The 56,270-nt window shown below is 52.5% G+C and carries 51 protein-coding genes, 1 tRNA gene and 2 pseudogenes (2 of these 54 running past the window's edge); 27 read left to right on the top strand and 27 right to left on the bottom strand.

Annotated features, from left to right (window positions below; all coding sequences use genetic code 11):
* The 3 genes from miaE to ACRDD5_RS18800 all read left to right on the top strand — a co-directional run.
* Window positions 1–277, top strand: partial view of a tRNA isopentenyl-2-thiomethyl-A-37 hydroxylase MiaE gene (miaE, locus tag ACRDD5_RS18810; protein ID WP_438677655.1) — the 3' portion only. It extends 482 nt beyond the left edge of the window; the window shows 277 of its 759 coding nt (coding positions 483–759); its start codon lies beyond the left edge, outside the window; its stop codon occupies window positions 275–277.
* Between the two features lie 21 nt (window positions 278–298).
* Window positions 299–1,012 (top strand): topoisomerase II, encoded by a 714-nt coding sequence (locus tag ACRDD5_RS18805; protein WP_438677654.1) that lies wholly within the window; start codon window positions 299–301, stop codon window positions 1,010–1,012.
* A gap of 101 nt (window positions 1,013–1,113) precedes the next feature.
* Window positions 1,114–1,198, top strand: a tRNA-Leu gene (locus ACRDD5_RS18800).
* Between the two features lie 131 nt (window positions 1,199–1,329).
* On the opposite strand, the gene ACRDD5_RS18795 is transcribed toward ACRDD5_RS18800, so the two are convergent.
* Genes ACRDD5_RS18795 through ACRDD5_RS18785 form a run of 3 tightly spaced genes read right to left on the bottom strand, consistent with a single transcriptional unit; the run spans window position 1,330 to window position 6,541 of the window.
* On the bottom strand, window positions 1,330–2,229 hold the full coding sequence (locus ACRDD5_RS18795; protein ID WP_438677653.1) for a phosphoadenosine phosphosulfate reductase domain-containing protein: 900 nt from the start codon (window positions 2,227–2,229) through the stop codon (window positions 1,330–1,332).
* A gap of 14 nt (window positions 2,230–2,243) precedes the next feature.
* Complete coding sequence (locus ACRDD5_RS18790) at window positions 2,244–5,579, bottom strand: hypothetical protein (protein ID WP_438677652.1); 3,336 nt, start codon at window positions 5,577–5,579, stop codon at window positions 2,244–2,246.
* 2 nt (window positions 5,580–5,581) lie between these two features.
* The gene (locus ACRDD5_RS18785) at window positions 5,582–6,541 is read right to left on the bottom strand and encodes a DUF4007 family protein (protein ID WP_438677651.1); all 960 of its coding nucleotides are present in this window, start codon (window positions 6,539–6,541) and stop codon (window positions 5,582–5,584) included.
* Between the two features lie 446 nt (window positions 6,542–6,987).
* On the opposite strand from ACRDD5_RS18785, the gene ACRDD5_RS18780 reads away from it, so the two are divergent.
* From ACRDD5_RS18780 to ACRDD5_RS18760, 5 genes are read left to right on the top strand one after another with little or no spacing between them, the layout of a single operon-like run.
* Entirely contained in the window at window positions 6,988–8,610 is a 1,623-nt protein-coding gene (locus ACRDD5_RS18780; protein ID WP_438677650.1) for a DEAD/DEAH box helicase, read from the top strand.
* A gap of 18 nt (window positions 8,611–8,628) precedes the next feature.
* Window positions 8,629–10,458, top strand: a complete 1,830-nt coding sequence (locus ACRDD5_RS18775; RefSeq protein ID WP_438677649.1) for an ATP-binding protein — start codon at window positions 8,629–8,631, stop codon at window positions 10,456–10,458.
* A gap of 48 nt (window positions 10,459–10,506) precedes the next feature.
* Window positions 10,507–11,214 (top strand): hypothetical protein, encoded by a 708-nt coding sequence (locus tag ACRDD5_RS18770; RefSeq protein ID WP_438677648.1) that lies wholly within the window; start codon window positions 10,507–10,509, stop codon window positions 11,212–11,214.
* Between the two features lie 4 nt (window positions 11,215–11,218).
* Window positions 11,219–12,118, top strand: coding sequence for a phospholipase D-like domain-containing protein (locus ACRDD5_RS18765; RefSeq protein ID WP_438677647.1), 900 nt, complete (start codon window positions 11,219–11,221; stop codon window positions 12,116–12,118).
* Window positions 12,119–12,129: 11 nt separating this feature from the next.
* The gene (locus ACRDD5_RS18760) at window positions 12,130–13,182 is read left to right on the top strand and encodes a cysteine desulfurase family protein (RefSeq protein ID WP_438677646.1); all 1,053 of its coding nucleotides are present in this window, start codon (window positions 12,130–12,132) and stop codon (window positions 13,180–13,182) included.
* Here ACRDD5_RS18760 and ACRDD5_RS18755 read toward each other — a convergent pair.
* The 3 genes from ACRDD5_RS18755 to ACRDD5_RS18745 form a co-directional block, all read right to left on the bottom strand.
* Window positions 13,172–15,190 (bottom strand): DNA phosphorothioation-associated putative methyltransferase, encoded by a 2,019-nt coding sequence (locus tag ACRDD5_RS18755; protein ID WP_438677645.1) that lies wholly within the window; start codon window positions 15,188–15,190, stop codon window positions 13,172–13,174. The two genes, ACRDD5_RS18760 and ACRDD5_RS18755, sit on opposite strands and share 11 nt — an antisense overlap.
* 75 nt (window positions 15,191–15,265) lie before the next feature.
* A complete protein-coding gene (locus tag ACRDD5_RS18750) occupies window positions 15,266–16,216 on the bottom strand; it encodes an HNH endonuclease (RefSeq protein ID WP_438677644.1) in 951 nt (316 codons plus the stop codon).
* Between the two features lie 628 nt (window positions 16,217–16,844).
* On the bottom strand, window positions 16,845–17,177 hold the full coding sequence (locus ACRDD5_RS18745; RefSeq protein WP_438677643.1) for a SymE family type I addiction module toxin: 333 nt from the start codon (window positions 17,175–17,177) through the stop codon (window positions 16,845–16,847).
* A gap of 263 nt (window positions 17,178–17,440) precedes the next feature.
* Between ACRDD5_RS18745 and ACRDD5_RS18740 the strand changes: the two are divergent.
* A pseudogene (locus ACRDD5_RS18740) lies at window positions 17,441–17,773 on the top strand (DUF1493 family protein).
* Between the two features lie 103 nt (window positions 17,774–17,876).
* Here ACRDD5_RS18740 and ACRDD5_RS18735 read toward each other — a convergent pair.
* The 6 genes and pseudogenes from ACRDD5_RS18735 to ACRDD5_RS18710 form a co-directional block, all read right to left on the bottom strand.
* Window positions 17,877–18,407, bottom strand: a complete 531-nt coding sequence (locus ACRDD5_RS18735) for a redoxin domain-containing protein (protein WP_438677642.1) — start codon at window positions 18,405–18,407, stop codon at window positions 17,877–17,879.
* Window positions 18,408–18,456: 49 nt separating this feature from the next.
* Window positions 18,457–18,600, bottom strand: a pseudogene (locus ACRDD5_RS18730) (4-aminobutyrate--2-oxoglutarate transaminase); the annotation flags it as partial.
* A 116-nt stretch (window positions 18,601–18,716) separates the two neighbouring features.
* Window positions 18,717–19,634 (bottom strand): nucleotidyl transferase AbiEii/AbiGii toxin family protein, encoded by a 918-nt coding sequence (locus ACRDD5_RS18725; protein ID WP_438677641.1) that lies wholly within the window; start codon window positions 19,632–19,634, stop codon window positions 18,717–18,719.
* Window positions 19,627–20,400: a type IV toxin-antitoxin system AbiEi family antitoxin gene (locus tag ACRDD5_RS18720; RefSeq protein ID WP_438677640.1), complete on the bottom strand. Its 774-nt coding sequence runs from the start codon at window positions 20,398–20,400 to the stop codon at window positions 19,627–19,629. Before ACRDD5_RS18720 ends, ACRDD5_RS18725 begins: the two co-directional genes overlap by 8 nt.
* Before the next feature lie 196 nt (window positions 20,401–20,596).
* Window positions 20,597–21,880, bottom strand: coding sequence for a 4-aminobutyrate--2-oxoglutarate transaminase (gene gabT, locus ACRDD5_RS18715; RefSeq protein ID WP_438677639.1), 1,284 nt, complete (start codon window positions 21,878–21,880; stop codon window positions 20,597–20,599).
* A 150-nt stretch (window positions 21,881–22,030) separates the two neighbouring features.
* The gene (locus ACRDD5_RS18710; RefSeq protein WP_438677638.1) at window positions 22,031–23,038 is read right to left on the bottom strand and encodes a LacI family DNA-binding transcriptional regulator; all 1,008 of its coding nucleotides are present in this window, start codon (window positions 23,036–23,038) and stop codon (window positions 22,031–22,033) included.
* 185 nt (window positions 23,039–23,223) lie between these two features.
* Between ACRDD5_RS18710 and ACRDD5_RS18705 the strand changes: the two genes are divergently transcribed.
* From ACRDD5_RS18705 to ACRDD5_RS18675, 7 genes are all read left to right on the top strand, one after another.
* Window positions 23,224–24,312: a cellulase family glycosylhydrolase gene (locus tag ACRDD5_RS18705; RefSeq protein WP_438677637.1), complete on the top strand. Its 1,089-nt coding sequence runs from the start codon at window positions 23,224–23,226 to the stop codon at window positions 24,310–24,312.
* A 45-nt stretch (window positions 24,313–24,357) separates the two neighbouring features.
* Window positions 24,358–25,749, top strand: a complete 1,392-nt coding sequence (locus tag ACRDD5_RS18700; protein ID WP_438677636.1) for an MFS transporter — start codon at window positions 24,358–24,360, stop codon at window positions 25,747–25,749.
* Between the two features lie 277 nt (window positions 25,750–26,026).
* Window positions 26,027–27,268, top strand: a complete 1,242-nt coding sequence (locus ACRDD5_RS18695) for an MFS transporter (protein ID WP_391488317.1) — start codon at window positions 26,027–26,029, stop codon at window positions 27,266–27,268.
* A 17-nt stretch (window positions 27,269–27,285) separates the two neighbouring features.
* Window positions 27,286–28,437, top strand: coding sequence for a mandelate racemase/muconate lactonizing enzyme family protein (locus ACRDD5_RS18690; RefSeq protein WP_438677635.1), 1,152 nt, complete (start codon window positions 27,286–27,288; stop codon window positions 28,435–28,437).
* On the top strand, window positions 28,431–29,327 hold the full coding sequence (locus ACRDD5_RS18685) for a dihydrodipicolinate synthase family protein (protein WP_438677634.1): 897 nt from the start codon (window positions 28,431–28,433) through the stop codon (window positions 29,325–29,327). The genes ACRDD5_RS18690 and ACRDD5_RS18685 overlap by 7 nt, the downstream gene beginning before the upstream one ends.
* Complete coding sequence (locus tag ACRDD5_RS18680; RefSeq protein ID WP_438677633.1) at window positions 29,324–30,217, top strand: 2-dehydro-3-deoxygalactonokinase; 894 nt, start codon at window positions 29,324–29,326, stop codon at window positions 30,215–30,217. Before ACRDD5_RS18685 ends, ACRDD5_RS18680 begins: the two co-directional genes overlap by 4 nt.
* Window positions 30,207–30,848 (top strand): 2-dehydro-3-deoxyphosphogluconate aldolase, encoded by a 642-nt coding sequence (locus tag ACRDD5_RS18675; protein ID WP_438677632.1) that lies wholly within the window; start codon window positions 30,207–30,209, stop codon window positions 30,846–30,848. The genes ACRDD5_RS18680 and ACRDD5_RS18675 overlap by 11 nt, the downstream gene beginning before the upstream one ends.
* Here the strand turns inward: ACRDD5_RS18675 and ACRDD5_RS18670 are convergent.
* From ACRDD5_RS18670 to ACRDD5_RS18650, 5 genes are all read right to left on the bottom strand, one after another.
* On the bottom strand, window positions 30,786–31,475 hold the full coding sequence (locus tag ACRDD5_RS18670; RefSeq protein WP_438677631.1) for a helix-turn-helix domain-containing protein: 690 nt from the start codon (window positions 31,473–31,475) through the stop codon (window positions 30,786–30,788). The genes ACRDD5_RS18675 and ACRDD5_RS18670 overlap by 63 nt on opposite strands.
* A gap of 135 nt (window positions 31,476–31,610) precedes the next feature.
* Window positions 31,611–32,432, bottom strand: coding sequence for an alpha/beta fold hydrolase (locus ACRDD5_RS18665; protein WP_438677630.1), 822 nt, complete (start codon window positions 32,430–32,432; stop codon window positions 31,611–31,613).
* 30 nt (window positions 32,433–32,462) lie between these two features.
* Window positions 32,463–34,076, bottom strand: coding sequence for an MFS transporter (locus tag ACRDD5_RS18660; protein ID WP_438677629.1), 1,614 nt, complete (start codon window positions 34,074–34,076; stop codon window positions 32,463–32,465).
* Window positions 34,073–34,486, bottom strand: a complete 414-nt coding sequence (locus tag ACRDD5_RS18655; RefSeq protein WP_438677628.1) for a DoxX family protein — start codon at window positions 34,484–34,486, stop codon at window positions 34,073–34,075. The genes ACRDD5_RS18660 and ACRDD5_RS18655 overlap by 4 nt, the downstream gene beginning before the upstream one ends.
* A gap of 2 nt (window positions 34,487–34,488) precedes the next feature.
* Entirely contained in the window at window positions 34,489–36,360 is a 1,872-nt protein-coding gene (locus tag ACRDD5_RS18650; RefSeq protein ID WP_438677627.1) for an amidohydrolase, read from the bottom strand.
* 221 nt (window positions 36,361–36,581) lie between these two features.
* Between ACRDD5_RS18650 and ACRDD5_RS18645 the strand changes: the two genes are divergently transcribed.
* Genes ACRDD5_RS18645 through ACRDD5_RS18625 form a run of 5 tightly spaced genes read left to right on the top strand, consistent with a single transcriptional unit; the run spans window position 36,582 to window position 43,841 of the window.
* Window positions 36,582–37,268: a hydrolase gene (locus tag ACRDD5_RS18645; RefSeq protein WP_271283202.1), complete on the top strand. Its 687-nt coding sequence runs from the start codon at window positions 36,582–36,584 to the stop codon at window positions 37,266–37,268.
* 57 nt (window positions 37,269–37,325) lie between these two features.
* Window positions 37,326–37,535, top strand: coding sequence for a DUF1427 family protein (locus tag ACRDD5_RS18640; RefSeq protein ID WP_271283201.1), 210 nt, complete (start codon window positions 37,326–37,328; stop codon window positions 37,533–37,535).
* Window positions 37,532–37,789 (top strand): DUF1427 family protein, encoded by a 258-nt coding sequence (locus ACRDD5_RS18635; protein WP_271283200.1) that lies wholly within the window; start codon window positions 37,532–37,534, stop codon window positions 37,787–37,789. Before ACRDD5_RS18640 ends, ACRDD5_RS18635 begins: the two co-directional genes overlap by 4 nt.
* Window positions 37,790–37,815: 26 nt before the next feature.
* Complete coding sequence (locus ACRDD5_RS18630; protein ID WP_271283199.1) at window positions 37,816–38,184, top strand: response regulator transcription factor; 369 nt, start codon at window positions 37,816–37,818, stop codon at window positions 38,182–38,184.
* Window positions 38,185–38,243: 59 nt separating this feature from the next.
* Window positions 38,244–43,841 carry a trifunctional serine/threonine-protein kinase/ATP-binding protein/sensor histidine kinase gene (locus ACRDD5_RS18625; RefSeq protein ID WP_438677626.1) on the top strand — a complete coding sequence of 1,866 codons (5,598 nt, stop codon included), beginning with the start codon at window positions 38,244–38,246 and terminating at the stop codon, window positions 43,839–43,841.
* A 9-nt stretch (window positions 43,842–43,850) separates the two neighbouring features.
* Here ACRDD5_RS18625 and ACRDD5_RS18620 read toward each other — a convergent pair whose 3' ends face one another.
* The 6 genes from ACRDD5_RS18620 to ACRDD5_RS18595 form a co-directional block, all read right to left on the bottom strand.
* Window positions 43,851–44,450 (bottom strand): response regulator transcription factor, encoded by a 600-nt coding sequence (locus ACRDD5_RS18620; RefSeq protein ID WP_438677625.1) that lies wholly within the window; start codon window positions 44,448–44,450, stop codon window positions 43,851–43,853.
* Between the two features lie 266 nt (window positions 44,451–44,716).
* Window positions 44,717–45,292, bottom strand: a complete 576-nt coding sequence (locus ACRDD5_RS18615; protein ID WP_438677624.1) for a PIN domain-containing protein — start codon at window positions 45,290–45,292, stop codon at window positions 44,717–44,719.
* On the bottom strand, window positions 45,289–45,753 hold the full coding sequence (locus tag ACRDD5_RS18610; RefSeq protein ID WP_438677623.1) for a helix-turn-helix domain-containing protein: 465 nt from the start codon (window positions 45,751–45,753) through the stop codon (window positions 45,289–45,291). Before ACRDD5_RS18610 ends, ACRDD5_RS18615 begins: the two co-directional genes overlap by 4 nt.
* Window positions 45,754–45,902: 149 nt before the next feature.
* Window positions 45,903–46,289 (bottom strand): VOC family protein, encoded by a 387-nt coding sequence (locus ACRDD5_RS18605; RefSeq protein ID WP_271283196.1) that lies wholly within the window; start codon window positions 46,287–46,289, stop codon window positions 45,903–45,905.
* Window position 46,290: 1 nt separating this feature from the next.
* Window positions 46,291–47,448 (bottom strand): MFS transporter, encoded by a 1,158-nt coding sequence (locus tag ACRDD5_RS18600; RefSeq protein ID WP_271283195.1) that lies wholly within the window; start codon window positions 47,446–47,448, stop codon window positions 46,291–46,293.
* Window positions 47,445–47,630, bottom strand: a complete 186-nt coding sequence (locus ACRDD5_RS18595; RefSeq protein WP_438677622.1) for a hypothetical protein — start codon at window positions 47,628–47,630, stop codon at window positions 47,445–47,447. The genes ACRDD5_RS18600 and ACRDD5_RS18595 overlap by 4 nt, the downstream gene beginning before the upstream one ends.
* 95 nt (window positions 47,631–47,725) lie before the next feature.
* Here ACRDD5_RS18595 and ACRDD5_RS18590 point away from each other — a divergent pair, with 95 nt between their 5' ends.
* The gene (locus tag ACRDD5_RS18590; RefSeq protein WP_438677621.1) at window positions 47,726–48,496 is read left to right on the top strand and encodes a DeoR/GlpR family DNA-binding transcription regulator; all 771 of its coding nucleotides are present in this window, start codon (window positions 47,726–47,728) and stop codon (window positions 48,494–48,496) included.
* Window positions 48,497–48,507: 11 nt separating this feature from the next.
* On the opposite strand, the gene ACRDD5_RS18585 is transcribed toward ACRDD5_RS18590, so the two are convergent.
* The gene (locus ACRDD5_RS18585; protein WP_271283192.1) at window positions 48,508–48,804 is read right to left on the bottom strand and encodes an SH3 domain-containing protein; all 297 of its coding nucleotides are present in this window, start codon (window positions 48,802–48,804) and stop codon (window positions 48,508–48,510) included.
* Window positions 48,805–49,009: 205 nt separating this feature from the next.
* Between ACRDD5_RS18585 and ACRDD5_RS18580 the strand changes: the two genes are divergently transcribed.
* Entirely contained in the window at window positions 49,010–50,131 is a 1,122-nt protein-coding gene (locus ACRDD5_RS18580; RefSeq protein ID WP_438677620.1) for a ribosomal protein uL16 3-hydroxylase, read from the top strand.
* A 41-nt stretch (window positions 50,132–50,172) separates the two neighbouring features.
* Here the strand turns inward: ACRDD5_RS18580 and ACRDD5_RS18575 are convergent, their stop codons facing one another.
* Window positions 50,173–50,358, bottom strand: coding sequence for a DUF2767 domain-containing protein (locus ACRDD5_RS18575; protein WP_438677619.1), 186 nt, complete (start codon window positions 50,356–50,358; stop codon window positions 50,173–50,175).
* A gap of 235 nt (window positions 50,359–50,593) precedes the next feature.
* Between ACRDD5_RS18575 and ACRDD5_RS18570 the strand changes: the two genes are divergently transcribed.
* The 3 genes from ACRDD5_RS18570 to foxA all read left to right on the top strand — a co-directional run bounded on the left by ACRDD5_RS18570 (window position 50,594) and on the right by foxA (window position 54,187).
* Window positions 50,594–50,818: a DUF2171 domain-containing protein gene (locus tag ACRDD5_RS18570; RefSeq protein WP_271283189.1), complete on the top strand. Its 225-nt coding sequence runs from the start codon at window positions 50,594–50,596 to the stop codon at window positions 50,816–50,818.
* Between the two features lie 158 nt (window positions 50,819–50,976).
* Window positions 50,977–51,957 carry an AraC family transcriptional regulator gene (locus ACRDD5_RS18565; RefSeq protein ID WP_271283188.1) on the top strand — a complete coding sequence of 327 codons (981 nt, stop codon included), beginning with the start codon at window positions 50,977–50,979 and terminating at the stop codon, window positions 51,955–51,957.
* Between the two features lie 121 nt (window positions 51,958–52,078).
* A complete protein-coding gene (foxA, locus tag ACRDD5_RS18560; protein ID WP_438677658.1) occupies window positions 52,079–54,187 on the top strand; it encodes a ferrioxamine B receptor FoxA in 2,109 nt (702 codons plus the stop codon).
* A gap of 106 nt (window positions 54,188–54,293) precedes the next feature.
* Here foxA and ACRDD5_RS18555 read toward each other — a convergent pair whose 3' ends face one another.
* A complete protein-coding gene (locus ACRDD5_RS18555) occupies window positions 54,294–55,709 on the bottom strand; it encodes a PLP-dependent aminotransferase family protein (RefSeq protein WP_438677618.1) in 1,416 nt (471 codons plus the stop codon).
* A gap of 176 nt (window positions 55,710–55,885) precedes the next feature.
* Between ACRDD5_RS18555 and ACRDD5_RS18550 the strand changes: the two genes are divergently transcribed.
* Window positions 55,886–56,047 carry a DUF1127 domain-containing protein gene (locus ACRDD5_RS18550; RefSeq protein WP_271268033.1) on the top strand — a complete coding sequence of 54 codons (162 nt, stop codon included), beginning with the start codon at window positions 55,886–55,888 and terminating at the stop codon, window positions 56,045–56,047.
* 56 nt (window positions 56,048–56,103) lie between these two features.
* On the opposite strand, the gene nudI is transcribed toward ACRDD5_RS18550, so the two are convergent.
* Window positions 56,104–56,270, bottom strand: partial view of a nucleoside triphosphatase NudI gene (gene nudI, locus ACRDD5_RS18545; RefSeq protein ID WP_271283185.1) — the final stretch only. The gene runs 259 nt beyond the window's last position; the window shows 167 of its 426 coding nt (coding positions 260–426); its start codon lies beyond the right edge, outside the window; it ends in the stop codon at window positions 56,104–56,106.

Raw genomic sequence — 56,270 nt, 5'->3', positions numbered from 1 at the left:
GACGCTCATCGATAAACTGATTTGCGGTGCCTATATCGAGGCGCGCTCCTGCGAACGCTTCGCCGCGCTGGCGCCGTTCCTCGATGACGATCTACAGAAGTTTTACCTGTCGCTGCTGCGCTCTGAAGCCCGGCACTATCAGGACTATCTGCAGCTGGCGCAGCAGGTGAGTGACGACGACATCACCCCCAGGGTGAAGCTGTTTGGCGAGGTGGAGGCCGCGCTTATCTTATCCCCGGACGCTGAATTCCGCTTCCACAGCGGGGTGCCGGTTTAATTAACAGAAGGACAGGGAACGATGAAAAAGGGTGTACGTATCGCCATCGCCGTAGTGGTGGGTATCGCGGCAGGAAGCTGGTTCTTCCGGGACAAATCGCCCACGCCTGAAAAGCTCGACGCCGCGCTCAGCAATATGCCCAGCTGGCAGGTGATTAAGGAGCAGGAACCTGCGTTTCGCAGCAAGATCCAGGATCAGGTGTTGGCGATGAACAAGGCGGGTAAAACCGAGCAGCAGATTATCGACACCATACAGCCGCAGATTTTGAATCTGCAGATGGCGCGCCTGCAAACCGCTCCGGACGCCAACGTGGTGGAGTATATGAAGCTCAATATCGAGCAGATCGCTGCCATGCAGAAGCTGAGCGATGACAACTGCTTCCGCTTTGTGTATCCGGAAGTGAAGGGCGGCGTAAACCCGATGCGCCTGCTGGATAAAGACCTGATGCAGCGCCGGATGCAGGCGGATGCCACCATGATGCGTGCCGCCGTGGGGCCGAACAAACATACCGTAACCCCGCAGGAAACGACCCGCGCCGAGACCGACGTGGTGCCGATTATCCAGAAGCTGACCCTGAAGTACGGGGATGATATCGAGCTGCTGCAGTCCCCGAGCAAAGGGAAGGGCAAAGAGAAGCTGAGCTGTGACCTGATACAGGATCTGTGGAACAACGTGCTGGCGCTGCCAGAGCCACAGGCGGCCGGGTTGATTCGCTATTCGGTGTCGGATCTGTAAGGCGGTTGTTTTTTCGGCACTTGGCACGGGTTTAGCGCGTCGCCGCTTGCATGGCGGCGCGCGACAGGTATAATCCACAACGTTTCCGCATCCCCTTCAGTGCCGAAGTGGCGAAATCGGTAGACGCAGTTGATTCAAAATCAACCGTAGAAATACGTGCCGGTTCGATTCCGGCCTTCGGCACCAAAAGATGCAAGATTAAGTCGCTTAAGGGCGGCTTTTTTTGTGTCTGTTATTTTCTAGAAGGTAGTAATGGCAAAATTAAAGGCCCATCTCATAATGAGATGGGCCATGAAGATGACCTAATAAAAATAGGGCTATTTATAGCATGTGATACATGCGCCGCCGCCTTCCTCAAGATCGTACATAGCATCCATATCTAAAGTATCAATCAGCAAGGACTCATCAACCATTGCATGCATCCCTAACCGGCGTTTTCTTTCGCGTTCCATTTTATTTTTAAAACGCTCCAGCACTTTCTCATGGTTTGCTTTTATTTGCTCAATGCGTGCAGGATCCTCAAGAGTTTCTAGAGGTTCATTTGGCCCCATCCAGAAGAAGGTTTCACCATTTGCACTGGTTTCGGCTCTTTTTTCATAAGATTTAGCTTCTTCAAAGGCTTCAGGGTGTCTCTCCATCAAACGTACCCATTCGATTTTTCTCTGGAAAAAGCAGAAGGTACACCCTGAACGGGATCGCCAATCATAATATTTAGGCAAACCCAAACCAGCGCTATCAAGAATATCCAGAACACCTTGCTTCTTGATACCGTCTTCAGCAAAGGGCAGTTTTATAGTTAAATATTTTTGATTTTCGTTCGGACGATAACCATCACGCCAAGGTTCATCAGCTCGTATGCCAACATACGAAATCACTTCAAAACCATCATCCAGGAAAGGTTTAACCCATTTTTCAAAAGGTTCAAGCTTCATCCTAATGGTGCACCAACGCTGCTGTCCCGCTGGCAGAAAGTTGTTATGCTGCTTTAACCAATAATCGAAGCCTTTTTTATCATTGATATGAAGAATTGGTTTACCTAGCACTATTTCAAGTTGTTCAAGATATTCGTAAACCTCAGGTAATTCTTTACCCGTATCAGTGAAAAAGTACTCAATATCTAATTCTGGATAATTCCGTGCCATGTAAATAGCAAGGGCGGCACTATCTTTACCACCGGATAAACCAAGTACATGTTTTACCTTATTTATCGCACTCATGAGCAATACCTCCTTTAACCCTGAGTTTCCAGCGTTTCTTTAAGTATATGTTGCAACAACTGAATTTTTTCAAATTCATCTAAGTTAACCAGTTGCGCATAGATTGCACTTCGAGTAGCCACTAATTTCTGTTCGTCAACAAACCGAATTTCTTTCTTATAAGATTTCAACTTACCATCATCGCCTTCTAAAACAAGAGAAACTAATCTTGTTTTATGGCCAATAGTTGATGTACCTGAAGTGGATCCTTGGGATTTTAAAACACTTAAAAAATCCTGTGCAAAATCACTAATCTTATTGGCAGCGGTAAGAAGGAGGCCTTCATTCCAGTTTTGCTTACCACGACCAACAACAATTTGAATGATACTTTCAAGCCATTGAGATAACCCTTTGTCGCTTTTAGCTAATTCACGGGAAAAGGCTTTTAATCTAATATCTCCCGTTTTTTGTTCAACTAAATGACACATTTGGACTAATTGTTGCCCATTCTCTGGGAAGATGACTTTAACCTTTTCTTTGATACTATTTAGCATTATCTCATGTTTTTCACGCAGGATTTTGAAACTCTCTGCAAGAATATCTACTCTTTGAGTGAAAGATAATTTGTTTTGTGGATCAATAACTAGTATCAGGTCTTGCATAATTAAAGCATGTGGGTCATTTGCTTGTAAAAATAAATCTCTTACCGCCAAGACTATTTTGTTTTTTTGAATGTCATCTTGAACAAAATTGTGAGCATTTTTTACCCATTGAGGCAAGTTATGGATTATGGTAACTAGTGGTGTAGCAATGCTTAAAACATTATTAGTAACTTGTCTGTTCGATTCGGAAGCCGCAAAAATAGCAAGGTTTTGTATCCAAGATACTTCATCTTTTTCAAAAGAAATAAACGTAATAGCCAATTCAGCAGGTGATTTAAGCAATTTGTGAACATAATCAACATCAGGTTCAGCTATAAATGAAAAATCACCATGTAAATCTTTTTCGTAATATGCAATGTTCTGTCCAAGAGATTTCAAAAATGCTAATAAGAAAATTAACATAACACCATGTGTTAAACCATACGGCGGCTTAGACCATAAATTTATAATTTCAGATAGTTGTAATTTGGTTTTTTTGTTTTCTTGAACAAGAATTAGAGCGTCAGCAAAAATAGCATCCAGTTCGGGACCAAGATCGGTAATGAACCAGTGACTGCCATTTTCTCCCTCTGATGAGTGTATTCCTGTCCGTTTAAGGCAACTAATATACATTGACATCTCAGGAGGAAATCCTGAAATGCCTAAATTTATTTTTGATTGATTCTGCAGCATCGCTTCAAGTAACTTTTTTAGAGCTGAAACAGCTGTCCCGGATAATTTATTTCTATTTACAAGCTCATTTTTTATTTTAGGGGTGCGTGAATATATGCTATCTGCCGCAGAACTTGTAATTTGACTCAATGATTCTGAGTGGAATAATCTACCATCATAGTACCAGTGTGCATTGTTAAAAGCATTATTAATTGCCTCAACTAATGCCTTATCACTATTTAGTTTCCGACCGTCGTATTCCTTTTGTGCAACCTTATCATGTTGCAGAACTCGACCAATTTCCTTATCCGATTTCAATAAATCTAGAGCATAGCATTCCTTAGCTAACAAATGAATATCATCAGAATTTTTGGCAGATGCAACAATAATACTCTTGTTCTTCTTACTAATGTCACTTAGTGTAGGGCCTGACTCATCGCTTAATAATAAAGTAAACCGAGCAAATGCTCCGCTTTCAATTGGAGTTGAAAGAGTTTCATCAGAATTTTGGGATATGATATTTTTTTCGGCCCATCTTAGCGTACCAGATGTATGGTAGTGGCCTTTGGCGATAACTTGATCCGCGAAATCGATATAACTAATAGCCTCGTCAGTATTTTCTAATTGCTCTATTTTAGTTTCAATCAAAGTAGGAATATCAAGATCAGAGCCTTCAAAAACGACCCATGAAGAGAGATGTTTCCGATAGATGATGCAAGAATTATCTTTAAGTATATGAATATACTCATCAAGTTCATTCTTATCTGAAACTTTTGTTGCCGCTAAAAGGATACTCTCTGTTGCAGCTAGGTTCGCGGGGCGTCCAAATAATGTAATTAATGCAATGGCCTTCAAAATTGAAATTGCTTGCAGAGGAAGGTCTTTTTGTTTGGCTATGCGAATTGACTCTGCTGCAGCGGACCAGGCATGTCCATCTGGAGAACTAATAATAGTATGCTCCAAATTTGTCTCTAAATAATCCCAGAGATTTTCTAAATCATATCTGGCATTTAGATCAACTGTGTTTCTAAGAAATAGTTGGAAACTATGCTGCTCATGAGAATTTAGGAAACTGAAAGTACTACGCTCGTTTTGGCTAAAACGGCGTTTAGAAATTGGTCCTAAAAGCAAAGCAGTTAAAGGATGTATTGGTGCACATAATAGTAAACGTTCATAAAGTTGTGCTTTACGTTCTTTGCTATCATTTAGAGCGGCAAGAACTGATGAAACATAATTGTCAGAATTATTGGTTGTTTCTGAAATAATTGACTTGCCAATAAGAGCGACAGTTTCGTCAGTAGATACGTTGTAAAGAATATCATTATAACGGCCTTGGATTTTCCCCCATTCTTCCTGAAGTTTTGTACCTCGGCCCTTTGCATATTCAGAAAACGCTTGATGTAATAAACCTAAAAAAATTACAGGAGTTTTAATACGACCAAAAATTTCCGCTATATCCTGGAAAAGATGAAGATCGTTTTTGTTTTTATTAATAAACTCTAAACTTTTTCCCATCTCGTCAGCAATAATTAAAATGCCATCGACAAGATTGTTGACTTCAACAAAAATTTTTTCCCATACTTCAATGAGTTGTGAATCACTGGAAATATTGAGCTTGCAGTACTTCTGTTCTAGTACTTGAGTGTTCGGATGCTCACCAAGTGCTGTAAGAGTTGCTTGCCAAAAAGCTGTAATTGGGCCATTTACTCCGCCAACTGAGCGGATTTGTAACCATCCTTTATTATAACCTATGCTACTTTTCAGTAATGTAACTGATTCTGTATTGAGTACATTAAGTGCAGCAGAACGGATCGAACGATCAACATTCAGTATTCCAGTAAGTAACAAAGCAATCGTTGATTTACCTGACCCATATGGACCTGTCAGTGTATAAGTACGTTGCCCTAACTGTGAATACTGTCGGAATAATGTTTCAAGTGAAGATTGCGCTGTGCCGTGAAAAACAAGGCCAGAAAAGAAATCAACACTTAAATCGCTATCGATGCGTGTTGAACGCTGATGACGTGTCGCAATAGAATAATAATTAGTCAAAGTCATGTTTACTCTCCCTGGTAATAATGTTGAAGATAAAGACCAGGTTCTACTGCTTGAATATCAGCAAAAGTATGTTGAACTTGGCGCAAACCCTGTGTGTCAGTCCAAGAGAACATTCCTTCACTGATAATTTCAAGCCTGTCAAGTTTGTCGCTTAGATCCGAAGCAGATAATCGAAATACTCTTCCTGGGGAGCCGATGTCGTTAAGCAATGTTTCAAATGAAATCGTGGTTTGGGCGTTGATCACTGAACCGGAGCTATCTTTCTGTTTTCGTTGCATAAAATCAATTATAGCATAAGCGAAAACTTCAACAGGCAGACTGCTTTGAGAGCTTAATTCTGCACGATAATCTTTTCCGCTTTCTTGAATGATTAAACCTAACTCTGTGAAAGGCGAAGTAAAACTATCTTCATTGATTTTGCTTAAAGATGAACGCTTTACACCATACATCTGAAAAAGACAGTCAATATCTTTACTCAGAGTAGCTTCATTGAGGCTTTTACCATGATTACTAAGAGAAAGTGTAATGTCCTTGAGAAGTTGCTCTTTACTTGTTCTCAATCCATTAAAATAGTTGAAAAACCATCGAAAAGAGTTTAACTCTGCAAACTGAGCATCAATAGACTGCCCTAACCAATGAAGTAACCAAACAGTTCCGATTTTGTCCATGTATCGATCGTAAGCGTCTATACCTACGAACAATTTCTTAGCCAAAGAGGTCAGAACGTAAGTTTGCAATTTCGAATCTGAGCAGTTCACGAGATTTAGACTTCGTATCCAATAGCGAACAGAAAGTACCATGTTTTTTCCCATGCCCATCGAAAGCATCTGTTCTTCAACATTATCTTGACTCGAAATTGAATTTCCTTCATTAACCTCTTGAATAATCTTGTAAATCCAACCATAACGGATAGGAAAAGTCTGATGTCCGGAGAACTTAAGAGTGCTAGATTCGATGCTCAAAACGGTTACCTTACTGAATTGGAGTTTTTATCCAAATAGAGATTTTACAGTAAATCGAATGCAGATCTAAAGGAAAATCTAGGTAAACCGGGTATAATTAACCTCATAACAGCAAGGTTTATGTGCAGGTTTGTCCTGCATAACAGGAGGAGGGATTAATTTCTATTGTTTATTATTAGGCTGTCATATAAATGACACCGATAAAATCAACTCTACAATAAGCTTTTAGGAAATTAATATGCTTGAAATTTCACAAAGCGCAAAATTTATGATTACAAAATTATCATAACATTTACCATAGAAGCGAAGCATAGCCATGCTAGCGATGAAAGTTATAGACATGATTTAAGCTAATGATATCTTGTATCATGTTTTTTAAGTAAGACGCCTGCAGTGTAGTTTAAAAAAATGTCACACTCCGTTAATTTTAGTTAGGGGATTTTAACATGCTACGTGAGGTTTTGAGCAATTTTTCTGTCAGCGACTGCTTTGAACTTTTGAACACTAGACAACAAGAACAATACAATGCATTAACATCAGAACAGCGTGAAACGTTTGACCTCACAAATGTAGTTTATCAAAATTTAAGTGTTATGTTGATTAGTGATAGAAATAATTGCTTAAAAATTGTTAGACGGTTAAAACCAGCGCAATTAAAGGCTGCTTTAGAAAATCTTTCAATAGACATAGATATGTGTAGAAATCCCTATGAAACATTGGAAGAAATTCTTGAAGAAGATATATCGTTATTTGTAAAAGCACTGAATATAGTTGATGACTACTCGTCATATCTAGCTTCCTCTGCTTCTATAAAAAGCACAGTTCAAGTTGTACCAGATTATCCACTATATGATTATCAGATAGATTGTAGTCACAGAATAAGAAAACTGATGCTTGATGGTAGTATTCATCGGGCAATGCTACATCTGCCTACAGGGGCGGGTAAGACACGTACCTCAATGAATATAGTGTGTGACTTTCTTAGAGAAAATCCAGAGGTACTAGTTGTTTGGCTAGCAGATACTAAAGAGTTATGCGAACAGGCTCTGTATGAGTTCAGAAAGGCTTGGAAGGTATTAGGCAATCAAACTATGCCTAGTTATGCATACTATGGAGAATCTGCATTATCTATAAGCGGTTTATCGAAAGGTTTTTTTGTTGCGGGATTACAAAAACTAAATAGCTTAAATAAAAATGAACGTGAGATTCTTCAAGTTCTTTTTCATCAACTAAAAAAACATACTGCTTTGATCGTTTTCGATGAGGCTCATAAAGCGATTGCTCCCACCTACAAAAGTATCGTTGAAGGTTTTATCGATAATTCTCTAAGAAATGCTTTTCTCCTTGGACTTTCTGCGACTCCAGGTAGAGTAATGACAGACGATAAGAGTCTTCAGGATGAAAATAAAAAACTAAGTGGTTTTTTTGGTAATAATAAAATATCAATGCGAGTTAAAGGTTACAGTTCACCTATTGAGTATCTAGTTGAAAAACAGTATCTGGCTAAAGCCAATTTCCAACGTTTGGACTACGATGATGTCGAACTAAGTACATTTGCGGTAGAGGAACGTCATTGCGAGGGTAATAGCGAGCTTCTCAAGGCTCTATCATCTAATAATAATAGAAATCTAAAAATAATAAACACTATCTTAGATGAATTAGAAAGCGAACATACACAAATTATAGTTTTTGCATGCACAGTTGAACATGCAGAGGAACTTATGATGATATTAGCTGGTTGTGGTATTTCTTGTAGAAATATTGATGGAAACACTCCATCTATTCTACGGTCCGCAGCTATAGCAGATTACCGTAACAGGAAAGTGCGTGTTCTGATTAATTATGGTGTTCTCACTGCTGGTTTCGATGCACCCTGCACTGATGTAGCAATTATTGCTCGGCCAACAGCTTCGCTGGTTCAATATTCTCAAATGGCAGGCAGAGCAATGAGAGGCAAACAGAGTGGGGGTAACATTTCCTGCAGGGTTTACACAGTAAATGATAATATTCCAGAGTTTCGCAGTGTGTGCCATGCTTTTGCACACTGGGATACAATGTGGTCTGAATAATTTAAAGGAATAGTTTTAATGTCTATGAAAACTGAAGAACGTCCGTTTATTCGTGGAGCTATCGCAATTGAGTCTATGCGCGATAATGGGTACAAAAATGCTGCATATGCGCTAGCTGAGTTAATTGATAATAGCATTCAAGCTGGTGCAGACAATGTGCAGCTGATATCTTTCGAGCATGTGAATACTGCTGGAGTTAGAAATACTAAGCAAGTGCAAAAAATCGGTATTTTCGATAATGGAAAGGGGATGGACAAGCAGACTCTGCATTTAGCATTAGAGTTTGGTGGAAGTGAAAATAGGAATGATCCTAATGGCATGGGTAAGTTTGGGATGGGATTGCCTAACTCAAGTATATCACAGTGCCAAAGAGTAGATGTATGGAGCTGGCAAAATAATAATCTTCCTATACATACGTATCTCGATATAGAAGAAATGAAAGATGGGCGGTTGGAACATATTCCATATCCCACAGAAAATAATTTACCTAGAGAATTAACGGAAATACTTGACGGTAATGGCATTTTACCAAATTCTGGTACTTTTATTCTCTGGACAAAACTTGATCGGTTGCAATGGAAAACATCTTCGTCTCTATATAAACATTCTGAAGCGCTAGTCGGAAGGATGTATCGGAAATATATTGGAGCTAAGAAAGTTAGAATTGTATTTAAACCATATTTTTACGATGAAAAGACTAGTCATTATGTTGTTGCTCAATCTCCCGATGCTACAGAATTTAGAGCAAATGACCCTCTTTATCTTACGGCTAATACTTCTCTTCCTGATTTACCTGGTGATTTCAAAGGAGAAATACCTTTCGAACTCAAAGAAACTAAAAAAGTTGAGATTGTTATAGACGGTCATCCTCATACAGTTATGATAAATACTTCTATAATTAAAAAAGAGGTATTAAATGCTATTCGTGAAGCAAAGGAAAGTCAGAAATATCAAAAGGTTGGTAGTACACCATGGGGTAAACATTTTGCACAAAATGCAGGAATGTCGATAATTCGGTCAGATAGGGAGCTTGAAACATATAATGATTTCTTTAAAAAAGATTTCCTTAACTACGAAGGTCGTTATATGGGCATAGAAATCTGTTTTGGACCAGGTCTTGATAAGGTTTTTGGTGTTGCAAATAATAAACAAACAGCAGTAAATTTTAGAAATATGAGTATCGATGAAGACTACGAGCAATATGGTTTTGAATCGGTAGAAGAGTACCAAAAAGATTTAGAGCAAAATAATGATCCTAAATTGAAATTATATGAACTTTCTGCCAAGGTAAAAGAATCAATAAAGCAAGCATCACAAGAAGTAGAAAAATTAACTTTTGATATTAAAAAAACATCAGAAAATAATGCATCTAAAAAATCAAAGGCTATAGAAATCATTGAAGAAAAAATTCGCCGTAGAAGTGAAGAAGGCAAGGGGCCTGATCACGATATAAGCCTAACACCTAAAGAACATGAAAAAGTTATTAGCACAATAAAGGTTGACCCATCTGTAACGGATGAAGAGGCCAAGCAGATTGTTGATGATATTATAAAAAACAAAGAGCGATTTAAGATCCAGTTAGTCAAATCATCACAAGGTACTTTTTTTGATGTTACTATGTTTGAAGGTCTTACCTTACTTCAATTAAATGAAAATCATTTGTTCTTTAAAAGATTAATGAGTGACTCTACTGATGAGCAACGAATGCTTCTCGAAATAAGTTTAGGAGCTTGGGCTCAAATGGAAAATGAAGCCCTGTCGGATCGTGCTCGAAATCAATTCGCATTTTCGCGAGAGAAATGGGGCGAAATGCTTCATGATTACTTAGATTCTGATGACGAATGCTAGGAAAAGGCGTGGGTTTCCACGCCGCTTCGCTTTTAAAGGTAAGTCGATATGAACATTATCCGACGATTGAAACGTTTATTTCATCAATTTTTTTTCACTACAAATTGTTTTTTTAATGGAGAATATACATATAATACTAAAGAAAGCGAAGTTGATGGGGATAACACAAAGTTAATAGGAATTAATCATGATGTAACCTTCAACGTTGCATTTGATGATGCTCCGTATTTTTTTATGTCTAAAAATTGCAATTCAATATCTCAATTAGTTTTAAATGGTCATCACCCTTTCTATGTATTATTGTCTTTGAAAGATGAAAGACACCCATTGTTATACTTTCTGACTACATGGGTAAAATTATGTTGCGTGAGTGATTCAAAGCAATTTAATGACTTCATGTCCGTCGCGAAAATTCTTTGGGAAAACGAGCTGTCAAACATTAATGCATATAAATTGAACTATCAATTTGGTTCGTTGCCCAGTTTCATTCTTTTTGATATGAACTATCATAATGGTGAAGTTCAATTATTAATCAACCGTCGCCATATCTTCTATGTTCATTATATTTTACGTTGCAAAAACACAATGCAACATGAATTTATGCTTGCTCTTATGGCATGGTGTATCGCAGAAAGTAATATTTTATCTCAAGTTAATCTTCAGAAAATGGTAAAAGCTAGAGCAATGATCAATACTTTTTTATATAATCTTGTAGATGAATCATTAGCGAGTTTAGAGGTTGAGGATGCAAAGTAGTATAATGAGTAACAATTTTCATCAGCAGTTGGGTATTGCTCTTGAAAATGCAACTCGTGTAAACATACTCTCTCCATACTTGACTATGCCCGCTGTTAACTTTCTTTTTGAGCATCTACCTTTAGGGGTAGATACAAAGATAATTGTGAGGGCAAGACCTGCAGATATCATTTCTGGCGCAGTCGACATTAATGCACTAAGTATTCTTCATCAAAGCGGGGTTAAATGTTTTTTGCATAGAACACTGCACGGAAAATTTTATCAAATTAATGAAAGTGAAGGTTTTATTGGAAGTGCTAATTTTACCTCAAATGGCTTATGTCTTACAGGCTACGGGAATTTAGAACTTACAGTTAAAGTAAGCTTATCATCTAATGATAGATTACTAATTGCTTCAGTGTTTCAAGATGCAATACCTATTACATCCAGCATGATCAAGAAAATTATAGAATTCTCATCAAAACAAGAAAAAAATTTAGAATGTTGTCCTGCATGGTGGGAAAATATTTTACCCATTATGGACTATATTCCAAGCAATGATGGGCTATATGTCGGTGACTTACCTTGGTGCAACCTTTTCTCTGATAATAAAGATGCTGACATTGAACACGATGAAGATATCTTTTTATATGGTAAGTCTCTCGAAGAAATGAAATTTGAGTTTCTACAAAGTAAAATCTATCTATTCATTGTAGATGCTATTAGCCATCGAGGAAATAAGCAAATGTACTTTGGCGAACTTTCCGAGTGTATACATGGATGCCTAAAAGATGATTTGTTACCTTACAGGAAAGAAGTTAAAGGATATATCATTAATCTGTTATCCTATCTTGAAAAATTAGTTCCAGAACAATTCAGTATTGATAGGCCAAATTATAGTCAGCGTATTACTTTAATATATTGAGAGTGGAGATTATGAATCAATACTTTGATTATGCTGCTTCGACACCCGAATCACCTGAGGTATCAGAATTAATGAATCCTTGGCATGCAGAAATCTTTGCTAATCCTTCTTCAGTTCATCCTGAGGGGTTAAAAGCTTCAAAGGCTATTCAATTAGCTAGAGAAATCATTGCTGAAAAGATAGGTGCGTTTCCAAGCGAAATTATTTTTACTAGTGGCGCGAGTGAATCTAATAATATGGCAATTAAAGGGATTGCATTCAAAAACATTGAGAAGAAAGGCCATATAATTACTTCTTCAATCGAGCATAAATGTATTATTAATACCTGCATTTATCTTCAGTCTATAGGCTTCGATGTCACTTATTTAACGCCTGATAATGATGGTGTAATAAGTGTTAAATCAGTTTTGAATGCTATAAAAGATAATACAATTTTGATCTCTATTCATCATGTTAATAATGAGTTGGGCACTATACAAAATATACGAGATATAGGCAGTATTGGATTTGAAAGGAATATACCTTTTCATACTGACGCAGCTCAAAGTTTTTGCAAATTAGATATTGATGTCGACGATTTTAATTTAGATATGCTTTCTTTATCAGGTCATAAAATATATGCCCCTAAAGGTATTGGAGCTTTATATGTCAGAAATGCACGTGAAGTAGGTTTGATACCGCTCATACATGGTGGTGGTCAAGAACTTGGCTTAAGAGGAGGGACCTCACCTACTCCCCTTATTGTTGGGCTTGGTGCAGCAGTAGAAAACTTCCCCGAATCAAAATGCCCGCAGCACTTTGAATTCGAGGAAAAAATTAAAGATTATAATTTCATACGCAATGGTAACTCTCCTGCAGTATCTACGATCTGGAATATAACATTTAGTACTGACGAAGAAGCCAAGCGATTTACAAACGAGCAGCCGTGGTTGATATCGCAAGGGTCTGCCTGCAATGCGATGGCAAACACTCCATCCCATGTCTTAACTGCAATTGGCCTCGAAGAAGCACAAGCCAGGAGAACCTACAGAATTAGTCTTCCCCCTTATCATATTACCTGCTAATTATTTTGAACCCATTTATTTTTTTACCGGAGATATTAAGGCGTTCATCATATTGTTGTCTTTGCATTAGAACTTCACTATGGTCATTGCAACATAAGAGCTTAGATAAGCGTTTATCAAAGCTCTTTTGTTTTTCAAATTCTACATCATTGATATTAATTAACAGATGTTTATTCAAAAGAGGAGGCCGTTTATAATTATCAATATAATCAAAGAAATCTATTTCTTGAGCTGACATTTTTATCTTTATTCTCTCTCTGAGAAAGGGAACTGGTTGAGTGAAATCATCGTACGCCATTAGCGTGAGTTTCCCCGAGGTTATATGTATCTTTAAAAGATCTATATCTTCACCCAGTTCACCATACATTTGTAAACCCGCACCGACGTATACTCGAAGCAATAGTGGCAAATCGTCGATATAACTTCTATGAAGAATCAATGAGTGACCTTCATTCAAAATGCTTGCAGGTAAGAGAGAATAAGCCTCCTTGCATTGTTCATTTATTAAAATTGTGTCTGCAATTGCAAATAAGAGTTCTTTGGCATTGTTAATAGCGTTGTTATAATCTAAAAAAAATGTCTTGATATCTAACTTAAGTGAGTCAGGTTGTTTATTGTATGCTTTTCTTTTACCAAAAAGTTCCATTGCGAAGTATAAAAGTAAGTCTTCATGTCGACTTTTTTTCGCTTTGTTAAACTCGGAGATATCATATATCTCATTCAATATGTTGAAAGCCTTTTTATTTGATCCAATTAATTCCTTTACTCTGTACGTATCAACATATTCATGATTTAGTGGAACTCGACCTAACTCTAAGCAACTTTTCCAAAAGGAATCGAATAGATCTTTATGTGTCGAGATTACTAGCTCTACTTTATCCTTTGTATATAAGGGTTGTGATGATGTTAGTTGTTTCCATTCAAAATGCCTTTTATACCTTCCTTGAAGATATAATTGTTCTTCTAATTTATCTTTAAATACGTAGAATATACCAGGCGAAACAGCTATCGCTTCTTCATGTAAATTTCTTTCTATGTAGGACTTTATTTCAGATTGATAATAGTATTTTTGGAATGTGTTCCTTGTTGTGACTACACCATCTTTATAAGGCTTAAATTTAGATATATAAGCCTCATTGGCAAGCATGACTGAGACTATTAAAAATTTATCTGTTAACTCCCAAGCACCTAAAAGCGCTTCGAGACGTTCATCTTGATCTTCTATAACATTCAGTACAAAACCTAAGTTGATTATATCGGAGCTGACCTTATCAGAATCTGGTCGGAAATTTGGATCCCAGCCAGATACATCTAGACCATGCGCTTCTAACTCACGTATATCATCTCCACGACCACATCCATAATCAAAGATAGAGTATGAACCATTAAGATAATCATGTCTTACAAGTGATTTAATGGGGGATGAAAGTTCATATCTTACAAGCGCAGTTTTATATCTATCAATAATAGATTTTTCTTTTTTAAGGCTTAGTTTACTACGGACTATTCTTCCGTCAACTAAACTATATCCATGATGAGATATAAGATTGTTCCAGGAAATTTTAAAACCAATTAAATGACTATTAGCATATAGTCCAGCATCTTCTCCTTCTTGCGTAAGTAATCTGAAATGTTGAAAATATTCATTATCAGGTAGTATCATTGTTTCTTTACGATGCAATATTGGAGGGTTATCAGATACATCATATTTAGTTATTCGATGACTTAATTTTTTCAAATCAACGTTTAGACTTTGTCGAAGGGAAGGGTACGAGTCCGAATAAAAGTCTGGATAGTGCAAGAGCGATACACGGAACTCTTTTTTGAATAGTTTTACTAAATTCCATTCACTATCTTCTAGTTTGACTGCCTTAGCAACTGCCCATATAAATTGTCTTAGAGTGTCTGGTAATGCAGAAAAAGCATCTCTATGAATGTAAATGGCATCTGGAAGTTGTTTCCCGATTCTAATCTGAGATATGAGTTTTGCAAATAACTCTTCGTTCATATCCAACCCTTCTCGCGTTCTTCAAAGTTAAAATATTTAAGATAATTTATTTTAGCACTATTTCATGTGGTGGGTTCACCATCTGAGTACTCTTACTCGATGCCAGTTTAAGTAATCAAAAGACTTGTCAGTAAAAGGTCTTACCGATGTTGGAAGATTCAAAACATTACATGTTTGATAATCTAGTTTATTACTAACAATAATTTCCCCGTGGTTTTTAAATGAAATCCATCCATCATCAAATAATGCATCTATGTGTGCTGCTAGCATAATTCCATTATATGGGTCTAGGCGCTCTTTTACCGATTTACAATCTGCCCACGGTTTAATATGACTAGCACGGAGTAAAGGATGGAAATTTATCCCAGTTACAGGACAAGACGGATATAAATTAATGCATTGCTTACGGAAATCTCCTTGCCCAACTCTTGCCTCGATTAGCCTCAACTTTGTGGAGTCAGAAAGTAGCCTATTATGCTCTATTGCTGCTATATCATTTTGGGCAAGAATCGTATTGTTTCTCAGCACAGAGTAGGAATTAATATTGGTTTTTTTTTCAAATCCTAATTCTTTTAACAGTTCGCCTTTATATTCTTTAGGTATAAATTTAATAATAATTTCATTAGCTAATTCATCAATAATATCTGGTCTCATCTCCAGAAGTGAAAATGAGGGTTGATCAAATCCCCCCGCAACATTGTTTAGTATTAGCTCGACTTCTTTAGGTTCTTTTATTCCGTTTGTTGAGCAAGCTTCAGCATTTTCAAGTGTCCAAAATTCGTCATGCCGTAAGCGCCAAAATGGCATGTCAGTAGCATATCCTCGTCTTTTGGGTCCATATTTTTTTAATAGTTTTTTGAGATTAGGTTTTACCTCAGTGTCATAATCAAACATCCGTTTATGACCTTTCTTATATTCTGATAGGCTATATAAAACTAGCAGTGGCTTATTTAATGTAATATCTTCCCCATATTTTGCGGTTTTCATTTCAGATAATTTTTGGCTTAGTGATTTTGCAGTATTCATATTTATACTCTACATCGAAAACTGAGTAACATCATGCGTGTAAAAGTAGTAACAATCAAGATGTCTATACCCACTGTGAAGTTTTTTGGTTGTGCAACTACATAAGATTATTTTGTTAAAAAGACCATAGATCCTAGTTTAGCACGTGGAGCACTAGGCACATTATTTCTATTGGTTTTTGGTCATCGGTTAAATTGTGCTTAGTACTATATGAAATAATTCATATATTTCAACTGGTTGCTTTTGATGGCATTCCTCTTTACAGTAAGAATAATTGCGCTGTTACATCAGTTTTGTGTGTTTAGTATGACGGAGTTGTCATACAGTGTAATCCTTGCCAAATTAAGAAGCTCAAAGTGTTCCCGACGTAGTGCTTAATACGGTAGATTACTTATCTTGCGATTATGGATGTGTCAAAAAAATGAAGTATTCTGATCCAGAACTGGCGGCTTGCAATGAGTCGCTTTATTATCGAGATCGGTAACTACCTATATAGTAACCTTTAATATTCGGGCATTTACACAAGATTTCTCACAGATTATCGCAAAACTCCACCCGAGCAAACTGCCTGCATCTCCCAGACAACAAAAAAGGCGCCCATCGGCGCCTTACCCATTCAATCGCTATCTTAGGCCTTTCGAAGCTTCCCGGTGATGACCCCAACAAAATCCATCACCTGATTTTGTTCATGTGCCGAGAGCTTGCTCATCTCACGCATCATCTTCTCGATCACCGGTTCTTCCTGTCGTGATGTGAGGATCATGCAGCCCTTCATTACCTTCACGTCTATTTTGGTTCCAGTGCTAAATCCGGCTTCGTTCAGCCACAGTCCTTTCATGATAAAGGCAGGAATGCGCAGGTGATCCTCATAGCGCGTCGCATAACTCACGGTAAATACGCGGTCTCTAGCTTCAAATACTTCTGGTTGCAGTGATTCTGCAATACAATCGATATCAGTCATGGTCGCTATTCTCAGTAAATAGTGATTGTGATGAGCGATACGGGCATGTTGGCGCATGCCCGTGTTGCGTTAAATTACCCTGTAAATCTAACCAGTAAATAAAAATAAGTCCAGATTAATATAAAACGTAATAAGCGCCATTAGACAGTTTTTGAATATTAATGATATAAACGGTTGGCGGTGATTGTCACCGTTTTATGCATTCTTTCTAATTACTGTGCTGCATCCGATAACAACCTAATCGCCAGGTGAAATATAAAATTATGGAAGAGCATCTTAAAGTTCGTATCTATGCCCTTGTAAGAAGTCACAATGGTGTGTATCTGATTAATAATGAGAGAAAACAAAAATTACTTAATGCAGATACAGATCTTGATACGGATATGCGACTCGATGTAGACGAAGCAGAAGAAATGATGGAAGAATTTTTTAAAGCGTTCGAGGTTAATAGAGGTAGCTTTAATATATAGACCTATTATCCCGATGAGCCTTTTTCCTGGAATCCACTCAAGAAGTTTTCTCCTGTTCCTGTGCCCGATTTCACAATCGGCATGTTAATCGAATCAGCAAAAGCCGGGAAATGGCTATACGACTAATCATAAGCAAGGCGCTAAATATATGGCGGCAGCAGTATACTTATTTCCGAATGATCATCAGCTAATTAAAAAAGGCACCTCCGGTGCCTTTTCTGCCAGATAGTCAAACCGCACACCCCTCATCCCCACACCCCGCTCCCACATCCTCTTCACCCTCACGCACCACCACTTCACTTAGCAACGCGCCAATCTCCGCCCCCAGCGCCAAATCATTCACCTCGGCGAAATGCTGCTGCCGCACATTCCCCTGTTGATCGATTATCGTCAGCGTCGGCGTGCCGCGCATGCCATAGGCCAGCATGGTCTGCGGAATGTCGTTGTCCACAGACGGTCTGTCCACGCCGACGGGGAAGGGGATGCGGAATTCGGCCAGAAACACCTCCAGCGCCCGCGGGGTCATCACGTCATGATGTTCAAATACCGTGTGCAGCCCGATAACCGCCACCTTATCCTGTGGGAAGGTGGCGAAGATGCGCGACGCCTGCGGCAGGCCGTGGGAGACGCAGCCGGGGCACAGCATCTGGAAAGACTCCATCACCACCACTTTACCGCGCAGCGACTGCAGGGTGAGCGGTGCAGGGGTGTTAAACCACTGATCAACAACCAGGTCCGGTGCTTTTGTGTAGCGACTCATATTCATCCACTCCCCAGCCCGCACCAAAATGCGGGTGATATTGAATGCGTTAAGCCTGCGTCGCCTCGTCAAAACAGGCGGCGATAATGTCCAGGCCCTGCTGGATCTGCGCCGCTTCCACGGTGAGCGGCACCAGAATGCGCAGCACGTTATAGTATGGCCCGCAGGAGAGCAGGATCAAACCCTTTACCAGGACAATAGTAATCCTGGTGTTAAGTGCTGGAAGGCAATGGATCCCGAGACGGCTTTGCTGGTTTATAAAGAATGATATAGTTTCACTATTAGTGTAACTATACTGAATTTAATAAACTAACGTAGCCATTCTGTCATGACCTTTTCCAGTTTCTCCTGTGACTGCGCGCGCTTTTCCTCAGACATCCGTGCAATATTGCGCAGCTTCCATTGAACGGCTGGCAAATTCTGAATGTGGGGTTCTGGTGCTAAATTCCAGTCAGGCTCGCCGCGTTTAAATGACCTCAGGAAGTCGAAATCCTGTTGAGTGAAATGCGCTTTCAACGCGCTGAGCATTCTTTCCGGGACCTCTCTTAGCTCTTCTAGTGATACCTCCTCAAAAGTCATGCCGCTGAATTCATTTTGAAAGGGTTCGGTAATATCTTTCCAGCGTGGGCTAAGCACTTCGGACAAGGGGCGATTATGGCTGAGCAAGTAAGCGATAAAACCATTGAATATCGCGCGATCGATCCCTTGTGTATCAAGGAGCACTTTGACGTCGTAAAAATCTCTGGGGTGCTGGCGATCTAACGCGGCACATAGCTTGCCGCCGTACAAATCAGGCAGTGAGACAACTGGGATCGCGGCAAAACCAAATTCTTCCTCTACGGTTTCGACGACGTCGCGTTCTTGCGGCGGATACAATGTTCCCCGGGCAACGGGCGAAACTTCGATTTTAATTTGCGCGTCGTCCGTGGTGGCTATGATCCGCATCTCATCAGGGTTATTGATTTGCAGTACTGCATTGATCCCGACTTGTTTTTCCAGTTGTGTTGCGATGCGGGTGAGCGCTTCCCGCACGTTGGGCAACGCGACCTCTCTGCTATCCAGCGTGATGTAGGCCAGATCAATATCAACGGACAATCGGGGAAAATCACGGATGAATAAGTTGATCGCCGTTCCGCCTTTCAGCGCAAAACAGGGCTCGTTAGCGACATAGGGTAATGTTTGCACCAGCAGGGCGACCTGGCGGTAGTAGGGGGAGGTTTTATCCATGGCTTATTCCCCTCTTAGTAAAATTTTCGGGCACAGTAATCTGGTATTGCGTGTTCAGCTTGCCATTAATAACGACTTGTCGGTTGCCCGAACCCAGGTCGATTTTGCTGGTATCCACGCGTTTGAACCATGCATGTTCATAGAAACTGGCGAAAAAGAGATACAGGCGTTTGGTTTGTACGGACTGGCTGAGTGTAAGCAGCTTCTCCACTTTACGTGGGTTGAGATTGACCAGCCCCTGAAAAAGCTCGGCAGCGTGCTCAAATGAGATTGTCTGAGGTACTGCGCTTAATAGCTCGTAGGCTGCCAGTTCTGGTACGCTGGCGGTTATGCTTTTCCCTTTCACCTCAAGCTCAGTTCGGAATTTTTCATCCAATTCAGGGAGCTTCAGAGCCGATACCACCAACCACTCAACGCCGGGAAATTCTTTAAACCATTTAGGTAATATCGCTTTTTTTTCAATGCTAAGCCAACATTGGCTCTGTTTAAGCTGCAGGTAATGGGAACGGCCCTGCCAGGAGAGACTGCTCAGTCCGGCCAGATGCACCGGCGCTTCAAGCTGGTTTTGCAGACACCATAGCGCATCACTCCAGTCTGGTTCTCGTCCTGCGCGCGCATAAACGCCAGCCCGCAGTTTTATTAACCAGCCATTTTGCGCGTATTTAAAAGCCAGAGAAGGCGATATGTTGTTCCGGGTCAGCCACGATTGTAAAACCAGGCTTCCCGGAGAGGTGTTTTGCAACAGCCAGTTTAATTTCGATGTCATAGATTCACTCAGGGTGTAACTATAATAAAAAAAGTAAACTATTTAGTGAGTGAAAAGTCAACGTACGGCTGTGGTGGTCAACAAAAACTGACCACGGCTTTAGCGTTTTTCCAGAACAATCGTTCTGATTCAATCAGCGACTACATAAGCCTTGTCATCAACACGTTAACGGCCCGGCTTGCACCGGGCGTAAAAATTAACCCTGCGTCGCCTCGTCAAAACACTCGGCGATAATTGCCAGCCCCTGCTCGATCTGCGCCTTTTCCACGGTGAGCGGCACCAGAATGCGCAGCACGTTATAGTACGGGCCGCAGGAGAGCAGGATCAAACCTTTATCCCTGGCCCGGGCGACGATCTGCGCCGTCAGTGCGGCGTGTGGTTTATGGGCGTCGCCATCCTCAAACAGCTCGATGGCGATCATCGCCCCCAGCCCGCGAACGTCGCCAATCTCGCGGTGTTTTTCGGCTATCGCCAGTAACCCCTCGCGCAGGGTGTTGCCCACCGCGTTGGCTTTTTGCAGCAGGTCTTCCTGCTCGAAGACCTTGATCACCGCCAGCGCGGCGGCGCAGGCAATCGGGCTGCCCGCGTAGGTACCGCCCAGTCCGCCGGGGGCGATGGCGTCCATCACCTCGGCGCGTCCGGTCACGCCCGCCAGCGGAAAGCCGCCAGCGATGGATTTGGCAAAGGTGGTGATATCCGCCGCCACGCCCATCTGCTCCATGGCGAAGAAGGTGCCGGTCCGTCCCGCGCCGCTCTGCACTTCATCGGCAATCAGCATGATGCCGTGCTCGTCGCACAGGTCGCGCAGGCGCTGCATAAAAGCAGGCGAGGTCGCGTAGAAACCGCCTTCGCCCTGCACCGGTTCAATCACAATCGCGGCGATATCTTCCGGCGCGGCGTCGTTTTTAAAGATGCGCTGGATGCTGGCGATGGCGTCGTCGTCGCTGACGCCGTGCAGCGCACAGGGATAGAGGGCGCGATAGACGTGGCCCGGCATCAGCCCCATGCCCGCCGAGTACGGGGCTACTTTCCCGGTCAGCGACAGGGTGTAGTGGGTGCGGCCATGATAGGCTCCGGTAAAGGCGATGGTGCCGTTACGTTTGGTGGCCGCGCGGGCGATTTTCACCGCGTTCTCCACCGCTTCGGAGCCGGTGGTCACCAGCAGAGTCTTTTTAGGGAAATCGCCCGGCACTTTTTGGTTCAGGATCTCGCACAGCTCCAGATAGGGCTCGTAGGCCAGCACCTGGAAGCAGGTATGCGACAGTTTTTTCAGCTGCTCTTCTACTGCACGAACCACCTCCGGGTGCAGATGCCCGGTGTTGAGCACCGCGATGCCCCCGGCAAAATCGAGATACTCCCGGCCTTCCACATCCCACACCCGGCAGTTCTCCGCCCGGGCGGCAAAGATCGGGTGAATCTGTCCCACGCCGCGCGGGACGGCATTGCTGCGACGCTGCATTAACTCTTTATTGGTGCTCATTAGCGGTTCTCCGGAATCAGATGTCGTAAAGGCCGATACATATCGTTGATTTACAATTGATCGTAGATGTCGTACAGCGATCCTTCACGGCAGGTGCGGAGTTTTTTTATGGCGCCCGGCGGCGCTGCGCTTGCACGGGCCTACAGGTGCTCAACGTGAGCTCGACGCCCGCACCTTCAGTCTGCCCGCCAGCGTCACATGCGTGGCGGCATCTTCTTCGTTGCACAAATACTCCACCGCCAGGCGTCCCAGCTCGCTGTAAGGCAGCTGAATACTGGTGAGCGCGGGCGTGAGTTGCTCGGAAATCTTCTGATCGTCGTAACCCGCCAGCAGCATATCGTCGGGGATCGTCACGCCGCCCACCGTCAGTGCCTGATAGCAGCCAATCGCCAGCCAGTCGCTGGCGCAGAAAATGGCGTCCGGGTGTTTCTCCAGCCGCAGCAGGGACTCGGTCGCGGTGAACGACTCGTTAAACTGCCAGTTGGTCTGGCGCACCAGGCTGTCGTCGCAGGGTAAACCTGCCTGCTGCAGCGCGGCCTGGTAGCCTGCCAGCCGCTGGCGGGAGGCCTCCATCCAGCTTTCCCCGGTGATATGGGCGATGCGCGTTGCGCCGCAGGCGAGCAGATGTTTGGTCACCTGAAACGCGTTGGCGTAGTCGTCGGGGATAAAAGACGGCAGCAGGGGCGAGGCGGGGTCGCGCTGGTTCAGCAGCACCAGCGGAAGGCGGGTACAGTCCTGAAAATCACTCATATCCACCAGCGTGGTGACGGGGGAGGCGAGAATAATCCCCACGCAGTTTCGCTTTTCCAGCTGGCGAATAATGTTGAGGGCCAGCGCCACGTCGTCGCCGTAATCATACAGGGTGAGCAGCGTTTCGTTGCGCCAGGCCGCCTCCCGCGCCTGACTGATGGCATCGATAAAGGGATCGTAGCTCTGCAGCGAACTGACCAGCAGCGCAATCTCCGCCTGATTACGCGGGGTATGGATGGCGGGCAGACGATCGTAGCCCAGCTCGGTGGCGACGCCGATCACCCGCTGGCGGGTCTCGTCGCTGAGCTTGATGTTACGCGACTGGTTAAGCACCAGTGATACCGTCGCCTGCGACACGCCCGCGGTACGCGCAATATCGTTCATCGTGACTTTGTTTTTCCGCTTCATCCGTTCTCTCCCTCTGGCGAATTCGCATCATACCCTAACTGCCTACAGACGCGCCGCCGATCACGTTTCTTCTTGATGCCGCAGCGATCTTTGTGAGTGCGGTCGCTTTTCTGCACACCACGATTTGCGCATTGCTGCCCTGACTAATATTTATTAGCTAAACATTATCAGCAAGAGGAACAACAATGAAAGAGCAGTGGAGCAAGGAACAGGCGCAGACGTGGTACCAGCAGCAGGGCTGGCTGTGCGGGTTTAACTATCTGCCGTCGACGGCGGTGAACTGGACCGATATCTGGCAGCAAGAGACCTTCGATGCCAACACCATCGACCGCGAGCTGGGCTGGGCCGCAGACGCGGGCTATAACACCCTGCGCATCAATCTGCCGTTTATCGTCTGGGAGCACGATCGCGACGGCCTGATGGCGCGTATCGACCACTTCCTGACGATTGCCGACAACCACGGTTTCAGCACCATGCTGACGCTAATGGACGACTGCGGTTTCTCCGGCGATGAGCCCTACCTCGGGCCGCAAAAGCCGCCGGTGCCGGGCAAACATAACAGCCAGGCGGCGGCAAGTCCTGGGCGCGACAAGGTGTGCGATCCAGACTGCTGGCCGCACATTGAACGCTATATCCGCGACCTTGTCCGCCAGTTCCGCGACGATAAGCGCGTGCTGCTGTGGGATCTCTACAACGAGCCGGGCAACCGCGGCATCTTTGCCACCGGCACCGAAGAGGTGCTGTACGATGCAAAACTGGAAACCTTCGCTCATGACCTGATGAAGCGGGCCTTCCAGTGGGTGCGTGAAGAAGATCCTTCCCAGCCGCTCACGGTCTGCGCATGGCGCTTGCCTGCAGAAGAGGAGGGCGAAACCTTTTATCAGCATCCGCTGGACCAGACCGCGCTGGAACTGTCGGACGTGGTGAGCTACCACGCCTATACCAATACCGGTCGCATGACGGCGATTATCCAGCAGCTGCAGCAGCTGGGCCGCCCGATCTTCTGTACCGAATGGCTGGCGCGCCACGTAGGCGGCACTATCGAAGAGCAGCTGCCGCTGATGTATATGGCGAAAGTCGCCCCCTATCAGTGGGGGCTGGTGCGCGGCAAAACCCAGACCTGGCTGCCGTGGCCGGTGGTGATGAAAGAGTCCACCGACTACTGCCGCCTGTGGTTCCACGATGTGTTCGAAGAGAACGGTATCCCGTTCTCACGCACTGAAATCGCACTGCTGCAAAAGCTGCGTAAAATTGCTCCGAACGTGCAGGGCTAATAATAACGACCCGGCGGTTCGCCGCCGGGCAACCAGGTACGCACTATGGCAATGACAATGAAAATACCGTCTCGCGAGTTGTGGTCTTATTTTGGCTATGGTTTAGGTCAGTGTTTTAGCTTTGGTTTAGTGGGTTCGTTTATTAACTATTTTTACACCGATGTGCTGGGGATCTCCGCCCTGGCGGCGAGTACCATCTTCCTGATTGCCTGCGCCTGGGATGCGATCCACGATCCGCTGTTTGCCAGCATCATGGACACCATTAACAGCCGCTTTGGTAAGTTTCGTCACTTTATGCTGATCGCCCCGCTGCTGATCACCGGCGTCACGCTGCTGGCGTTCTATAAAATCGAAGCGGACATGACCACCAAAATCCTCTACGCCGGGGTGACCTATATCCTGTGGGGGACCCTGTACGCCATCTCGGATATCCCGTTCTGGTCGATGTCGTCGGTGATGACCAACGACTCAGGCCAGCGCACCCGGGCGGTGACGGCGGCCATGTTAGGGGTCAATGCCGGGATCGCCTGCGCCAACATCTTCTTCCCCAAGCTGGCGGCGTTCTTCGCCCAGCACAGCAGCGACAAAGGCTACTTTATGGCGGCGCTGGTGATGATGATGGTCGGCCTGCCGTTAATGTTAAACGGCTTTATGCAAATTAAAGAGCGCGTCCCGCCCAGCCCGGAAAAGGTGACGATGCGCGATACCTTCCACAATCTGCGTCAGAATAAGCCGCTGTTTATCATCCTGATGTCGTTCTTTTTCTGCGTGTTCCACAACGTCGCCAACGGCATTTATATCTACTTCTTTATCTACAACATGGGCGACGGCGGCCTGCAGATGGCGATCGGCGTGATGGGGATCGTGGCGGCGGTGGTCTGTCTTATCGCGCCGATGCTGACGCGCAAAATGCAGAAGCGAAAGCTGTTTATGATCCTCTGCGGGCTGGATGTCGCGGTGCGCGTGGTGATGTGGTTTGCGGGCTATCAGCACACGGCGCTGCTGTTTATCCTGCTTGGCCTCAGCACCCTGTTCGTGATGATGACCAACATCCTCACCTCGTCGATGATTGCCGACACCATTGAGTATGCCGAATACCACACTCACAAGCGCTGCGCGGCGATCACCTTCTCCGGGCAGACCTTTACCGGCAAGATGTCGGTGGCAGTGGGCGGCGGGTTAATCGGCGTGTTTTTAACCCTGATTGACTATGTACCGCAGGCGCAAACCCAGAGCGACGGCGTGCTTGCCGGGCTGTTCTTTGGTATCTGCCTGCTGCCCGCGATAGGCTCGCTGATCCGCCTTGCGGTGATGTCGCGCTTTACCTTTACCGAGGAGAAGCATGCGGAGATCTGTCGGCTGTTGGCGGAGCGTCGGAGTGGCACGGTGGATAAACACGATGAGGAGCGGCTTGATCGTCCGGCTACGGTAAACTAAAAAAGCCTGACGTCTGCTCAGCAGGCGTCAGTGTTTTAACCGCTGTTTCACTATGTAAAACATTTCTCTCCACGCTTCTTTGATTCCCCTCACGCATCACGATCATGCGCTCGTCAGCCTCTGCGGATTCCTTACACTCAGCTTCATAACAATCACGTCACATTTGTTGACACCTTTCCTGACCTCAGGAGGTTATATGGCTAATACCGACTCTGAATTCGCAGGTGATTACGCTCCTGCCGGGCAGCAAGCGCCTGCCCAAAGCAGAACCAAAATGATGCTCTCGGCGGGCATCGGTCATTTTATCGAGTGGTTTGATTTCGGGCTTTACGGCACCCTGGCGGCGATTATCGCCACCAACTTCTTCGCCAGCGGCGATCCGGTCATTGGGCTGCTGAAATCCTTCGCGGTCTTCGGCTCTGGCTTTCTGATGCGTCCGCTGGGCGGGCTCTTCTTTGGCTCGATGGGCGATCGGTTAGGGCGGCGTAAGGTGCTGGTGACCGTCATCGTGATCACCTCCTGCTCCACCTTCGTGATGGGCATTTTGCCGACCTGGCATCAGGTAGGAATACTCGCCCCGGTGCTGTTGGTGATTACCCGTCTGGTGCAGGGCTTTGCCGCTGGCGGTGAAAGCTCAGGCGTCATTACCTATCTCGCCGAAAGCGCCAAACCCAACCGGCGCGCCACGCTCACCTGCTGGAGTGAAAACTTCAGTTTTATGGCCTTCGTCTGTGGCTCCGGGCTGGTTCTGTTTCTCACCCATACGCTCGGCGAAAGCGCCATGAACGACTGGGGCTGGCGCATTCCGTTCCTGCTGGCGGCCCCACTGGGGTTAGGCGGGCTGTATATGCGCCGAAATATGGAAGACTCCAGCGAATTTAAAAAGCTGAAACAGACCGGCAAGCTGGAGAAATCGCCCCTGCGCAAATCGCTCTCCACCTCTTCACGCGCCTTGTTGTTCTGCACCGGCTTCGTGGTGGTCAAAGCGGTCAGCAGCTGGGTGCTGCAGTCCTTTATGCCGGGCTATCTCTCGACCCATTTGCACTACAGCAAAACCGACGCCTATCTCATCACCACGCTCGGATTACTGAGCGTCGCGGTCTGTATGCCGATCACCGGCTATCTCTCCGATATCTGGGGACGTCGCCCGCTGATGTTGATGGGCTGCGGGGGCTTCATCCTGCTCACTTACCCGGCCATGCTGGTGATGAGCCAGGGATCGGTGGGGTCCTCCATCGCGGCCATGAGCATGCTGGGCATCTTTGTCGCCATGTTTAACGGCGGCTGCGGCGCGGCAATGGTTGAACTGTTCCCGACCGCCATTCGCTACGGCAGCATCGCCATCGCCTACAACCTTACCGTGGCGATCTTCGGCGGCGTCACGCCGCTGGCATCCGCCAGCCTGATCTCGCTAACCGGCGATCCGCTTTCTCCTGCGTGGTACGTGATGATCACCGCGCTTATCTCATTCATTGCCGTGTGGCTGGCCAAAGAGACCGCCGGCAAAGTGCTGGATTAACTGTTCCCGGAGTTGTTATGAAAATACGTCACGTTGAATGTTTTCCGCTGAAGATCACCCCAAAGCAGGCCTATCTCGGGGGGAGCGTCGAGGGGTATGACAGCGATTACTACTATCGCCCGGAGTACCGCTGCGTCTACTCGCGCAAAATGGAGACCTGCCTCGTCAAAATTACCACCGACGACGGCTGTGTAGGCTGGGGTGAAGCGCTGGCCCCGGTGGTTCCGCAGGTCATTGCGGAGCTCATCACCCAGCTCTTCGCACCGCTGCTGATCGGGCAATCGGCTTTTTCAAGCGGGGTGCTGAACGCCCGCATGTACGATGCCATGCGCGATCGCGGCCATATCACTGGCTATCACATCGATGCCCTTGCCGCCGTGGATATCGCCCTGTGGGATCTCAAAGGCAAACTGCTCGGCCAGCCGGTCTGGCAACTGCTGGGCGGTGCCTTGCGTGACACCATACCTTGCTACGTTTCGGGGTTGCCAGAGCCGGACCTGCCTGCGCGTTGCCAGCTGGCGAAACGCTGGCAGGAGAAGGGCTTTAATGCCGTCAAACTGGCGCTGGGCTACGGCGTGCGGGAAGACATTGCCAACGTGAAGGCTATACGTGAAACCCTGGGCGAAGAGGCGCAAATCTTCCTCGATGCCCACTGGAATTACAGCGTGGCGGAAGCCGCCGAGCTGGCGATGGCGTTGCGTGAATACGGCGTCGGGTTTCTCGAAGCGCCGCTGTTGCCGGAAGACGTGGCAGGGCACCGTGAGCTGCGGGCCAAAAGCCCGGTGGCGATTGCGCTGGGCGAAACCGAGCGCACCCGCTACCAGTTCAAACCCTTTATCGAGCAGCGGGCGGCGGACATTCTGCAGCCGGACGTGGGCCGTACCGGCATCAGCGAGCTGATGCACATCGCCTCGCTGGCGGAGACCTGGAACCTGAAGGTCGCCCCGCATCTCAGCGTCGGTCTTGCGCCCTGTATCGCCGCGTCGCTGCACGTCGCCGCCGCCATCCCCAATCTCTACATGCTGGAGTATCAGCCCCCGGTCTTTGAGATTGCCAACCAACTTCTCACCACGCCGCTCATCTGCCAGCAGGGGGCGTACCAGCTGCCGCAGGGGCCGGGGCTGGGTATTGAAATCAATGAAGACGCCGTCATGGAGGCAACATGTTAAAAGGCAACGTACCGATTCTGGCCACCGCGTTTGATGTAGAAGGCGAAGTGGATTTCGCCTCGATTGAGCGGCTGGTGAAATTTCTTCTGCAACAGGGCATCGATGGCCTGGCGCTGTTCGGCAATGCCTCTGAAGGCTATGCCCTGACCCTGGACGAAAAAGAGGCGCTGTTCGCCTGCGTGAAAAACCTCACCGGCGATCTGCCGCTGGTGGCCGCCGCCGGGGGGCCCGCCTCTGCGGTGGCGATAGAAGATATCGCCCGGATACAGCGCTGGGGGGCTCAGGTAGCGATGGTCAATCCGCCGTCGGTGGTGAAACCTGGTCCGGAGGAGATCGTCAATTTTTACCGGGATATCTGCGCGGCCTGTGATATCGACATCATGATCCAGGACGCGCCGCTGATGACCGGGGTCAACATCCCGGTGGCCACGCTGGTCACGCTGTGCCAGTCGTTTCCGGCTATCAAGTACATCAAAGTGGAGCAACCGCCCACCACGCTGAAAATCACCGCCCTGAAGCAGGCGCTGGGTGACAGCGTCGGGCTGTTCGGCGGGCTGAACGCCGGTTTTCTCTACGAAGAGCTTCGCCGCGGCGTGATCGGCACCATGCCCGCCTGCGAATTCCCGGACGTCATCAACATGATTTTGCAGGCCTGGCAGCATAACCCGCGGGAAGCGCAGTCGCTCTTCTACCGCTATCTTCCCTTCCTGCGCTATGGCGTGCAGCCGGGTATCGGCGTGGCGATCCACAAAACCGTGCTGCACCGGGCGGGGATCTTCACCACCGACGTGGTGCGCGAACCGGCCAAACGGCTGGACGCGGCCACCCGCGACGAGTTGCAGGATCTCACCGACGCGCTGCCGCTGGCGGTGTTTGGATCGCGGATATGAATTACATTGCCGTTGACTGGGGTACCAGCAATTTTCGGGCGATCGGCGTGCGTGACGGCCAGGTGATCCGCACCGTGCAGGACACCTGCGGCGTGGCGACCTGCGAGCGCGCTGAATTGCCGTCGATCCTGCGTAAGCAGCTGCTGCGGCTGGAGGACGCCTGGGACCCGCATCTGCCCGTGCTGCTGTGCGGCATGATTGGCAGCAATATTGGTATTGCCGATGCGGGCTACATGGCGTTGCCGCTTAGCTTCCGCGACCTGCTGGGTAAGGGCCGCGAATTGCCCGGTATCCTTAGCAACCCGCTGACCTTGCGACCCGGTATCTGCGATCCGCAGGCCAACGAAGTCTGCCGTGGCGAAGAGATGCAGTTAGCCGGGGCCATCGCCCTGACGGACGCCTGCACCTTTGCCGCCGTGGGCACCCACAGCAAATGGATGACTATTGACCGTCAGCAGCAGCGCGTGACGGGTCTGCGCACCCTGATGACCGGCGAGCTCTATCACCTGGTGTTAAATCATTCGGTGGTGGGTAAAGGGCTCCCCCCTCAGGTGACCTCCGCCAGCGCCTTCAGCGAGGGCGTAGCTGTGGCGCAATCGATCGAGGCCGGGCAGGGCGAACTGGTGAGTGAGCTGTTCCGCTGCCGGGGGCGGTACATTCTGGGGGATCTCGACCCGGCCAGCGCCGCAAGCTGGCTCTCCGGCCTGCTGATTGGGCACGAGATCCTGCGCGGTCACCCGGGCAATGCGCGCGTCTGTTTTATCGGCAGCGGTTCCTTACTTCCTCTCTACCAGCAGGCCTGCGAGCAAATCGAGCTGCCTTGTTCCACCCTGGAGGCGGAAACCGCGCTGATTGCCGGGCTCAATGAGGTATTCCGACATGATGGCTAGCGCCGGGATTATTGCGATTTTACGTGGCATCACCCCTGCCGATTGCGTGGAGCAGGTGGCCTGCCTGCGCGATCATGGCATCACCACGGTTGAGATCACCACCAACTCACCGGAGTGGATCACCAGCCTGCGACGGCTGCGTGATGCCTTTGGCGATGGGGTAATGGTGGGCGCAGGCACGGTGTTAACGCCAGAGCATGTCGATCTCTGCGCCGCCGCCGGGGGGCAATTTATTCTCACCCCCAACCTCGATCTGCGGGTGATCCACGCGGCAAAAAGCCAGGGGCTGGGGGTGTGCGCAGGGGTGATGACGCCCAGCGAGATTTTCAGCGCCTGCGAGGCGGGGGCCGACGTACTGAAGATTTTCCCGGCCAGCGCCCTGCCGGAAAACTATCCGCAACTGATCAAGGGCCCGCTGTCCGCGCCGGTGCGCTTTTCGGCGGTGGGGGGGGTGGACGTCAATAACGCCGCCGATTATCTGCGCTACTACGACAGCGTGGGGATCGGCAGTGCGCTCTATCGCTCCGGGCAGCCGGTCGCCACCACGACGGAGCGCTGCGTGCAACTGCTAGAGGGGAGGGAGCGCGGCGCCGCTAATTTTGCGGGCGGCAGAGATCAGAAAATGGCGTAGTTTGTCGATGTCCAGCTTATCGCCCTGGATGTTCGACAGGGCGATGGCGGCCTGCATGCCCGGAATAATGCAGGCCATCCGGTAATCCGTTTCGTTAAAGGTTTTACCAAACACCTGATGGCGCCGGGCCTCTTCGATATCGCGTTTGAGTAGCTGATAATCGTGTACGCCGAGGCGAGCCACGATCTCTTCGTCACTCATGGCCGACAGCAGCTTGATGCCAATCACCGAGTCATGCACCGGAAACGATTCGTAGTTTCCGATGGCTCTGGCGATGCTTTTGCCGCTGCGGGTATGAATGAGATACACCACGTTTTTGCCGCTTAACACCCCCACGACAATCGACACCGAGTGGCTGCCGGTCTCCTCCAGCATCTCCAGCACGGCGGTATAAAACGCCGAATTATGGATCGCGTTCGCCGAGAGACGATGGATGCCCATCCCCAGGCTGTACTTGCGCCTGGCGTCCTGCTGCACCATCTCCAGCGCCAGTAGCGTTTGCATCAGGCGGGAGACTTTCGCCGGATCCAGCCCCATCTCACGGCCAATCTCACGAATACCAAAAGCACGACTCCCTGTCGCCAGCAGATTAAGGCAACGGAATGCGTCAAAGACAGTGCTGTTCATTTCATCTTCCGGGCAATGTATTCAGGGATTTAAGTGTAAGGGGAGAAGGGGAGGAAAAGTATTGTCGGCAACGCCGAGTGTGAACGCGACAGGAAAAAAGGATAACCGGGGAGCCCATGCTCCCCGGGCAACGCCTTACAGCGACTTCACAAACGCCAGCAGATCTTCGTTCAGCTGGTCCTGATGCGTCAGCGCAAAGCCGTGCGGCGCGTTGTCATACACCTTCAGTTCCGCATGGCTAATCAGCTCTGCCGCCACTTTACCGGTGGTCTCGAACGGCACGATCTGGTCGTTGCTGCCGTGGATAACCAGCGTCGGGACGTCGACTTTGGCCATATCCCGGCGGAAGTCAGTCTCACCAAAGGCGGTCACGCAGTCGAGGGTGCCTTTCAGCGACGCCAGCAGGGCGATGTTCAGGGTCTGGGTCAGGGCACCTTCCGACACTGTCTGCCCGGCGTTAATCCCGTAGAACGGGGTAGCGAAATCGCTGATGAACTGGGCGCGATCTTTGCGCAGCCCGTCGCGAATGCCGTCAAACACCGACTGATCCACACCCTGCGGGTAAGAGTCGGATTTACCGAAGATCGGCGTGACCGCCCCCAGCAGCGCCAGACCGGCCACGCGTGAGGTGCCGTAAGTGCCAATATAACGGCTCACGTCGCCGCCGCCCATCGAGAAGCCCACCAGCGTTACGTCCTGCAGATCGAGTTCAGTGATCAGGTCATTGATGTCGGAGGCAAAGGTATCGTAGTCATAGCCCGTCCACGGCTGATCCGAACGACCAAAGCCGCGGCGGTCAAAGGCAATGGCGCGGAAACCGCGCTCGGCCAGATAGTTGAGCTGGCTGTCCCACATATCCGCATCCAGCGGCCAGCCGTGGCTGAACAGCACCGGTTTACCGGCACCCCAGTCCTTGTAGTAAATCTGCGTACCGTCTTGCGCGTTAATCGTCGCCATAGTCTCTTCCTCAAAAGGTCTTTATTAGTATCAACAAACCGGCGCGACCAGATAACGGGTCGCCGGAGGGGTAGCGCCCTGATGAAAAGCCAGCACGCGGCTTTGCAGCAGATGATCGTTCATGGTGTGACGCTCCTGCAGGCGCAGGTGTTCCACCCACGAACCCATCAGGAAGGTCTCGATATAGAGTCCCGGCTGGTCGATATCTTCATACACCGCCCAACTGATGGCGCCCGCGCGGCGGCGCACCCGGCGCAGCTCGTGGACCGCCTGCAAAAAGTCGCGGGCGGACTGGGGGTCGATCAGGTATTCGCAGGAGACCAGCACCGGGCCACGCTCGTTGGGGATCGCTTCGCGCGCGTCGTCGGCAATCAGGCCGCTGGTATCCAGGTTGAGGTTCGGATCTTTCTCCAGCTTCCAGCGCAGCACCGTGGCGCTGGCCAGCAGCATCCCGACGGTTGCCACGCACAGCGAGGTGGCAGTGTTGAAGTGCGAGGCAATCTGCCCCCAGATGGCGCTGCCCGCGGTCATCGAGCCGAAGAACACCGTCAGATACACCGCCAGCGCCCGGGCTTTTACCCAGCGGGCGGCGCTGCGTTGCGCCCCCAGGTTGAGGGTCGAGAGCACCGCGATCCACGCAAAACCGGTGAAAAATTCAAACAGGTTCAGCAGCCAGAAGTGGCGCACAAACGCCAGCGCCAGCATGGTGATCGCGAACATCAGGCTCGCGGCCACCATCAGCTGGTCGGCGTTCAGACGCTGGCGCAGACGCGGCAGCAGCACCGCCCCGGCAATCGCCCCCAGCCCGATGCAGGCCAGCATGATGCCGTACCCCGCCGGGCCGAGTCCCAGCTCCCGACGTGCCACCAGCGGCAGCAGCGCCCAGCCAGCACTGGCAAAGACAAAAAATGCCACGGTGCGGATCAGCACATTACGCAGCACCGGGGCAGCATGCACATAGCGCACCCCGGCCCGCACTGCCGAGAAAAAGTGCTCCGGCGGCAGGCGCTGCACGGATGGCGCAGGTTTCCAGCGCCATAGCACCCACGCCACGCCCAGCACCGACAGGGCGTTGAGCAGGAACACCATCCAGGGTCCGGCCAGCGACAGCAAAAAGCCGCCCAGCGCCGGGCCAATGGCGCGGCTGATGTTCACCCCCAGCGAGTTAAGCGCCACCGCCGGGCCCAGCTCCGCTTTGCTCACCAGATCCGGCACAATCGCCTGGAACGGCGGTGAACTCATGGCGCTACCGACGCTTAACAGGAAGGCTGCCGCCAGCAGCACCGTCGGGGTCACCTGACCGGTAAACGACAGCACGGCCAGACCTGCAGCGGCGATAAACATCCACAGCTGCGAGAACAGCAGGTACTTGCGCCGGTCGACGATATCCGCCATCACCCCGGAGGGCAGGGCGAAGAGAAACATCGGCAGGCTACTCGCCGCCTGCACCAGCGCGATATCCAGCGGGTCGGCGCTCAGGGTCAGCATGCTCCAGTTCACCCCGACGTCGCTCATCCATGAGCCGACGTTCGACACCACCGTGGCAATCCACAGCATGCGGAACACCCGCTGGCGCAGCGGCTGCCAGGTGGACATCGCCGGGGCGCTGACGGGTGGCAGATGGGCGTCGTTGAGCTGAGTCATGCGAACCGCTCCGTGACCCGCGTGCGCAGCCGCCACGCGCCGGGGCCGGTGATGGCAAGCGTGGTGAAGACGATCAGCAGCAGCCAGCCAAACTGACCTTCGGCAATCGACCAGCCCGGATGCACCACCAGCATCGCCACCAGCAGCACGGCAATGATCGGCAGGCAGGCCAGCCGGGTGGCAATGCCGAACAGGATCAGGATCGGGCAGATCACTTCGGCGACGATCGCCGGGATCAGGCTGAAATACGGCCCGAAGCCAAACGGATCCTCGATGCGCGTCAGCTCTTCGCTGAAGTGCAGCACCTTCGGCAGGCCGTGAACGTAGAGCAACAGCAGGCTGCCGGTGATGCGCAGGAATAACAGCCCCAGGTCAATCCGGGGCGCGGTGAGGTGCGTTGAGTTGTTCATGATTAGAACGCGAAGCAGCTGCAGCCCAGCGCTCCCCAGAAGGCGTTATCGTCGGCCACCGGCATCTCTGCGCTGCGGGCAAAGTCATGTCCATGGTTGTGCACGCCGCACGGGCCGCTGCAGTGGTGTACGGCGCTCATCCCTACGCGGGCGGCCTGCGGTGGGGCGCTGCGGTAGTGGCCAGGGACTTTGACCACTGGAGACCAGTCAGGCAGGACCGGGATCGCCGGCGGCGCCAGCGGGCCAAAGCTGCCTGCGGCATAGACGATTTCACCGTCCACCACCGTCAGCACCGACTCGATGCCCTTGATCTCCTCTTCCGGGACGCGGAAGAAGTCTTTGCTCAGCACCGCGAGATCCGCGAGCTGGCCGATTTTGATCTGCCCTTTCTGGTTCTGCTCGTTCGAGAACCACGCGCTGCCCTGGGTCCACAGCATCAGAGCGGTGTCGCGATCCAGACGGGCGCTGTGATCGTACATCTGCATCCCGCCCAAGGTGCGGCCAGAGACCAGCCAGTAAAGCGCGGTCCACGGGTTGTAGCTCGCCACGCGGGTGGCGTCGGTGCCTAAGCCTACCGGCACGCCGGTCTCCAGCATTTTGGTTACCGGTGGAGTATGGCGAACCGCCTCCATTCCGTAACGCTCGGCGAAGTACTCGCCCTGGAAGGCCATCCGGTGCTGCACGGCAATGCCGCCGCCCAGTGCTTTGATGCGGTCGATGTTGGCCTGCGAGACGGTCTCGGCGTGGTCAAAGAACCAGTGCAGCCCGTCGAAGGGGATCTCGCGGTTCACTTTCTCAAAGACGTTCAGCATCCGGCTGATGGATTCGTCATAGGTAGCGTGCAGGCGGAACGGCCAGCGATGCTCGACCAGATGGCGCACCACGCGCTCCAGTTCGTCCTCCATGCCGGGGGCCAGATCCGGGCGCGGCTCAAGGAAATCTTCAAAGTCGGCGGCAGAGAACACCAGCATTTCGCCCGCGCCGTTATGGCGGAAGAAGTCGGTTCCCTGGTCCGGTTTGAGCATGTCGGTCCACTTCTCGAAGTCTTCCAGCTCGTGGCCGGGGCGCTGGGTAAACAGGTTATAGGCGATGCGGAGCGTCATCTGCTTTTTCTCGTGCAGCTCGGCAATCACTTCGTAGTCTTCCGGGTAGTTCTGGAAGCCGCCGCCCGCATCGATGGCGCTGGTCAGCCCCAGGCGGTTCAGCTCGCGCATAAACTGGCGGGTCGAGTTCACCTGCTGTTCCAGCGGCAGTTTTGGCCCTTTGGCGAGGGTGGCGTAGAGGATCATGGCGTTCGGACGGGCAATCAGCATCCCGGTCGGGTTGCCGTTGGCGTCGCGCTGGATCTCGCCCCCCGGTGGGTTCGGGGTGTCTTTGGTGTAGCCCACCACCTTCAGCGCCGCGCGGTTGAGCAGGGCGCGATCGTACAGGTGCAGGATAAACACCGGGGTATCCGGCGCGGCGGCGTTGATTTCGTCGAGGGTCGGCATCCGGCGTTCGGCAAACTGGAACTCGTTCCAGCCACCTACCACGCGTACCCACTGGGGCGACGGGGTACGCAGGGCCTGCTCTTTTAACATGCGCAGGGCATCGGCCAGCGACGGCACGCCCTCCCAGCGCAGCTCGAGGTTGTAGTTCAGCCCGCCGCGGATCAGGTGCAGGTGCGAATCGTTCAGGCCGGGGATGGCGGTGTGGCCTTTCAGATCCACCACTTTACTGCTGTCGTCGTGATACTGCATCACCTCGGCAAGGGTGCCGACGGCGAGGAATTTTCCGTCGCGCACGGCCACCGCTTCGGCAAGGGGGTTTTCACGATCGACGGTATGAAACTGGCCATTGACCAGAATCAAATCTGCTTTAGCAGAGGAAGTCATAACTGCTCCTGACTGAGAGGGGAATGGTCAGGATTATTGGAACCGCTTACAGGAAAAAACCAGTTATACAATGGGATAGCTATACCAAAGTATAACTATACGAAAGGTTAATTATACAAAGAGATAATTACGCCCGCCGAGGGGGAAACATAGGATACAGCCAACGTCTCGTCGCCGCATTGTGCGCCGGGTTTTGCCTGTTAACCACACTGGATACCCTTATGTCTAACTCAAAGCTCGAAGTGTTAACCCCGGATAACTGTCAGATGATCTTCATCGACCAGCAGCCGCAGATGGCGTTTGGCGTGCAGTCAATCGACCGCCAGGTGCTGAAAAACAACGTGGTAGGGCTGGCGAAAGCGGCCAGCGTGTTCAACATCCCCACCATCATCACCACCGTTGAAACCGAGAGCTTCTCGGGCAATACCTTCCCGGAGCTGCTGGACGTCTTCCCGGGGAAAGACATTCTTGAGCGCACCTCGATGAACTCCTGGGATGACCAGAAAGTGCGTGATGCCCTGCAAGCCAACGGCAAGAAAAAAGTGGTGGTCTCCGGTCTGTGGACCGAAGTGTGCAACAACACCTTCGCCCTGTGCGCCATGCTGGAAGGGGACTACGAGATCTACATGGTGGCAGATGCCTCCGGCGGTACCTCGAAAGAAGCCCACGACTTCGCGATGCAGCGCATGATCCAGGCGGGCGTGATCCCGGTGACCTGGCAGCAGGTGCTGCTCGAGTGGCAGCGCGACTGGGCGCACAAAGAGACCTACAACGCGGTGATGGATATCGTGCGTGAGCACTCCGGTGCCTACGGTATGGGCGTCGATTACGCTTACACCATGGTGCATAACGCGCCGTCTCGCCAGAAGAGCGAGCACAACACCCTGGCCCCGGTTCCGGCCCGCTAAGTTCCGGCAGCAGGCTGGGCCCTCATCCGGCCTGCTCCACCCTCTCGGGAGTCCATCATGAGTACTGGGTTAATTTCCCTCGCGGCAGGCGTGCTTATCGGCCTGCTGTACGCGCTGCTGAAAGTCCGTTCCCCGGCCCCGCCCGCGCTGGCGCTGATTGGTCTGCTGGGGATGCTGGCGGGCGAACAGGCGACACGCCATTTTCTGCATGCCGATGACACTGCGCAGCGCTCACCCGTCACCCACACCACCGGAGCGTCGTCATGAAGGCCTGGGTCGTTTCGCTGCTGTGTGGAATTCTGGCAGGGGTTATTTATGCCGCGATTACGGTACACTCGCCTGCGCCGCCGGTGGTCGCCCTGTTGGGGCTGTTTGGCATGCTGGTGGGGGAACAGCTGATCCCGATTGGCCGCCGTCTGCTCAGTCGCCAGCTCACGCTGACGTGGTTTCGCCACGAATGCGTACCCAAAATCAGCGGCACGCCGCCTCCATCCCGTCCTGATGACGGTCGCGAGGGATAATCACGCTTCATTTGAGGAAAACGAGCATGCCGCAGTGCATAGCCATCATTGATGATGAACGTTCTGTCCGCAGCGGGTTAAGCAACCTGCTGCAGTCAGAGGGGTACGCAACGGAAGCCTTCGACTCGGCGGAGGGGTTTCTCAGCCACCCCACTGCCCTGACCGACGTGGCGCTGGTGATTGCCGATATCCGCCTGCGCGGAATGAACGGACTGGAGATGCTCGACAAACTGAACCTCATTGCCCCCTCGCCGCCGCCACTCATTTTTATCTCCGGTCATGCGGATGACAACATCCAACGCTACGCTGTTGAACACGGCGCTGTTGTTTTTCTGCGCAAACCGATTAATGTCGATGTGCTGCTGGCGCACGTTCAGCGCGCGCTCGTCACCTGAAGAGACCGTCACACTCATTCCCACGAGAACCATTAACGAAGAAAAATAAGGAAACGTGGATGAACAACCCATCGCTGCCTGCTCGCTGGCCCGCCCCCGGACATTTATCCGAAGGGCGGGCTTTTGTGCTTAAAGAAGACGTCATTTTTACCCCGCTGGGGCAGGAGGGGAGCCTGTGCTGGCTGAATGCCCGCCTGCCGAGCTCCGGCGGGTCGTTTATTATCGCCACCGGGGTGAGCGATGAAGAAGAGGCCAGCGCAACGCGTCTGCTGCGCAATGAGTTTGCCCTGCGGGAATATCTGAACGACGACTGGGCGATTCGCCCGGTGGCCAGCACCCAGTATCACGGGCGCTTTGCCCTGGTGTATGCCCCTTTTTCGTTTGTGCTGCTGACCCGCATCGTCGGCGCGCCGCTGGCCTGTATCCCGAGCTTTCTTGAACTGGCGATCCGCATCAGCCTGCCTCTGCGCCTGATGCATCTTCGCAACCTGGTGCACGGGGATATCAAGCCCGGCAATATTTTTATTCATGATGACAACAGCTGTCGGCTGGGGGGCTTTGGTTTGTCGTCCGGCACCCCGGAAGCACTGCAGACGATGCCGCTGGTGGGAGGCACCCCGGCCTATATGTCGCCGGAACACACCACCCGCACGCATCGTTCGGTGGACAACCGCAGCGATCTCTACAGCCTGGGGGTGGTGTTTTACGAGCTGCTCACCGGCAGCCTGCCGTTTGAGCTGGGCGGTGAAGATCAGGGTAAATGGGCGCACTACCATATCGCCTCGGAACCGCGCGCGCCCGGTGCGGTGTGCCCCGGGGTGCCCGCGATGCTGTCGGCGATTGTTCTTAAGCTGCTGGCGAAAAAACCGGAGCATCGCTACCAGACGGTGGACGGCCTGATCGCCGATCTGCGCCGCTGTCAGGCCACGCTGAGCGACGAAGGGGATATCGCCGCCTTTACCCCCGGATTGCAGGACCGCTCCCCCGCGTTTCATCTGACCGACACCCTCTATACCGCCCATCCGCAGGCAGGGGAGCTGCTCCACGCCTTTGACCGGGTGAGCCGGGATGCCCTCGCCGGGCTGGTGGCGATCAGCGGCCCGTCGGGGATCGGCAAGTCGTCGCTTATCGCCTCGGGGCTGAAAGCGTTGCAGCAGCGTAACGCACTGCTGGCGGTGAGCAAGGTGGATCAATTTTCCCCCACGCTGCCCTATGCGGCCCTGACCTCGGCGTTTCGCAGTCTGGTGCTGCACCTGCTGGGGCTGCCGGCCCAGCAGGTGGCCCAGTGGAAAGTCCGCCTGTCGCGCGAGCTGGAGGGCTACGAAGCGTTAGCCGTCAGCCTGGTGCCGGAGCTGCGGCTGCTGTTGGATAGCAAACCGCGTTTCGCCAGCGATACCTTTGCCATCGATGCCCGGGCGCGCTTCAGCCACATGGTGCTGGTACTGGTGAACACCCTGGCCAGCGCGGGCTGTCCGCTGGTGCTGCTGCTGGATGATATCCACTGGGCTGACGCCGCCAGTCTGCAAATTCTGGAATACCTGCTCATTAACGTCAGCAATGTGCCGCTGCTGATGGTGGTGGCGTACCGGGATGCCAGCTCGCTGCCGGATAACGCCCTGCAACAGCAGCTGGCGAGCCTGCACCGCGCCTCGCGCAACACCACCGAGCTGCGCCCGGAGGCGCTGTCGGTGAAGGCCGTGTCGCGCTGGCTGGCGAATATCTTCCATACCCGCTCGGCCAGCACCGCCGATCTGGCTGAGCTTATCCATCAAAAGACCGGGGGCAACCCGCTGTTTGTGCATGAGTTCTTCCGCCGGATCGTCGATGACGGGCTGGTGACGCACAACAAATATCAGGATAAGTGGTGCTACGATCTGCACGCGATCCGCACCCGGCATTACACCGAAAACGTGGTCACTCTGGTGCTGCAGCAGCTGGAAGAGATGCCGGAAGAGACCCGACGGCTGCTGGGCAGCATCGCCTGTCTGGGCGGCAGCGGCGAGCTGGAGATGGTCTGTCGGGTAATGGGGATGTCGGTGGCAGAGATCCGCTATGCCCTGCACCCGGCGGTGACGGCGCAGCTGATCACCCTCAGCGCCGACGGCTACGCCTTTACCCACGACCGGGTGCAGGAGGCGGCCTTTGCCCTGCTGGATAGCGCCGAGAAAAGCCGTCTGCACCTGACCACCGCCAGCCTGCTGGCGGAGTCGGCGCGCCAGGCGGCGGGCAATGAGATCCTGTTCCGCGCCGTGCATCACGTGACGGCGGCGCTGGACTGTATTCAGCCTGCGCCCCAGCGGCAGATGTTCCGCGAGCTGAGCCTGCTAGCGGCCCGGCGGGCCCGCCGCTCGGGAGATTACCCCTCGGCCCTGAGCTATATCCAGACCGCCCGCGCGCTGGGCGACGCCGGTTTAGCGACGGACGTTACCAACGATTTTACGCTCGACAGCGAAGAGGCCGGGTGCGAGTTCGCGCTGGGCAACCTTGAGAGCACCCGCAGGCTGTGCGACCGCATTCTCGGCTCTCCCGGCGGGCTGGCGGAAAAAGCGCTGGCGGCTAACCTGCTGGCCGAAGTCTATCTGCGTCAGTCCGACAACCGGCTGGCGCTCGAGGCGACCCTGAGCTGGCTGGCGGTGTTTGGCATTCACGTCACCCGCCATCCGCAAGCCGCCGAGTGCGATGAGGCCTGGCAGAGCCTGTGCAACCGCGTTGGCGACAACCCGCAGGGCCATTTCGCCCGGCTGCCGCGGATGACTAACACCGAGATTGAGGCGGTGATGAACCTGCTGAACAGCGCCAGCCTGTTCGCCAGCTTTACCCATTCGCGCCTGCACTTCATTCTGCTGTGCCGGATGATGCACCTGACCCTGGATCACGGTATTACCGGCGCGTCGACGTCGGCGATGGCGTGGTTCGGGGTGCTGATTGGTCACCGCTACGCCGAGTACCGACTGGGCTTTCAGTACGGCACCCTGGCGCGGGAGCTGGTGAACCGCCATGGCTACGATGCCTTTGAAGCCAAAACCCTGCTGCCGCTGGACCAGCTCAGCGTCTGGACCCAGCCGCTGGGCTACACCATCGAGTGCGCCAAAGCCTGCTTCACCTCGGCCGTCACCCACGGGGACATGACGGTGGCCTGCTTTGCCGTCTGCCATCAGGTGATCAACTTCCTCACCCGGGGCGATCACCTTGACGGGGTGCTCACCAGCATCGAGCGCGGGCTGGCCTTTGTGCGCAAAACCCATTTTCAGAATGTGGAAGCGATCCTGCTGATCCAGCGCCACTACGTGGAACACCTGCGCACCCCGGTGAGCGGCCCCTGGAGCGCCAGCACGGTGCTGCCGGAATCGCTGCTGCCCGACGCTACAGAGCAGGCCAGCGAGCAGCTGTCGACCCTGCAGTTCTGGTTCTGGCTCTATCGCGGGATGGCGCACTTCGCCTGTGGCGAATACCCGCAGGCAGCCGGGAACCTTGAGCAGGCCGGGCGCTTTGCGTGGTCTGCCCCCGGGCATATCCATCAGCTGGATTACCATCTTTACAGCGCGCTGGCGCTGTCCCAGCAGCTGACCCCGGAGACGTTTTCTGCCGACCTGCGCCGTCAGATCCACCTTCATTACGATAAAATCGCCCTCTGGGCGCGGATCAATCCCGGCACTTTTGCCGATAAAGAGGCGCTGATTTACGCCGAGATCGTGCGCCTGGACGGCATGAACAGCATCGCCCTCGAGCAGTACGAGAAGGCAGTGCGCCTGTCGCGCGAAGGGGGCTTTAACCCGTTCAACGCTCTGGCTCACGAGCTGGCCGGGCGCTTTGCCCACGCCTGTGGCTACACCACCGCCGCCGATGCCCACTTCCGCGGGGCGATGACCGCCTGGGGACGCTCCGGCGCGCAGTCGAAAGTGCGCCAGCTGGAGCGGGACTTCCCCTATCTGCTGGCTCCCGGCCAGGCGAATGCCTGGGACACGGTGGCCTTTGCGCGTAACGAGGAGATCCGCGACCTGCAAAGCGTGATCAAAGCCTCGCGCGCCCTGTCGGAAGAGATCAACCTTGAGCGGCTGATCGAGACCCTGATGACCATTCTGCTGGAGCGGGCCGGGGCGCAGCGGGGCTTGCTGATCCGCGTCAGCGACAGCAACATCCCTGAGATCGAAGCCAGCGCCAGCACCACCACCGATGGGGTGCAGGTGCAGATCATGAAAGAGGTGCCGATGGCCACCGACCTGCCGCTGACGGTGCTGGCGGCGGTGATCCGCACCGGGCAAGAGATCCATACCGGCAAACCGGAAGCGTTTCACCCCTTTAGTCAGGATCCCTATCTGGTGACCTCCGGCGCGGCGGTGATGTGCGTGCCGATGTTCAAGCAGGCGCGGCTGGTGGGGGTGCTGTATCTGGAAAACCGCCTGATGCCGGAAGTGTTTACCCAGGAGCACTCCCGGGTGGTCAGCCTGCTGGGGGCGCACGCGGCGATCTCGCTGGAGACCGCCCGGCTGTATGCCGAACTGTTGGAAGAGAACCTCCAGCGCCGTCGGGTTGAGAAAGAGCTGCGGGCCAGCCAGACCTCGCTGATGCTGGGGGAGCAGATCAGTCACACCGGCAGCTGGCGCTGGGAGCTGCAGCAGGATCTGATGTTTATGTCCGAGGAGTACGCGCGGATCCTCGGCCTGCCGGAGCAGCAGAAGATGATCTCGATGGCGGAGTTTCTGACCTTTGTGCATCAGGATGACTATCCGCGTATCAGTACTCTGGTGACCGAAAGCGTGCGCGACGGCCTGACCATGCGCGCCGAGTTCCGCATTATCCGCGCCGACGGGGCCACCCGCACCATTCTGGGGATTGGCGATCCGGTCGGGGTGGGGCGCGAAGTGAACGAGTATTACGGCATCATCACCGATATCACCACCCAGCGGATGGCCGAAGACGCAATGCGCGTGGCGCAGGCTGAACTGGCCCGCGTCTCGCGCGCCACCACCGTCGGGCAGCTCACCTCGTCGATCGCCCATGAGATCAACCAGCCGCTGATGTCGATCGTCGCCAACGCCGGGGCCAGCCTGCGCTGGCTCAACCGCGACCCGGCCCGGCTGGATAAGGTTCAGATCGGGCTGGAGGAGATCGTCTCCGAGGGCGAGCGGGCAGGGGAGATCATCCGCAGCCTGCAATCCCTCACCCGCAAACAGGATCCGGCCTTTACCCGCATCGATCTGCATGCTCTGGTGCGCCACATTATCACCCTGTCGCGCAGCGAGCTGGAGCAGCGGCGCATCAGCGTGATCTGGGCCCTGGCGGCGACGGATAGCTTTATCGTGGGGGACAGCGTGCAGATCCAGCAGGTGCTGCTGAACCTGGTGATGAACGCCGTAGAAGCGATGGCCGAGATCAAAGATCGCCCTGGCACCCTGCTGCTGTCGACGTCAAACCCGGGGAGCGGAGGGGTAACCTTTGAAATCGCCGACAGCGGCACCGGCATCGAACCGGGGCTGACCGAGCGCATCTTTGACTCGTTCTACTCCACCAAAGCCCAGGGGATGGGGGTGGGACTGACCATCAGCTACAGCATTATCGAGCGCCACCGGGGCAAGCTGACGGCCCGCAACCGCGCGCCGCACGGCTCTGTATTTGCCTTTACCCTGCCGCTGGCGGCGAGCGTGGCGTCACTCTGACGGCAGGATTCAGGTCAGGCGCTCGGCGGCCCTGACCAGATCCGCCAGCGAGCGGGCCTGCATTTTGTCCATCACCCGACGGCGGTGGACTTTGACGGTAATTTCACTCACCCCCAGCTCGGCGGCGATCTGCTTGTTCAGCATGCCGCTGATCGCCAGCTGCAGCACCTGCTGCTCGCGCGGGGTGAGGGAGAGATGGCGCTGCTTCAGGGCATACTGCTCCCGCAGCTGCGAGGCGTTATCTTGCGCCAGCTTTAGCGCGGCGCTTATCGAGTCGATCAGATCGTTCGACGCCACCGGTTTGGTAAGGAACTCGTACGCACCGCCTTTGATCGCCTTTACCGACATCGGAATAGTGCCGTGCCCGGTGAGATAGATAATCGGGATCTCGCGCCCGCTGGCCTTCAGGGTATCCGCCACCTCAAACCCGCTGATGGTGGGCATCTGCATATCGAGGATCACGCAGGAGGGCACGTCTTCAAAGGTGTGCTGCAGAAAAGATTCTGCCGAGGAAAAGTCGAGGGCGTTCAGCCCGGCGGACTCCAGCAGCCCGATAACGGACCGCCTGACAGCGTGATCATCATCAACGACGTAAACAATGTGTTCCATTAATAGCCCCAATGATTCAGCCTGACAGAGATGAGAGGATTTTCGCTCAGCGTAAAAACTACCCCCTACTGTTCAAGCGGTTATGGTGGCAGCTTTCGAACGCAACCACTCTAACACATTAGTTCTCATTATCATTTAACAATATGATAACTGTATGAAAGCGAGGGGTGAGTATTCAAAACCGCTTTTCACATTGGGTAAGCGTAGTTCAGACGCTGCTTTCTGACGCTGTAAAAAACGGGTTCAAGCGCTTGTCAGAGAAAGGGCTATATCATCAACCAATATTTTTCCAGCTCAGTCACTGTTTTCGGCAAGCCCAGCTGCAGCAGGCATTGCAAAAATTGGTCTGGGGTAAGGGGAGGGTTACGCAGGTGTGATCGCTGCATTCTCACAGCCTCAAGAACCAGCGCGTGGTTCAGGTCGAAAAGGTCCGACAGGAACTCATCTGGATGAAGCGCTTCGATATCAAATTCAGCGAGGTTTCCACCTGGGAAATCGGCAAGATTATAGGTGACAATCACTTCTGAATCCGAACGAATAGCAGCGGCGAGCACATGTCTGTCATCCTGATCTGGCAGGCTCAGTCCATCAATAATGCTCTCATATCCTGATACGCAGGCGTCGCCGAAGGCTTTATTCATGAGCGTTTCTGTGCGCTTCAACTGATCTGCTGTGATATCAGGGCGGTTAATAAGCAGATTTCGCTGCCATTCATCGTGTATTTGAGTCGTCCATTTGGGCTGATATAAGCCCGTTTTCCCAAGGTGCATGAGAAGGTCCCGCAGCATTGATGGGTAGAGCACACAGGCATCAAGAACGACGGGATAAGGTGAGTGTGTCATGAATAAAAGCCAAGCTCCTGACTTTGTTCCGCCAGCTCGCGAAGTGCTTGTATGCTTTCTGCATCCCGCTGATCTTTGTACTTCATCAGGTCTGCGAAAAGAATACGACGATGACGGCCAGTTTTATGGAAAGGTAGTTTGCCTTCCTCAAGAAGTTTCACCATGTGTGGCCGAGAAACATTCAAAATGTTGGCAGCTTCCTGCGTCGTCAATTCGGCATGCACGGGCACGACCTGGACGGCGTTACCCGCAGCAAGTTCACCCAGGATACTCATCAGGAGCGTCAGTGAAGATGTTGGCAGCTCTATTTGATGAGTAACATCCTGTGCATCCTGAATCGCAATTTTTTGCGTTTCATGTTTGGTGGACAGGAACGTAGCAAGCTCCCTTTGTCCGCGTACAGCTGCCTCAATCTCCCTGGGAGCCGGTAATGTAAGGCTGTTCAGAAGTGAGTTTGTCATTTCAGTATTCCAGTCAGTGTCGGGTTTCAGTTTTCATAGAGAACTTTAATCGAAATAAACGAAAAGCACAACAAACGAAATAAACGAAAAAGCCCGCATTGCGGGCTTTTGCTTTCCAGGTGTATTCAGTAGGGTGATGTGACGGAAGATTACTCCCCCACCAGCTCAATCCGGTTCCCGTCCGGATCCGCAATTACGGCTTCATAATAGCCATCACCGGTCATGCGCGGGGCGCTCAACAGGGTATTACTGAGCCGGGCCTGCTCCGCCATCCGATCCACATCCCCACGGCTACCGACGTTTAACGCGATATGCGCCCAGCCGACAAACTCCGGGTGCGGCGGGGCGTCGGGCAGATCCGGGACGGTCATCAGCTCGATGGTCGGCCCGTCGGTGAGCGTAATAAAGTGCGATTCAAAACCCGGGCGGTTTTTGCTGAGGTAGCGTTCGTTACTTTGCCCGCCAAAAACCGTCTGCCAGAACTGAACCTGGGCGTCCAGATGACGGGTCCAGAGTGCGACATGTGCAATATTCATATTAACCCTCGTTTTGCGCTGGTTGGCTGGCGGTGACGGTCACGGACAGCGCTGCGACAATCAGCATCAGCACCATAATGACCATAAACGCCTGCGTTAATGAGGTGGCGTGCGCCACGTAGCCGATAATCGCGGGCCCGGCGAGCACCCCGAGATAGCCCATGGTAGTGATCGCCGGAACGGCAACCGCCTGCGGCATGTGGGTCTGGCGGCCGACGGCGGAGAACATCACCGGCACGATATTGGCGCAACCGGCCCCCACCAGCACGTAGCCCAGCAGCGACAGGTACCACACCGGGACAAACGTCACCAGCGCAAAGCCGAGGGCGGCAATAATTGCGCCGCCCACCACCGCGCGCAGGGCGCCGGTGCGGGCAATCAGCTTATCGCCGGTCAGGCGGAACAGGGTCATCGCCACCGCAAAGCAGGTAAAGCCCAGCCCGCCGAGCGACTCTGGCACGCCGCGCACCTCGGTCAGGAACACTGCACTCCAGTCCAGCACCGTGCCTTCGGCGAGGAACACCGCAAAGCAGATGGCGCCAATCAACAGCACCACGCCGCGCGGGATGGCGAACGCCGGACCGGAGGCCGGATTGGCCCACGGCAGCAACCCTTTCAGGCTTAATGCCAGCATCACGGCCACGCTCAGGGTCAGGATTAGGCTGGCGGCAAACGCGCTGGTGCCCAGGGTCAGCAGCAGGGTCATCGCCCCCGCCCCCGCAATCCCGCCCACGCTGTACATGCCGTGAAAGCCGGACATCACTGGCGTGGACGATCCACGCTCGACGATAATCGCCTGAATGTTCATCGCACAGTCCGTTACCCCCACGCCGACGCCAAACAGCAGCAGCACGGCGGCCAGCAGGCGCGGATCCGGGATCGTCGCCAGCAGTGGAGTGGTGAGCATCACGATCGCCATCGCCACCAGGATCACCCGGCGACAGCCGTAGCGGCTGGTCAGCATCCCGGTGAGCGGCATGGCGATCAGCGCCCCCATTCCCAGACACAGCAGCAGCGAGCCGAGGGTGGCTTCATTCACCCCGGTGTTGGCCTTGGCGAACGGCACGATCACCGCCCAGATGGCGGTAACAAATCCGGCGATAAAAAAGATGATCCGGGTTGAGAGGCGCTGTCCGGCGCTGGCGGTGAAAGCGGTCATCGTACGTCCTTACGTTGGCGGAATTCGCCCAGCTGGGCATGAGCGGGAGTCAGGGAGCACAGCTCTTCCCGCTGGACGGTTTCCCGGGCGCGGTCGCCATGGGTGACAGGTTCAAAGTAGAACCCGTCATGAGGTTGACTGGCGACCACCTGTGGGGGGTGTGGATCATAGCGCTGCATCATGACGCTCCCGTTTCTGGCTGCAGGATTTGACAGAGTGAGCCGTCATGCAACATTATGCGCATTGATGCTCGATTCAGATCCAGAGAAGATTAATTATGCTCGATTATGCAGCTTTCCCGGAGCAACGACAAGCCCTGATCCGCCAGATCCTTCAGGAGAATGGTAGAGTGGTCTGCGCCGAACTGGCGATCCAGATGCAGGTCTCCGAACATACTATTCGCCGTGATTTACATGAGCTTAGCAAAGAGGGAGTTTGCAAAAAGGTCTACGGTGGCGCAGTGCTGCAGCTGGCCGATGCGGGCAATTTCGTTAGCCGTGAGCAAAAAAATCACGCAAAAAAAGTCACGATCGCGCAGAAAGCGGCAACGCTGATCAAACCCGGCAGCTGTATTTTTATCGATACCGGCACCACCAACCTCGCGCTGGCGAAGGCCCTGCCAGCGGAACTGGCGATCACGGTGGTCACCAACTCCCCGGCGATTGCCGCCGAGCTGCTGCGCCATCCCCTTTGCGAGGTGATTATCACCGGGGGGCAACTCCAGCGCACCTCCGGCGGTACGGTGGGCGCGACGGCGGCCAGTCAGATCCAGGGGATTATTTTCGATCAGGCGTTTATCGGCGGTTGCGCGATGGATCCCGGCATGGGGCTGACCGGTTTCGACTTTGCCGACTGTGAGTTCAAGAAAGCGGTGATCGGCCAGAGCAGCCAGACCATCGTGGCCCTGACCACCGACAAAATCCCCGGCGTGGCGCGCTTTGTGGTGGCGAAAAGCCGCGATATCGACGTGCTGGTGGTGGAAGCGAACATGGATAACGACGTGATCGCTGCGTTCACTGCGCAGGATGTGCGGATTGTCAGCGCCTGATAAGTGAGGCGCTAACGCACCTCAAACACCACCGCCGTCCAGTTGATTCGGGTGTTTTCCGGAAACGCGGGGTAGGGGTCAATGCGGGTACAGGCGCCCGCCCAGATAAACGTATCTTCATCTATCCGATACCAGTGGGGATTGCCCTGCACCGCATCGCCCAGCACTGCAGCCTGTACGCTGACGTAACTCCCCGCCGGCAGCGCGTCGGCAACGGGGGCGAAAACGGACGGACTCTCTTTGCGGGTACACACTCCCATCAGAGTATTCACACTGCCGGAAACGGGTAGTTCAGTAAACGGGCTCATCGCAGGCCTCATAACAACACGCTCTTAGGGTTAACGATACAAGTCGCGGTTAATCTGGCGCTCACGATAAAGCGTGAAACTGTCAGGGCGTGTCATGCGAATGGCTTAAGCGGTGGGTTTTCATCGCCGCTTGACCCACGACAAGGCAATGCATCGGCGTCTCTTTCTATAATCAGGCCCGTTTGTCTTCTTACTGGTGCTACCCATGGCGTATCAACTCAACCTGAACTGGCCGGAATTTTTAGAAAAATACTGGCAAAAAAAACCGGTCGTTTTAAAAAACGCACTGCCGAATTTTATCGATCCAATCAGCCCGGATGAGCTGGCAGGGCTGGCGATGGAGCCGGAAGTGGACAGTCGCCTGGTCAGCCATAAAGAGGGCAAATGGCAGGCCAGCAACGGTCCGTTTGAGCACTTCGACAACCTGGGTGAAACCGGCTGGTCACTGCTGGCACAGGCGGTTAACCACTGGCATGCGCCTGCGGCCGAGCTGGTGCGTCCGTTCCGCGTGTTGCCGGACTGGCGTCTGGACGATCTGATGATCTCCTTCTCGGTGCCGGGCGGTGGCGTGGGTCCGCATATCGATCAGTACGATGTGTTTATCATTCAGGGGATGGGCAGCCGTCGCTGGCGCGTGGGAGACAAGCTGCCGATGCGTCAGTTCTGTCCGCATCCGGCGCTGCTGCACGTCGATCCGTTTGAGCCGATCATCGATGAAGATCTGGCTCCGGGCGACATCCTTTATATTCCGCCTGGATTCCCGCATGACGGCTTTACTCACGAAACGGCGCTGAACTACTCCGTGGGCTTCCGTGGGCCGAACGGCCGGGATCTGATCAGCAGCTTTGCCGACTACGCGCTGGAAAACGATCTCGGGAGCGAGCACTACAACGATCCGGATCTGACCTGCCGTGAGCATCCCGGTCGCGTAGAAGCGTACGAGCTGGATCGTCTGCGTACGATGATGATCGAGATGATCAGCCAGCCGGAAGATTTTAAGAAGTGGTTTGGCAGCTTTATCTCCACGCCGCGCCACGAGCTGGATGTCGCCCCTGCCGAGCCGGAATATGCCCCGGAAGAGGTGCTCGACGCGCTGCTGGGCGGCGAAACGCTGACCCGTCTGAGCGGGCTGCGGGTGCTGAACATCGGTGGCAGCTTCTTTATCAACAGCGAACAGCTCGGGACGGCAGATGCTAACGGTGCCGATGCGCTGTGCCGCTATACGGAACTGGGCCAGGCCGAACTCGGCGCTGCGCTGCAAAACCCGGCGTTTGTGGAAGAGCTGACCGGGCTGATTAACCAGGGTTACTGGTTCTTCGACGAATAAGGATACAGGCGGCGCAGGGCACCGGCCCCACGCCGCCGCTTTTACACCAGCATATGACAGGCTTTCCAGTAACCCAGAAGCCGCTCGTCATCGCTCTCTCGCTCTGCTTTACTTTTCATGGCCCGTGCCAGATTCTCTCTCGACACTTCCTGGCCTTTTTGCACGACCTCTAACACCGCTTCGCCAAGAGCCAGGGATATTTCAGTTCGATTATCTTCACTTACCATATATGTCTCCACGTTGAGTGTGAGAAGGTAATTATGCAGCACAATAACGACGGTAAAATATTAATCAGCCTATTCTTATATCTTCATTGCTATCCGTCTGATTATTTTCAGGTAGTCCTTAAATACAGTTAAATCAATAATGTTTCGAAATGATAATGAAGCGATTAATACGAATTTTTTAGACTACAGTTAATTTCGTGTGACAAGCCAAATAACCTTTTGAGGAGAATTGATAATGGTAAATAACAGTGAAATCAAGGATCATGCTGAGGTTGTCGCGAGCTGCGGTACGCACGTAGGGGTTGTTGACCATCTTGATGGCTTACGTATCAAGCTGGCGAAAAGCGATCCGGCAGCGGGTGGGCAGCACCACTTTATACCGCTGGAATGGGTCGATAAAGTGGACGGTAATAAAGTGATTCTGAACAAAAATCATGAAGAGGCGACAGCTGACTGGTAATAAGTTTAATTGCCGAAAAACCGACGTTGTGATATTTACGCTCTGGCATTGTGCCGGAGCGTAATATTGTTAAAACCAGGGTTAAATTTGCCTGCATTGCCGCCGCGTTGAAGGAGTGATACTGTTTTCTTTTTATTCTCTTTCCCCCAGGCGCAGGTATGTCCAACACAACGCTCCACGATCCGGCCACGGCGACGAAAAAGACCTTTTTCGTCGCAGATTTCAAGGTATTTGGTGAGCGCTACGGCATTGACTACCGCTTCCCGCTGTTGACGGATGCCTGCGCCACCACCAGCCCCGTGCTGCACGGCGATGTAGAAGAGATGACCCTGCCGTCCGGCATTTCATTAACCCATTCTGACGTGCGCGTCCTGCAACCTTACGAAACCACCTCCCGCCACAGCAGCCCGCTGTATGTGCTGGTGGTGCTGGAAGGCTGCGTAACCCTGACCCTGAGCGGCGAAGTGTATTCTGTGCGCCCCGGGATGGCCTTCAGCGCCAGGCTGAGCGAGCAGCAGGCAATGTCAGCCCGTCATGATGCGGATATCGCCTTGCGCACCCTCTCTTTTGGCGTCTACCCCAACGATACCCGCCGGGAAAGTCTGCTCGCCTCGCTGCTGGAACAGTGGGAAAGTCTCAAGGCTCCGACCTTTGTCTGGCAGGTGCCGGACTTCGTGCTGGCGGGTATTCAACACGCCCGGCAGCGCGAGCGCAGCAGCCTGTCGCGCCAGCTGCTGCTGGAAGGGGTAATGTACCAGCTGCTCGGCCACGGTCTGCACCTGCGCGAGCAGCAGGGGGCGGCGCTGGGGCGTGCGTCAGGCAGCGAGCAGGCCCGGCTGGAGCAGATCCGCCACCTGCTGGAACAGGCCCCGGAGCAGGAATACACCCTCGGCCAGCTTGCCGCCCAGGCGGCGATGAGCCCCAGCAGCCTGCGCAGTAAGTTCCGCCAGACCTACGGCTGCACGGTGTTCGATTACCTGCGCGACTGCCGTCTCGGACTGGCGCGCCGCTACCTGCTGGAAGGTCACAGCGTTCAGCAGGCCGCCTGGATGTCGGGCTATCAGCACGCCACCAATTTTGCCACCGCGTTTCGCCGTCGCTATGGCGTCTGTCCCGGCGCGGTTCGTTCCGGGCGCTAACCCCCTTTCTTCCCGATCGCCAACTCCCTGCGTGCGGTTTGGCATTGCGCATACGTACTCTGGCGGTGCGCATAGCTAACTTCGAAATGAAAAAGGTAATAATTCTTATTAACAATTAGAAATACCTTTGGAGATTTTCATGTTCGCTAAATCGCGGCTGGCACTGCTGGTGGGATGGGTTACCGGGAGCGTCGCTTTCCCGGTACTGGCGCAGGATACGCCGAAAACGGAGACCGTGGTGGTCACCTCGCAGATGCAGAGCGGGGCCACCAAGCTGGCGACGCCGGATATCGAGACCCCGCAGGCGGTGTCGATTGTCACCCGCGAGCAGTTCGAAGAGCAGGGTGCCACCAGCGTGCGTCAGGCGGTGAGCTATACCCCCGGCGTCTACAGCAACCAGATTGGCGCCTCTAACCGCTTTGACTACATCGTGCTGCGCGGCTTCTCCGACGGCAGTCTGGACAACGTCTATCTCGACGGCCTGAAGATGATGGGCGACACCAACTCCCACAGCTCGCTGGTGGTCGATCCCTGGTTCCTCGACAATATCGAAGTGGTGCGCGGCCCGGCCTCGGTGCTGTATGGCCGCTCGTCACCGGGCGGAATTGTGGCGCTCACCTCGCGTAAACCGTCGTTCGATGCGGGCGGTGAAATCAAACTTTTCGCCGGGAATAACGAGCAGCGCGGGGCAATGTTCGACTTTACTGGCCCGCTGGACGATAACGACCGCGTGGCGGCCCGCCTGAGCGGCATGACCCGCTACGCGGATTCCCAGTTCGATCCCCTGAAAGAGGAGCGTTACGCCCTGATGCCGAGCCTGACCTGGCGCATCACCGATAACACGCGCCTCGATCTGATGGCCTATCTGCACCGCGATCCCGAGGGCGGCAGCCACTCCGGTCTGCCGTACGACGGCACGGTGGTCCCGCACGACGGGCAGCGCATCTCCAACACCTTCTTCGAAGGCGAGGACGATTACGACAAGTACGATCGTCGCGAGAACATGGTCGGCTACAACATTGAGCACCAGTTCGACAGCGGCTGGGCGGTGCGTCAGAAGCTGCGCTATCTGCACACCGACGTGGAGCTGAATCAGGTGTATGCCGCAGGCTGGCTGAACGCCACCGAGCTTAACCGCGGCTATTCCGGCTCTGACGAGAAGATGGACGCCATCACCCTCGATAACCAGATCGATGGCAGCTTCGACACCGGGGTGGTGAACCACCGGGTGCTGATTGGCCTCGATTATCAGGATCGCAGTAACGACACCACCGGCTACTACGGCGGCTTCCCGCCGATCAATGCCTTCAACCCGGTGTACGGCGCGCAGCCGGATTACATCACCATGTACAGCCAGGAGAAGCACAAGCTGCGTCAGACCGGCTACTACCTGCAGGATCAGCTCTCGCTGGACCGCTGGCGTCTGACGCTGGGGGGACGTTACGATCAGGTGAGCGTCTCGAACATCGACAAGCTGAATCATTCCCGCAGCGATCTGGATAAGAACAACTTCAGCAGCCGCGCGGCGCTGTTGTACCTGTTCGACAGCGGGATCGCGCCGTACATCAGCTACTCCACCGCCTTTACCCCGACCAGCTTTGCCGATGCCAACGGCGATCTGCTGGATCCGATGGAAGGCAAGCAGTGGGAAGCGGGCGTGAAGTATGAGCCGGAAGGGATGAACAGCCAGTTCAGCGCCTCGGTGTTCCGCATCAACCAGACCAACATCGCCACCAAAGAGGAGCCGACCGATCCGTATCGTTCCATCGGTGAAATTGAATCTGAAGGGGTGGAGCTGGAAGCGGTAGGGCAACTGACCGACAGCCTGCGCGTGCAGGCGGCCTATACCTACACCGATATCCGCTATAAGAAGAGCAGCCCGGAGGAGCAGGGCAAACGCGCGGTGTATGCCCCGCGCAATATGGCCAGCACCTGGCTGAGCTATGACGTCAAAACCGGCCCGCTCGACGGTCTGACGGTGGGATCCGGCGTGCGTTACGTCAACGGCGTGACCAGCGATCGTCTGAACACCCACACGCTACCGTCGTATACGCTGGTGGATCTGGCGGTGGGTTATGACCTGTCGAAGGTGGGGCTGACGGGGGTGAGTGCCCAGCTGAACGTCAACAACCTGACGGATGAAAGCTACGTGGCGGCCTGTAACTCACTGTCGTACTGCTACTTTGGTGCCGAGCGCAGCATTGTCGGCAGCGTGTCGTGGAAGTTCTAAGCCGCAGGTAAAAGCAAAACGGCAACCTCGTTGCCGTTTTTTGTGTTTGCTCCCTCTCCCTGTGGGAGAGGGCCGGGGTGAGGGCATCAGGCCGCACTATGCCGCACTACTCCTCCATCGCAATATGAATCGCCTCGCCCATCTTCTTCAACGCCTCGCGATTCTTCTCGTTGGGCGGTAGAGCGACGTTAATGCGTAAACAGTTGCGATACTTACCCGAAGCCGAAAACAGCGATCCGGCCGCCGCCTGAATCTTCAGCTGGCACAGCTGCTTGCTGACGCACACCATATCCACCTGCTCCGGTAACTCCACCCACAGCAAAAAGCTGCCCTGCGGACGTGTGACGCAAATCTCCACCGGAAAATACTGCCGCACCCAGCAGGTGTAGCGTTCCATATTCAGCTGATAAATCTGGCGCATCCTGCGCACGTGGCGATGGTAATGCCCGTTGCGGATAAACGCCGCTACCGCCATCTGGGTGCCCGGCACGTTAAACCCGCCTGCGGCATATTTCATGTGCATCACCCGGTCGTAATAGCGCCCCGGCACAATCCAGCCCACGCGCAGCCCCGGTGCCACGGTTTTGGTAAACGAACTGCACAGCAGCACGCGCCCGTCGATATCAAACGAGTGAATGGTGCGCGGGCGCGGGTACTCTGCCGCCAGCTCGCCGTAAATATCATCCTCGACGATGACGATATCGTGTCGCTGGGCCAGCGCCAGCACCTGACGTTTCCGCGCTTCCGGCATGATAAACCCGAGCGGGTTATTGCAGTTGGGCACCAGGATCACGGCTTTAATTGGCCACTGTTCCAGTGCCAGCTCCAGCGCTTCGATGCTGATCCCGGTTTGCGGATCGGTCGGGATTTCAATGGCTTTGATGTTAAACCCGCGCAGCATCTGCATGGTGCCGTGAAACGACGGCGATTCAACCGCCACGATATCCCCCGGCTGGCACACCGACAGCAGCGCCAGCGACAGCGCGCCGTGACAGCCGTTGGTGATCACAATCTCATTGGCGGCCACCGTCGAGCCGCCGTCCAGCATCAGGCGGGCAATCTGCTCGCGTAGTTCAAGCCGTCCTTCCAGAACGTCGTAGCTCAGCATCTCGCCGGGATTGTGCTGGGCGATGCGGCTCATCTCGCGCCACAGGGGTTTCAGGCTCGGCTGGTTAAGATCCGGCGAGCCGCCGCCGAAGGAGATCATCTCTTTATCGGCGCGGGCATCGAGGAGCATCATCACCTCATCCCACTGGGTCACCTCCACCGGACGCTGCACCGGGCGGGTCATTGCCGGAACGGGCGGCTGCGCTCTGGGCGAAGAGACAAAATAGCCCGAGCGCGGCTGGGGGACGATCAGCTGTAAGTTTTCGAGGATCTGATAGGCCTGCTGAATGGTGCTAATGCTGACGCCATGTTCCTGACTCAGGGTACGCACCGAGGGTAAACGTTCCCCGCTGCGGTACAGCCCTTGTTCGATACGTTGTGCCAGGAGATTGGCCAGATGTTGATAGCGCGTCATGCTGTATCCTTTGTTTTCACCATACAGATCGAATAACCAGTACAGATGCCGGCGAGAAACGGCATTCAGATACTGTTTTAGCGGATCTGTATGTTAAACAAAAGTTGTTTTTGAATCTGTATTGTCGACCCCGATTTCCATGATGATAACCGCACTGAGACGATGAGGAGAGCATCATGGAATTTAACGAGAACCGCGCCAGACGCCCGTTTGCCCTGTTTATATGGACCGGACGCGCCGTGAAAAAGTGGTATCGCATCAACCGCACGCGCCGCATTCTGAGCCGCATGAGCGATGAGCAGCTCAAGGATGTCGGGTTGTCACGATTTGATGTGTAAGGTATCGCGAAGGGTTTTGTAGGCCGGGTAGGGCGCAACAGCCACCCGGCGAACGGCTAAAGGAGCCCTTTCTGGGCAAACGTAATCCGGGTCGCTTCGTTCAAATCCATCTCTTTTAACGACTCAGGCGACACCCAGGCGATCGCCTGAAACTCCTCGTTAAAGGTTATATCCCGGTTAGCGCTGATGCAGTCAAAGATAAGATAAATCATGTAGATCTCTT

The organism is Silvania sp. (genome assembly GCF_051656365.1).
GTDB lineage: Bacteria > Pseudomonadota > Gammaproteobacteria > Enterobacterales > Enterobacteriaceae > Enterobacter > Enterobacter hatchlandensis.
This window is presented reverse-complemented; position numbering and strand designations above follow the sequence as displayed.

What these genes read in the sequence shown, in the direction of transcription:
- ACRDD5_RS18805 (WP_438677654.1), top strand. Translation starts at nt 299, where the DNA reads ATGAAAAAGGGTGTACGTATCGCCATCGCCGTAGTGGTGGGTATCGCG.
- ACRDD5_RS18795 (WP_438677653.1), bottom strand. Translation starts at nt 2,229, where the DNA reads ATGAGTGCGATAAATAAGGTAAAACATGTACTTGGTTTATCCGGTGGT.
- ACRDD5_RS18790 (WP_438677652.1), bottom strand. Translation starts at nt 5,579, where the DNA reads ATGACTTTGACTAATTATTATTCTATTGCGACACGTCATCAGCGTTCA.
- ACRDD5_RS18780 (WP_438677650.1), top strand. Translation starts at nt 6,988, where the DNA reads ATGCTACGTGAGGTTTTGAGCAATTTTTCTGTCAGCGACTGCTTTGAA.
- ACRDD5_RS18775 (WP_438677649.1), top strand. Translation starts at nt 8,629, where the DNA reads ATGTCTATGAAAACTGAAGAACGTCCGTTTATTCGTGGAGCTATCGCA.
- ACRDD5_RS18770 (WP_438677648.1), top strand. Translation starts at nt 10,507, where the DNA reads ATGAACATTATCCGACGATTGAAACGTTTATTTCATCAATTTTTTTTC.
- ACRDD5_RS18765 (WP_438677647.1), top strand. Translation starts at nt 11,219, where the DNA reads ATGAGTAACAATTTTCATCAGCAGTTGGGTATTGCTCTTGAAAATGCA.
- ACRDD5_RS18760 (WP_438677646.1), top strand. Translation starts at nt 12,130, where the DNA reads ATGAATCAATACTTTGATTATGCTGCTTCGACACCCGAATCACCTGAG.
- ACRDD5_RS18755 (WP_438677645.1), bottom strand. Translation starts at nt 15,190, where the DNA reads ATGAACGAAGAGTTATTTGCAAAACTCATATCTCAGATTAGAATCGGG.
- ACRDD5_RS18750 (WP_438677644.1), bottom strand. Translation starts at nt 16,216, where the DNA reads ATGAATACTGCAAAATCACTAAGCCAAAAATTATCTGAAATGAAAACC.
- ACRDD5_RS18745 (WP_438677643.1), bottom strand. Translation starts at nt 17,177, where the DNA reads ATGACTGATATCGATTGTATTGCAGAATCACTGCAACCAGAAGTATTT.
- ACRDD5_RS18735 (WP_438677642.1), bottom strand. Translation starts at nt 18,407, where the DNA reads ATGAGTCGCTACACAAAAGCACCGGACCTGGTTGTTGATCAGTGGTTT.
- ACRDD5_RS18725 (WP_438677641.1), bottom strand. Translation starts at nt 19,634, where the DNA reads ATGGATAAAACCTCCCCCTACTACCGCCAGGTCGCCCTGCTGGTGCAA.
- ACRDD5_RS18720 (WP_438677640.1), bottom strand. Translation starts at nt 20,400, where the DNA reads ATGACATCGAAATTAAACTGGCTGTTGCAAAACACCTCTCCGGGAAGC.
- gabT (WP_438677639.1), bottom strand. Translation starts at nt 21,880, where the DNA reads ATGAGCACCAATAAAGAGTTAATGCAGCGTCGCAGCAATGCCGTCCCG.
- ACRDD5_RS18710 (WP_438677638.1), bottom strand. Translation starts at nt 23,038, where the DNA reads ATGAAGCGGAAAAACAAAGTCACGATGAACGATATTGCGCGTACCGCG.
- ACRDD5_RS18705 (WP_438677637.1), top strand. Translation starts at nt 23,224, where the DNA reads ATGAAAGAGCAGTGGAGCAAGGAACAGGCGCAGACGTGGTACCAGCAG.
- ACRDD5_RS18700 (WP_438677636.1), top strand. Translation starts at nt 24,358, where the DNA reads ATGGCAATGACAATGAAAATACCGTCTCGCGAGTTGTGGTCTTATTTT.
- ACRDD5_RS18695 (WP_391488317.1), top strand. Translation starts at nt 26,027, where the DNA reads ATGCTCTCGGCGGGCATCGGTCATTTTATCGAGTGGTTTGATTTCGGG.
- ACRDD5_RS18690 (WP_438677635.1), top strand. Translation starts at nt 27,286, where the DNA reads ATGAAAATACGTCACGTTGAATGTTTTCCGCTGAAGATCACCCCAAAG.
- ACRDD5_RS18685 (WP_438677634.1), top strand. Translation starts at nt 28,431, where the DNA reads ATGTTAAAAGGCAACGTACCGATTCTGGCCACCGCGTTTGATGTAGAA.
- ACRDD5_RS18680 (WP_438677633.1), top strand. Translation starts at nt 29,324, where the DNA reads ATGAATTACATTGCCGTTGACTGGGGTACCAGCAATTTTCGGGCGATC.
- ACRDD5_RS18675 (WP_438677632.1), top strand. Translation starts at nt 30,207, where the DNA reads ATGATGGCTAGCGCCGGGATTATTGCGATTTTACGTGGCATCACCCCT.
- ACRDD5_RS18670 (WP_438677631.1), bottom strand. Translation starts at nt 31,475, where the DNA reads ATGAACAGCACTGTCTTTGACGCATTCCGTTGCCTTAATCTGCTGGCG.
- ACRDD5_RS18665 (WP_438677630.1), bottom strand. Translation starts at nt 32,432, where the DNA reads ATGGCGACGATTAACGCGCAAGACGGTACGCAGATTTACTACAAGGAC.
- ACRDD5_RS18660 (WP_438677629.1), bottom strand. Translation starts at nt 34,076, where the DNA reads ATGACTCAGCTCAACGACGCCCATCTGCCACCCGTCAGCGCCCCGGCG.
- ACRDD5_RS18655 (WP_438677628.1), bottom strand. Translation starts at nt 34,486, where the DNA reads ATGAACAACTCAACGCACCTCACCGCGCCCCGGATTGACCTGGGGCTG.
- ACRDD5_RS18650 (WP_438677627.1), bottom strand. Translation starts at nt 36,360, where the DNA reads ATGACTTCCTCTGCTAAAGCAGATTTGATTCTGGTCAATGGCCAGTTT.
- ACRDD5_RS18645 (WP_271283202.1), top strand. Translation starts at nt 36,582, where the DNA reads ATGTCTAACTCAAAGCTCGAAGTGTTAACCCCGGATAACTGTCAGATG.
- ACRDD5_RS18640 (WP_271283201.1), top strand. Translation starts at nt 37,326, where the DNA reads ATGAGTACTGGGTTAATTTCCCTCGCGGCAGGCGTGCTTATCGGCCTG.
- ACRDD5_RS18635 (WP_271283200.1), top strand. Translation starts at nt 37,532, where the DNA reads ATGAAGGCCTGGGTCGTTTCGCTGCTGTGTGGAATTCTGGCAGGGGTT.
- ACRDD5_RS18630 (WP_271283199.1), top strand. Translation starts at nt 37,816, where the DNA reads ATGCCGCAGTGCATAGCCATCATTGATGATGAACGTTCTGTCCGCAGC.
- ACRDD5_RS18625 (WP_438677626.1), top strand. Translation starts at nt 38,244, where the DNA reads ATGAACAACCCATCGCTGCCTGCTCGCTGGCCCGCCCCCGGACATTTA.
- ACRDD5_RS18620 (WP_438677625.1), bottom strand. Translation starts at nt 44,450, where the DNA reads ATGGAACACATTGTTTACGTCGTTGATGATGATCACGCTGTCAGGCGG.
- ACRDD5_RS18615 (WP_438677624.1), bottom strand. Translation starts at nt 45,292, where the DNA reads ATGACACACTCACCTTATCCCGTCGTTCTTGATGCCTGTGTGCTCTAC.
- ACRDD5_RS18610 (WP_438677623.1), bottom strand. Translation starts at nt 45,753, where the DNA reads ATGACAAACTCACTTCTGAACAGCCTTACATTACCGGCTCCCAGGGAG.
- ACRDD5_RS18605 (WP_271283196.1), bottom strand. Translation starts at nt 46,289, where the DNA reads ATGAATATTGCACATGTCGCACTCTGGACCCGTCATCTGGACGCCCAG.
- ACRDD5_RS18600 (WP_271283195.1), bottom strand. Translation starts at nt 47,448, where the DNA reads ATGACCGCTTTCACCGCCAGCGCCGGACAGCGCCTCTCAACCCGGATC.
- ACRDD5_RS18595 (WP_438677622.1), bottom strand. Translation starts at nt 47,630, where the DNA reads ATGATGCAGCGCTATGATCCACACCCCCCACAGGTGGTCGCCAGTCAA.
- ACRDD5_RS18590 (WP_438677621.1), top strand. Translation starts at nt 47,726, where the DNA reads ATGCTCGATTATGCAGCTTTCCCGGAGCAACGACAAGCCCTGATCCGC.
- ACRDD5_RS18585 (WP_271283192.1), bottom strand. Translation starts at nt 48,804, where the DNA reads ATGAGCCCGTTTACTGAACTACCCGTTTCCGGCAGTGTGAATACTCTG.
- ACRDD5_RS18580 (WP_438677620.1), top strand. Translation starts at nt 49,010, where the DNA reads ATGGCGTATCAACTCAACCTGAACTGGCCGGAATTTTTAGAAAAATAC.
- ACRDD5_RS18575 (WP_438677619.1), bottom strand. Translation starts at nt 50,358, where the DNA reads ATGGTAAGTGAAGATAATCGAACTGAAATATCCCTGGCTCTTGGCGAA.
- ACRDD5_RS18570 (WP_271283189.1), top strand. Translation starts at nt 50,594, where the DNA reads ATGGTAAATAACAGTGAAATCAAGGATCATGCTGAGGTTGTCGCGAGC.
- ACRDD5_RS18565 (WP_271283188.1), top strand. Translation starts at nt 50,977, where the DNA reads ATGTCCAACACAACGCTCCACGATCCGGCCACGGCGACGAAAAAGACC.
- ACRDD5_RS18555 (WP_438677618.1), bottom strand. Translation starts at nt 55,709, where the DNA reads ATGACGCGCTATCAACATCTGGCCAATCTCCTGGCACAACGTATCGAA.
- ACRDD5_RS18550 (WP_271268033.1), top strand. Translation starts at nt 55,886, where the DNA reads ATGGAATTTAACGAGAACCGCGCCAGACGCCCGTTTGCCCTGTTTATA.